The sequence below is a fragment of the Streptomyces sp. NPDC002499 genome, assembly GCF_053595415.1.
The window spans coordinates 113,746-171,416 of sequence record NZ_JBSFXO010000008.1 but is presented as its reverse complement, the minus strand read 5'-3'; the positions used below and the strand labels follow the sequence as shown (position 1 = coordinate 171,416).

Annotated in this window: 47 protein-coding genes (2 of these 47 only partly in view); 22 read left to right on the top strand and 25 right to left on the bottom strand. The window is 70.4% G+C overall.

Annotated elements, in window-relative coordinates; all coding sequences use genetic code 11:
* Window positions 1-1,579: the 5' portion of a protein kinase domain-containing protein gene (locus tag ACWD5F_RS23630; RefSeq protein ID WP_451257024.1), read on the bottom strand. The gene continues 623 nt to the left of window position 1, outside the view; 1,579 of the gene's 2,202 nt are visible here — the first part of the coding sequence; it begins with the start codon at window positions 1,577-1,579; its stop codon lies beyond the left edge, outside the window.
* 235 nt (window positions 1,580-1,814) lie between these two features.
* Window positions 1,815-2,420: a lamin tail domain-containing protein gene (locus tag ACWD5F_RS23625; protein ID WP_401712467.1), complete on the bottom strand. Its 606-nt coding sequence runs from the start codon at window positions 2,418-2,420 to the stop codon at window positions 1,815-1,817.
* Between the two features lie 363 nt (window positions 2,421-2,783).
* On the opposite strand from ACWD5F_RS23625, the gene ligA reads away from it, so the two are divergent.
* Entirely contained in the window at window positions 2,784-4,919 is a 2,136-nt protein-coding gene (gene ligA, locus ACWD5F_RS23620; protein WP_451257022.1) for an NAD-dependent DNA ligase LigA, read from the top strand.
* 30 nt (window positions 4,920-4,949) lie between these two features.
* Here the strand turns inward: ligA and ACWD5F_RS23615 are convergent, their stop codons facing one another.
* Genes ACWD5F_RS23615 through ACWD5F_RS23605 form a run of 3 tightly spaced genes read right to left on the bottom strand, consistent with a single transcriptional unit; the run spans window position 4,950 to window position 11,033 of the window.
* A complete protein-coding gene (locus ACWD5F_RS23615) occupies window positions 4,950-8,138 on the bottom strand; it encodes a hypothetical protein (RefSeq protein ID WP_451257020.1) in 3,189 nt (1,062 codons plus the stop codon).
* 2 nt (window positions 8,139-8,140) lie between these two features.
* Window positions 8,141-9,997 (bottom strand): HSP90 family protein, encoded by a 1,857-nt coding sequence (locus ACWD5F_RS23610; RefSeq protein WP_451257018.1) that lies wholly within the window; start codon window positions 9,995-9,997, stop codon window positions 8,141-8,143.
* Between the two features lie 49 nt (window positions 9,998-10,046).
* Window positions 10,047-11,033 carry a hypothetical protein gene (locus tag ACWD5F_RS23605; RefSeq protein WP_451257015.1) on the bottom strand — a complete coding sequence of 329 codons (987 nt, stop codon included), beginning with the start codon at window positions 11,031-11,033 and terminating at the stop codon, window positions 10,047-10,049.
* Between the two features lie 197 nt (window positions 11,034-11,230).
* On the opposite strand from ACWD5F_RS23605, the gene ACWD5F_RS23600 reads away from it, so the two are divergent.
* Genes ACWD5F_RS23600 through ACWD5F_RS23590 form a run of 3 tightly spaced genes read left to right on the top strand, consistent with a single transcriptional unit; the run spans window position 11,231 to window position 13,397 of the window.
* Entirely contained in the window at window positions 11,231-12,295 is a 1,065-nt protein-coding gene (locus tag ACWD5F_RS23600; RefSeq protein ID WP_451257013.1) for an aromatic ring-hydroxylating dioxygenase subunit alpha, read from the top strand.
* Window positions 12,292-12,465: a hypothetical protein gene (locus tag ACWD5F_RS23595; RefSeq protein ID WP_451257011.1), complete on the top strand. Its 174-nt coding sequence runs from the start codon at window positions 12,292-12,294 to the stop codon at window positions 12,463-12,465. Before ACWD5F_RS23600 ends, ACWD5F_RS23595 begins: the two co-directional genes overlap by 4 nt.
* On the top strand, window positions 12,462-13,397 hold the full coding sequence (locus ACWD5F_RS23590) for a PDR/VanB family oxidoreductase (protein ID WP_451257009.1): 936 nt from the start codon (window positions 12,462-12,464) through the stop codon (window positions 13,395-13,397). The genes ACWD5F_RS23595 and ACWD5F_RS23590 overlap by 4 nt, the downstream gene beginning before the upstream one ends.
* Here ACWD5F_RS23590 and ACWD5F_RS23585 read toward each other — a convergent pair.
* Window positions 13,312-14,163, bottom strand: coding sequence for an IclR family transcriptional regulator domain-containing protein (locus ACWD5F_RS23585; protein ID WP_451257007.1), 852 nt, complete (start codon window positions 14,161-14,163; stop codon window positions 13,312-13,314). The genes ACWD5F_RS23590 and ACWD5F_RS23585 overlap by 86 nt on opposite strands.
* 159 nt (window positions 14,164-14,322) lie before the next feature.
* Between ACWD5F_RS23585 and ACWD5F_RS23580 the strand changes: the two genes are divergently transcribed.
* The 4 genes from ACWD5F_RS23580 to ACWD5F_RS23565 are packed head-to-tail and all read left to right on the top strand — an operon-like array spanning window position 14,323 to window position 17,751.
* Entirely contained in the window at window positions 14,323-15,297 is a 975-nt protein-coding gene (locus tag ACWD5F_RS23580; protein ID WP_451257005.1) for an ABC transporter substrate-binding protein, read from the top strand.
* Entirely contained in the window at window positions 15,294-16,067 is a 774-nt protein-coding gene (locus tag ACWD5F_RS23575; protein ID WP_451257003.1) for an ABC transporter permease, read from the top strand. Before ACWD5F_RS23580 ends, ACWD5F_RS23575 begins: the two co-directional genes overlap by 4 nt.
* Window positions 16,068-16,114: 47 nt before the next feature.
* A complete protein-coding gene (locus ACWD5F_RS23570) occupies window positions 16,115-16,891 on the top strand; it encodes an ABC transporter permease (protein ID WP_451257562.1) in 777 nt (258 codons plus the stop codon).
* Window positions 16,892-16,920: 29 nt separating this feature from the next.
* Window positions 16,921-17,751 carry an ABC transporter ATP-binding protein gene (locus ACWD5F_RS23565; protein WP_451257001.1) on the top strand — a complete coding sequence of 277 codons (831 nt, stop codon included), beginning with the start codon at window positions 16,921-16,923 and terminating at the stop codon, window positions 17,749-17,751.
* On the opposite strand, the gene ACWD5F_RS23560 is transcribed toward ACWD5F_RS23565, so the two are convergent.
* From ACWD5F_RS23560 to ACWD5F_RS23515, 10 genes are all read right to left on the bottom strand, one after another.
* Complete coding sequence (locus ACWD5F_RS23560) at window positions 17,720-19,861, bottom strand: galactose-binding domain-containing protein (protein WP_451256999.1); 2,142 nt, start codon at window positions 19,859-19,861, stop codon at window positions 17,720-17,722. The genes ACWD5F_RS23565 and ACWD5F_RS23560 overlap by 32 nt on opposite strands.
* Before the next feature lie 132 nt (window positions 19,862-19,993).
* Entirely contained in the window at window positions 19,994-21,610 is a 1,617-nt protein-coding gene (locus ACWD5F_RS23555) for a glycoside hydrolase family 13 protein (protein ID WP_451256997.1), read from the bottom strand.
* Window positions 21,611-21,650: 40 nt separating this feature from the next.
* Window positions 21,651-22,526 (bottom strand): carbohydrate ABC transporter permease, encoded by an 876-nt coding sequence (locus tag ACWD5F_RS23550; RefSeq protein WP_450352639.1) that lies wholly within the window; start codon window positions 22,524-22,526, stop codon window positions 21,651-21,653.
* Window positions 22,523-23,482, bottom strand: a complete 960-nt coding sequence (locus ACWD5F_RS23545; protein WP_451256994.1) for a carbohydrate ABC transporter permease — start codon at window positions 23,480-23,482, stop codon at window positions 22,523-22,525. Before ACWD5F_RS23545 ends, ACWD5F_RS23550 begins: the two co-directional genes overlap by 4 nt.
* A gap of 5 nt (window positions 23,483-23,487) precedes the next feature.
* Window positions 23,488-24,837, bottom strand: coding sequence for an ABC transporter substrate-binding protein (locus tag ACWD5F_RS23540; protein ID WP_451256992.1), 1,350 nt, complete (start codon window positions 24,835-24,837; stop codon window positions 23,488-23,490).
* Window positions 24,838-25,023: 186 nt separating this feature from the next.
* Complete coding sequence (locus ACWD5F_RS23535) at window positions 25,024-26,019, bottom strand: LacI family DNA-binding transcriptional regulator (protein WP_401712510.1); 996 nt, start codon at window positions 26,017-26,019, stop codon at window positions 25,024-25,026.
* 93 nt (window positions 26,020-26,112) lie between these two features.
* Window positions 26,113-26,928, bottom strand: coding sequence for an ABC transporter permease (locus tag ACWD5F_RS23530; RefSeq protein WP_401712513.1), 816 nt, complete (start codon window positions 26,926-26,928; stop codon window positions 26,113-26,115).
* Between the two features lie 11 nt (window positions 26,929-26,939).
* Window positions 26,940-27,830, bottom strand: a complete 891-nt coding sequence (locus ACWD5F_RS23525) for an ABC transporter permease (RefSeq protein WP_451256989.1) — start codon at window positions 27,828-27,830, stop codon at window positions 26,940-26,942.
* A 3-nt stretch (window positions 27,831-27,833) separates the two neighbouring features.
* Entirely contained in the window at window positions 27,834-29,042 is a 1,209-nt protein-coding gene (locus ACWD5F_RS23520; RefSeq protein WP_451256987.1) for an ABC transporter substrate-binding protein, read from the bottom strand.
* A gap of 17 nt (window positions 29,043-29,059) precedes the next feature.
* Window positions 29,060-30,103 carry an ABC transporter ATP-binding protein gene (locus ACWD5F_RS23515; protein ID WP_451256985.1) on the bottom strand — a complete coding sequence of 348 codons (1,044 nt, stop codon included), beginning with the start codon at window positions 30,101-30,103 and terminating at the stop codon, window positions 29,060-29,062.
* Between the two features lie 104 nt (window positions 30,104-30,207).
* Between ACWD5F_RS23515 and ACWD5F_RS23510 the strand changes: the two genes are divergently transcribed.
* Both ACWD5F_RS23510 and ACWD5F_RS23505 read left to right on the top strand, forming a co-directional pair.
* Window positions 30,208-30,954, top strand: coding sequence for a FadR/GntR family transcriptional regulator (locus ACWD5F_RS23510; protein ID WP_401712525.1), 747 nt, complete (start codon window positions 30,208-30,210; stop codon window positions 30,952-30,954).
* A 36-nt stretch (window positions 30,955-30,990) separates the two neighbouring features.
* Window positions 30,991-31,773, top strand: a complete 783-nt coding sequence (locus tag ACWD5F_RS23505; RefSeq protein WP_451256983.1) for a cache domain-containing protein — start codon at window positions 30,991-30,993, stop codon at window positions 31,771-31,773.
* 70 nt (window positions 31,774-31,843) lie between these two features.
* On the opposite strand, the gene ACWD5F_RS23500 is transcribed toward ACWD5F_RS23505, so the two are convergent.
* Window positions 31,844-32,506 (bottom strand): MmyB family transcriptional regulator, encoded by a 663-nt coding sequence (locus ACWD5F_RS23500; protein WP_451256981.1) that lies wholly within the window; start codon window positions 32,504-32,506, stop codon window positions 31,844-31,846.
* Between the two features lie 223 nt (window positions 32,507-32,729).
* On the opposite strand from ACWD5F_RS23500, the gene ACWD5F_RS23495 reads away from it, so the two are divergent.
* Both ACWD5F_RS23495 and ACWD5F_RS23490 read left to right on the top strand, forming a co-directional pair.
* A complete protein-coding gene (locus ACWD5F_RS23495) occupies window positions 32,730-33,380 on the top strand; it encodes a helix-turn-helix domain-containing protein (RefSeq protein WP_280874093.1) in 651 nt (216 codons plus the stop codon).
* A 32-nt stretch (window positions 33,381-33,412) separates the two neighbouring features.
* The gene (locus ACWD5F_RS23490; protein ID WP_280874680.1) at window positions 33,413-33,943 is read left to right on the top strand and encodes a toxin-antitoxin system, toxin component; all 531 of its coding nucleotides are present in this window, start codon (window positions 33,413-33,415) and stop codon (window positions 33,941-33,943) included.
* A 103-nt stretch (window positions 33,944-34,046) separates the two neighbouring features.
* Here the strand turns inward: ACWD5F_RS23490 and ACWD5F_RS23485 are convergent, their stop codons facing one another.
* On the bottom strand, window positions 34,047-35,075 hold the full coding sequence (locus tag ACWD5F_RS23485; protein WP_401712535.1) for an alpha/beta fold hydrolase: 1,029 nt from the start codon (window positions 35,073-35,075) through the stop codon (window positions 34,047-34,049).
* Window positions 35,076-35,282: 207 nt separating this feature from the next.
* Here ACWD5F_RS23485 and ACWD5F_RS23480 point away from each other — a divergent pair, with 207 nt between their 5' ends.
* A complete protein-coding gene (locus tag ACWD5F_RS23480) occupies window positions 35,283-35,516 on the top strand; it encodes a hypothetical protein (RefSeq protein ID WP_451256978.1) in 234 nt (77 codons plus the stop codon).
* Between the two features lie 19 nt (window positions 35,517-35,535).
* On the opposite strand, the gene ACWD5F_RS23475 is transcribed toward ACWD5F_RS23480, so the two are convergent.
* Together ACWD5F_RS23475 and ACWD5F_RS23470 are read right to left on the bottom strand one after the other, a co-directional pair.
* Entirely contained in the window at window positions 35,536-36,222 is a 687-nt protein-coding gene (locus tag ACWD5F_RS23475; RefSeq protein WP_451256976.1) for a 4'-phosphopantetheinyl transferase family protein, read from the bottom strand.
* Window positions 36,219-37,106: a metallophosphoesterase family protein gene (locus ACWD5F_RS23470; protein ID WP_451256974.1), complete on the bottom strand. Its 888-nt coding sequence runs from the start codon at window positions 37,104-37,106 to the stop codon at window positions 36,219-36,221. The genes ACWD5F_RS23475 and ACWD5F_RS23470 overlap by 4 nt, the downstream gene beginning before the upstream one ends.
* Before the next feature lie 313 nt (window positions 37,107-37,419).
* Here ACWD5F_RS23470 and ACWD5F_RS23465 point away from each other — a divergent pair, with 313 nt between their 5' ends.
* Both ACWD5F_RS23465 and ACWD5F_RS23460 read left to right on the top strand, forming a co-directional pair.
* Window positions 37,420-38,577, top strand: coding sequence for an ATP-grasp domain-containing protein (locus tag ACWD5F_RS23465; protein ID WP_451256972.1), 1,158 nt, complete (start codon window positions 37,420-37,422; stop codon window positions 38,575-38,577).
* 196 nt (window positions 38,578-38,773) lie between these two features.
* Window positions 38,774-40,453 carry a carbohydrate binding domain-containing protein gene (locus ACWD5F_RS23460; RefSeq protein WP_451256970.1) on the top strand — a complete coding sequence of 560 codons (1,680 nt, stop codon included), beginning with the start codon at window positions 38,774-38,776 and terminating at the stop codon, window positions 40,451-40,453.
* Between the two features lie 32 nt (window positions 40,454-40,485).
* On the opposite strand, the gene ACWD5F_RS23455 is transcribed toward ACWD5F_RS23460, so the two are convergent.
* The 5 genes from ACWD5F_RS23455 to ACWD5F_RS23435 form a co-directional block, all read right to left on the bottom strand.
* Complete coding sequence (locus tag ACWD5F_RS23455; protein WP_451256968.1) at window positions 40,486-41,391, bottom strand: sulfotransferase family protein; 906 nt, start codon at window positions 41,389-41,391, stop codon at window positions 40,486-40,488.
* A gap of 192 nt (window positions 41,392-41,583) precedes the next feature.
* Complete coding sequence (locus ACWD5F_RS23450) at window positions 41,584-42,834, bottom strand: alpha-L-fucosidase (RefSeq protein WP_451256966.1); 1,251 nt, start codon at window positions 42,832-42,834, stop codon at window positions 41,584-41,586.
* A 2-nt stretch (window positions 42,835-42,836) separates the two neighbouring features.
* Complete coding sequence (locus ACWD5F_RS23445) at window positions 42,837-45,890, bottom strand: alpha-mannosidase (RefSeq protein WP_451256964.1); 3,054 nt, start codon at window positions 45,888-45,890, stop codon at window positions 42,837-42,839.
* 44 nt (window positions 45,891-45,934) lie between these two features.
* A complete protein-coding gene (locus tag ACWD5F_RS23440) occupies window positions 45,935-47,272 on the bottom strand; it encodes a 6-phospho-beta-glucosidase (RefSeq protein WP_451256962.1) in 1,338 nt (445 codons plus the stop codon).
* The gene (locus ACWD5F_RS23435; protein WP_124001918.1) at window positions 47,269-48,033 is read right to left on the bottom strand and encodes a DeoR/GlpR family DNA-binding transcription regulator; all 765 of its coding nucleotides are present in this window, start codon (window positions 48,031-48,033) and stop codon (window positions 47,269-47,271) included. Before ACWD5F_RS23435 ends, ACWD5F_RS23440 begins: the two co-directional genes overlap by 4 nt.
* Window positions 48,034-48,162: 129 nt before the next feature.
* On the opposite strand from ACWD5F_RS23435, the gene ACWD5F_RS23430 reads away from it, so the two are divergent.
* The 7 genes from ACWD5F_RS23430 to ACWD5F_RS23400 form a co-directional block, all read left to right on the top strand.
* The gene (locus tag ACWD5F_RS23430) at window positions 48,163-49,221 is read left to right on the top strand and encodes a carbohydrate kinase family protein (RefSeq protein ID WP_451256960.1); all 1,059 of its coding nucleotides are present in this window, start codon (window positions 48,163-48,165) and stop codon (window positions 49,219-49,221) included.
* Between the two features lie 66 nt (window positions 49,222-49,287).
* The gene (locus ACWD5F_RS23425; protein WP_451256958.1) at window positions 49,288-50,574 is read left to right on the top strand and encodes an ABC transporter substrate-binding protein; all 1,287 of its coding nucleotides are present in this window, start codon (window positions 49,288-49,290) and stop codon (window positions 50,572-50,574) included.
* Window positions 50,574-51,530 carry a carbohydrate ABC transporter permease gene (locus ACWD5F_RS23420; protein ID WP_451256956.1) on the top strand — a complete coding sequence of 319 codons (957 nt, stop codon included), beginning with the start codon at window positions 50,574-50,576 and terminating at the stop codon, window positions 51,528-51,530. Before ACWD5F_RS23425 ends, ACWD5F_RS23420 begins: the two co-directional genes overlap by 1 nt.
* Before the next feature lie 12 nt (window positions 51,531-51,542).
* Window positions 51,543-52,379, top strand: a complete 837-nt coding sequence (locus tag ACWD5F_RS23415; protein ID WP_280874109.1) for a carbohydrate ABC transporter permease — start codon at window positions 51,543-51,545, stop codon at window positions 52,377-52,379.
* Entirely contained in the window at window positions 52,376-55,300 is a 2,925-nt protein-coding gene (locus tag ACWD5F_RS23410) for a glycoside hydrolase family 2 TIM barrel-domain containing protein (RefSeq protein ID WP_451256953.1), read from the top strand. The genes ACWD5F_RS23415 and ACWD5F_RS23410 overlap by 4 nt, the downstream gene beginning before the upstream one ends.
* Before the next feature lie 34 nt (window positions 55,301-55,334).
* Window positions 55,335-57,179 (top strand): LamG-like jellyroll fold domain-containing protein, encoded by a 1,845-nt coding sequence (locus ACWD5F_RS23405; RefSeq protein WP_451256952.1) that lies wholly within the window; start codon window positions 55,335-55,337, stop codon window positions 57,177-57,179.
* Between the two features lie 27 nt (window positions 57,180-57,206).
* On the top strand, window positions 57,207-57,671 hold the 5' end (the start) of the coding sequence (locus ACWD5F_RS23400; RefSeq protein WP_451256950.1) for a PHP domain-containing protein. The gene runs 1,203 nt beyond the window's last position; only the first 465 of its 1,668 coding nucleotides appear in the window; it begins with the start codon at window positions 57,207-57,209; its stop codon lies beyond the right edge, outside the window.

The following is a 57,671-nucleotide window of genomic DNA, read 5'->3' as shown; positions in this document are numbered from 1 at the left end:
CGTTCGCGTCGACGCACACGGCGTAGGGGGCGTCGCCCAGGACCAGCGGCGCGCAGTCGGTGCCGGCCGACGACTTCACGGTCGTCCGCCACAGGTCCTCACCCGTCGTCTCGTCGAAGGCGACGAACTCCTCGGTCCCGTCACGCATCGCGATGACACCGCCGTCGAACAGAGCGGCAGGCGAGCCGGCGTCCACCGTCCGGGTCCAGACCGGTTTGCCGGAGTCGGCGTCGAGGGCGAACACCCGCTGGGCCGAGTTCACTTCGGTCACGTCCGGCTGGTCAGCTCCGTACACGACCCCCTCCCGGACCCCGAGGGGTCGCTCCGAGCTCTGCGGGCCGCTGCCGAACCGCCACGCGACGCGGCCCGTGGCGGCGTCGAGCCGGGCCACCGTGAAGCCGGTCCCCGAGCAGTACACGGAGGAATCGGCGGACGCGCAGCCCGACTTCACGCTGTCCACGTCGACGACCACCGACTTGTCCTTCACGGCCCGCACCAGGCTCGTCCGCCAGGGCTTCCACCCGGCGGGCAGCGACACGGCGGGAGTTGCGGAGCGGCCGGACGCGGACGGCCGCCCGGCGGCCGGGTTCGCGGCGCTCTCGGGGCCGGACATCAGGTAGTACGCCGTCGACGCGCACACCACGGTGCCGGCCAACGCCGCGCCGAGGACGACCAGCCGCCGTACCCGACGCCTACGAACGGCCGCTCCGGCGGCACCGGCAGCGGGTACGACCGTCGTGCCCCCGGGCCCCCGAGGGGCCCCGCGCTGCCCCGGAACCGTCGGCGGGCCCATCATGTCCGGCAGGTCCAGCAACAAGCCGTGCAGTTCGGCGAGTTGTGGGCGGTCCGCCGCGTTCTTCTCGAGGCAGCGGGCGGCGATGGTCCTGAGCGGTTCCGGCACGCCGTCCAACTGTGGCTGCTCGTGCATGACCTGATAGCCCGTCAAGTACGGGCTGGCGCCGTCGAAGGGACGGTTTCCGGTGGCCGCGTACACCAGGAGCGAGCCGAGCGAGAAGACGTCCGAGGCCGCGGTGACGTCCTTCGGGGAGGAGAACTGCTCCGGCGACATGAAGGGCGGGGTGCCGATCAGGCGGCCGGTGACGGTGAGGGCCTGGTTGTCGGCGGCTCGGGAGATGCCGAAGTCGATGACGCGCGGGCCGTCCTCGGCCATCAGGACGTTGCTCGGCTTCAGGTCCCGGTGCACGACCCCCGCCTGATGGATGTCCCGCAGCGCCTCGACCAGGCCAAGGGCCAGCATGCGCAGCGCGCGCCCGCCCAACGGGCCGTCCTTCTCCACCGCTTCGGCCAGGGTGCGGCCGGGCACGTACAGCGTCGCCATCCACGGCTGCTCGGCGTCGGGATCGGCGTCCACGACCGGCGCGGTGAACGCGCCGCTCACCCGTCTCGCCGCCGCGATCTCCTGCCGGAAACGGGTCCGGAACTCCTCGTCCAGCGCGTACTGCGGGTGCACGACCTTGACCGCGGCCTGCCGTCCCGAGGCCGAAAGACCCAGATAGACGACCCCCATGCCACCGCTGCCGAGCCGGTCGATCAGCGCGTAGCCGCCTATGGACCCCATGGGCCCCGATTCCCCGGTGCGTGGTGGCATCCCCGGTTACCCTCTCCAACCCTGCCGCGCCGCACAGCTGTTCGGCGGCATCAGGCTAACGCGTGCGCCACTCGGGCCTCACGCCCACCACCGGCCTCTCCGCACGGCACAACGCGGACGGCGCGCCGGACCCGGAGGTCCGACGCGCCGTCTGCTCATCGCCCGTTGCGGGCTGTTCGATCAACCCCCCGATCGGTGTGCGGTGTCAGCGGCGGGCGTCGCGGCCGCCGCCGTGACCGCCGCCCTCGTGACCGCCACCGCCGTGGCCGCCGCCCTGGTGACCGCCACCCTGACCGCCGCCCTGGTGGCCGCCGCCGTGGTGACCGCCACCCTGGTGCCGACCCCAGGAGAAGTCGTCGACGAGGCGATTGCGGTCGTTGCGCAGGGTGACGGTGCCGCGGTCGTTGTCCCACACGTAGTTGCGACGGTCCTGGAAGAGGTCCTTGCGGGTGTCGCGGCCCTCACCGGAGTGGACGCGGACCGTGGCGCGGGGGGCCAGACGGTAGTGGTGGAACGTGTACGTACGGCCGTGGTCGTCCTTGAGGGTCCAGCCGTCCAGGTTGACCGCGTCGCGGGTGGTGTTGGTCAGGTCCACCCACTCGTTGTTCAGCGAACGGTTCGAGCGGTCCTCGCGTCCCGGGGAGTCGTACTGGAGGGCCGAGATCTCCACCTTCGGCCCGTGCGGTCGGGCGTGGTCGGCCGCGGACGCCGGCAACGTCACCACGGATACCAGGGCGCCGGCGGCCAGTGCGGCGGCGGCGAGACGGCGGGCGGTGACAGAAGCGGAATCGGACACAGAGTCCCCCTGCATAGTGCGGGCACCCTCTCGCGGGCAGCGGTCATCACTGTCCCCGAGAGATTCGGTGCGGTGTGCTTGTGCGGCCGGTCGGCCTCACACCCACACTCTGTCCACCAAGTGCGGGACACGGGTGGGAAACGTGGATGCTTTTGCCCCTTGACCATGGTTTCGTAACTCTCGACTGCACTGTCCATGTATGTCGTGTATGCGCGAGGTTGACGATCAACTTCCGTGCGGGAGCTGGCCGCACCCCCTCTTTCGCCACACCACGCCACCCCGGCCCGCCGAGGGCGTTCACCCGAAAGTGAGTAACAGCCGAGGTACCGCGAAATCGCTCCGGGGGCGTTGTCAGTGGTGGCAGGCAGGATGGAAGGCATGACGACACCAGTTGCAGTGATCGCCGATGCCGCCGCCTACGCGCAGGCCGTCGAGGACGCGGTGAAGGCCTCGGCCGCCTACTACGGGGGCGACACGTCCACGCTCGACGACGATGCCTACGACCGGCTGGTGCGCGGCATCGCCGCGTGGGAGGCCGACCATCCGGAGCAGGTGCTGCCCGATTCGCCGACCGGGAAGGTGGCCGGCGGGGCCGTGGAGGGCGACGTCCCGCACACGGTGGCGATGCTGAGCCTGGACAACGTGTTCTCGGCGGAGGAGTTCACCGCCTGGACCGCGTCACTGGCCCGACGCCTGGGCCACGACGTCGAGCGCTTCAGCGTCGAGCCGAAGCTGGACGGCCTCGCCATCGCGGCCCGCTACACCGACGGCCGACTCAGACAGCTGATCACCCGGGGCGACGGGACGGCCGGGGAGGACGTCTCGCACGCGATCGGCACCATCGAGGGGCTGCCCGTCGAGCTGGCCGAGCCGGTCACGGTCGAGGTGCGTGGCGAAGTCCTCATGACCACCGCCCAGTTCGAGCACGCCAACGAGGTGCGCACCGCGCACGGCGGACAGCCGTTCGCCAACCCGCGCGGCGCGTCCGCGGGCACCCTGCGGGCCCGGGAGCGCACCTACACCGTGCCGATGACGTTCTTCGGCTACGGCCTGCTCCCCCTGCCCGGCACCGGTACGGACCTCGCCGACCGACTGGGCGAACTCGCGCACAGCGAGCTGATGGCGCGGGCCGCCACGTACGGGGTGAACACCACCGCCGGCACCGCCGTGCCCGGCACCACCGCCGACACGGTCGAGGAGGTGCTGGACCGGGTGCGCGAGATCGCCGCCCTGCGGGCCGAGCTGCCGTTCGGGATCGACGGCATCGTCATCAAGGCCGACCTCGCCGACGACCAGCGCACGGCCGGTTCCGGGACGCGCGCCCCGCGCTGGGCGATCGCGTACAAGCTGCCCGCCGTCGAGAAGATCACCCGCCTCCTGGAGGTGGAGTGGAACGTGGGCCGCACCGGCATCATCGCCCCGCGCGCGGTCCTCGAACCGGTCGAGATCGACGGCGCCACCATCACCTACGCCACCCTCCACAACCCGGCCGACATCACCCGCCGCGATCTGCGCCTGGGCGACCACGTCATGGTCCACCGGGCCGGTGACGTCATCCCGCGTATCGAGGCCCCCGTCGCCCATCTGCGCACCGGCGACGAACAGCCCATCGCCTTCCCCGAGGTGTGCCCGCGCTGCGGGGCCGACATCGACACCAGCGAGCAGCGCTGGCGCTGTGCGAACGGGCGCAACTGCCACCTGGTGGCCGCCCTCTCCTACGCCGCGGGACGCGACCAGCTCGACATCGAGGGACTCGGCCACACCCGGGTCGTGCAGCTCGTCGACGCGGGCCTGGTGACCGACCTCGCCGATCTGTTCGCCCTCACCCGCGACCAGCTCCTGGCCCTGGAGCGGATGGGCGAGACGAGCACCGACAACCTCCTCGCCGGGATCGCCGCGGCCAAGCGGCAGCCCCTGTCGCGGGTGCTGTGCGCGCTCGGGATCCGCGGCACCGGCCGCTCCATGTCCCGCCGTATCGCCCGCTACTTCGCCACGATGGACCACATCCGCGCGGCCGACGCCGAGGCGATGCAGCGGGTCGAGGGCATCGGTACGGAGAAGGCGCCGTCCATCGTCGCCGAGGTCGCCGAACTCGCCCCGCTCATCGACAAGTTGGCGGCCGCCGGGGTGAACATGACCGAGCCCGGCGCCACTCCGCCGGTCGCGGAGGACGCCGAGACCGACGCCGACTCAGGCTCCGAGGGCTCCGGCACCGCGGGTTCCGGCTCCGACGGCCAGCCGGAGACCGCCGAACCTGCGGGCGGGCCGCTGGCCGGGATGACGGTCGTGGTCACCGGCGCGATGACCGGCCCGCTGGAGAAGCTGAGCCGCAACCAGATGAACGAACTCGTCGAGCGCGCCGGTGGCCGCTCCTCCTCCAGCGTCTCCAAGAAGACCACTCTCGTGGTCGCCGGAGAGGGCGCCGGATCCAAGCGCACCAAGGCCGAGACGCTCGGCGTCCGGCTGGCCACGCCGGACGAGTTCGCGGCCCTGGTCGCCGACTTCATCGACTGATCGGCGCGCCTCGCTCCTGGCCGGGTCGGGTCACTCCTCGTCCCGCAGTCGGGCCGACAGGGCGACCAGTTCCTCGGTCAGTTCGGTGTGGCCCAGGGCCGTCAGGCGGGTGACGGCCGCGTCGAGACGGGTGAGGGCGGGCGCGGGGCGTTCCAGGTAGAGGCCCTCCACGGCGCCCGCGAGGCGGACGCACTCGGCCCACTCGCCGGCGGGTTCGTCGTCCTGTCCCGGCTCGCCGATCAGCGACAGCGCCTTGTCCAGGGCGACCAGCGCGTCCTCGTACTCGCCCGCGTAGGCGTTGACCCGCCCGTGCTCGTAGGCCAGGGCGGAGTCCAGGGAACGGCCGTGGTAGTGGTACTCGGCGGCGCGCGCCTCCTCCGCGATCCGGCCCGCGTCGTCGAGGAAACGGAGCGCGTCGGCCAGGCCGTCGGGGCCCTGCTGCTGGGCCTGGAGACGGGCGAGTTCGCGCAGGCAGCTGCTGAGCTGCTCGAAGCGCGGGTTCCGGGCGTGGGCGGCGAGGGCTTGGTCCGCGACCTCGCGGGCCCGGCCGAACTCGCCGGACTCGCCGAGGAGTACGGCGGTCTCCGCGGCGATCATGGCGTGGCTGCCCGGGTCGTCGTCCCAGCCGGCCGACGTGGCCGCCAGGGTGACGTACTCCGCGGTGGCGGCCTTGAGGTCCTCCCCCGCGTGCAGTGCGCGGGCGCGGGTCAGCCGGAGCTGGGCGACGAGCCGGTCGTCCAACTCCCCTTCGGTGACGACCGGTTCGGCCAGCAGGGAGTCGAGCAGGGCGATGCAGTCCTCGATGCGGCCCAGGTCGAGGGTGAGCTGGGCCGCGTTGCTGTAGGTGCAGAACGCCTCGATGCGGTTGCCGCGGCGCAGACTCACCTCCGCCGAACGGGTGAGGTGCCGCAGCGCCTCGTCCGGGCGGCCCAGGCGCATGGCGGCCTCGGCCAGATCGCTCTGGAAGCGGGAGGTGTCGACGGTGTCGGCCGGCCATTCGGCGGCCAGTCGCAGGCCTTCGGTGAGGTTGTCGTACGCGGCCTGCGCGTCCCGGAGGCCGAGCTGGAGCCGGCCGCGCAGGCCGAGGGTCCGGGGCAGGTGCCAGGCGGGGCCCTGCGCCTTCAGCCGGTCGAGGAGGGCGTCGATCTCGGTGATCGCGGCGGGCAGGTCACCGGAGAGGGCGTACGAGCTGGCGCGCATCAGCACGGCGCCGGAGATCTGCGTGCGGACGTCGTGCTCGGTGGCGAACGCCTCCAGCAGGTCCACCTCGGCGAACACCGACGCGGCGTGCTCGTCGCTCCCGGAGGCCTGGAGGCGCAGGCCGAGCGCGGTCGCCCGCATCCGCAGCATCCGGGCCTCCTGGTACGGAGCGAGTCCGGGCGTCTCCTCGTGAAGACGGACGAGGGAGGCGTGGGCGGCCGTCAGCGCGAGGACCTTCGCGTCGGCGGCGCGGGCGGCCTGCGCCTCGACGTCGTTCGCGTTCTGCGCGTCGGTGTCACCGTCGGCGGTGTGCGCCTCGGTGTCGCCCGTGCCCTTTGCCTCGGCACCGTCTGCTGCCGTGGTCTCGGCACCATTCGCAGCCTCCGCTTCGGCACCAGCCGCAGCCTGCGCAGCGACACCGCCGGTGGCCTCTTCATCGGCACCTGCCGAGTTCCCGGCCTCAACGGCGTCGGTGGCCCGTGCCTCGGCGCGATCCGCGTCATCCACGGGAATCTCGGCGAGGGCGAGCACCGCGCAGGCCCGGGAGAACGCCGCCTCACCAGGCTCTCCGGCGTCCTCGTACAGGGCCGCGGCCTCCTCGTGGAGTGCGGCGGCGTCGGCGAACTCGTCCTTCTCGCCGGCCCGGTTCGCCTCGTCGGCCAGCAGGTCCGCGCGGAGCCGTTCGAGGGGGCCCGCGGCCGGATCGTCGGGGTGGGTGTAGTCCCGGGCGGCCACGAGCGTGCGCAGGCGCGCCCAGCAGGCCGTCGCGTCCGGGTGCCCCTGCTGGTCCAACGTCCTTGCCCGGACGATGAGTTCGGGCAGGGAGTCGGGGAGATCGGCGTCCGTGTGCGGGGCGGTCGCGGCAGCCGGCGCGGCCGTCGCCGTGGCCACGTCGTCGAGGCTGCGGGTGCGCAGGGTCAGGTCGAGCGCGTCCAGGAGCGGGGCCCGGTCGAGGCGGGCCCGACGGCTGTCGGCGTGGGCGGTCGTGCCGTTGCGGGCATCGAAACGAGCGGCCAGGTCGTCCGCGCGGTCGCGCACCTCGGCGCGCAGTCCTGCCACCGTCCAGCTGCGGCCCGCGTACCCGGCGGCGGGCAGTTCGCCGTGGCCGAGGGCCTCGACGCGCTGGAGCAGCACCTCGACGCCGGTGAGGAAGCCGAGCAGGTCCAGCGGCGAGTCGACGTCGTCGAACAGGTTCCGGTTCTCGGCGAGCAGTTCGAGTCCGCGCGCCTCGTTGCCGGTCAGCGCGCAGAACTCCAGGTGTCGGCCGACCTCCTGGGACATCGAGGGGTTGCGGCGGCAGCCGCGGTAGCCGACCAGGTGCAGTTCCCGGGCCCGGTCGATGCCGCCGGTGCGCAGCAGGGGCAGCAGCGCGTACGAGACGGAGCGGGCCGGCTCCTCCTGGCAGGACTCCTTGCCGGCCAGGACGGGCTCCCAGGTGCCGAGCGCCCGTTCGTCGTCGCCCGCCGTGAGGTGGTGCAGGGCGCGCTCGCAGATCTCGCAGGCCTCGCAGTCGCTGAGCCTGACGCGGGTGCGGCCCGCCCAGAGTTCGTAGGCGAGGTCGGTGTCCTCCCCGGTGTGGACGGCGAGTTGGTAGGCCTGTCCGTAGTAGGGCTGGAGGCCGAGGCCGGCCTTCTCGTACCGGTCGCGCATCTCCTGAAGCCACTGGCTCAGGCTGGCCAGCGGTATCTCGGGCAGGGCCCGGAGCGCGGTGGCCACCCACTTGAACCGCCAGAAGAGCATGTGGCGCAGGCGCTCGTCGAAGACGTCGGGCTGCTCGTCGAAGAGGGTGAGCAGGCGGGCGAAGACGACGGGCGACTTCCGGGGTTCGGAGCCGTAGGTGTATGCCTCCTGGAGTTCGAGCAGCGCGTGGACGAGCGGTACGGGCTCCGCCAACTGCTCGGCGACGTCGACGAGTTCCTCGGCGGTGACGGTGCGGGTGCGGCCGTAGGGGCGCCGGTCGTTCTCCTGGAGCGCCTGGAACAGCTCGTCCGTGTTCTGGGGGTGGGGTGCGGTCGGCATCGTCAGCTGTCCTTGCGGAGGGCGTGGGCGAGAAGGTCGAGGAAGGAGCGGTTGATGAGGCTCGACTCGGCGGGCCGCAACGGGCGCCGGGAGAGCATCGCGGCCTGCCCGTAGAGGGCTTCGGCGCTGGTGCGGGCCAACTCGGGCTCGTCGATGGAGACGGCGGTGCGGACCAGCGGGTTGAGCTGGTTGAGGATCAGCTGGGCGCGCGGTGCCTCCTGGCGCAGGGCGCCGAGGATGTCGCCCCACAGGCCGCCCTCCGACTCGCGGGCGAGCTGGGAGCGGGTGCGCTCGTGCCGGGCCTCACGGCTGTCGACCAGGAGGGCGGGCGCGGACGCGGGGTGGAAGGTGCGCAGCGCGACGTCGCAGTCGAAGACGGCGAGGGCGTCGCGGGCCTGCGCGAGATAGGCCGCGGCGGCCAGTTCCGTCTCCCGGTCGACGGGGTCGAGGTGCGCGGTGAGGGTCGCCGGGTCGAGGTCGGCGACGGTGACCTCGGGCCTGATCTCGGGCAGCCGGTGGACCAGTTCACGGTCGTAGGTGTAGCCGCCGTTGACGACGCCGAGCCCCGCGGCCGAGGCGATCGCCGCGACCTGCCGGAACTCCTCCACGCTGGAGGTCACAAGGACGGTGCGGTGGGTGCGCGCGAACTCGTCGAGGGTGGCGTGTCCGTCGGTGGTCTCGAACGGCAGCCAGGGCAGCAGCATCCGCAGGATCTCGTCGTCGTGCACGGCGAGGGACTTCACGGCCAGGTGGTGGGCCTGGAGGAAGCGGCCGAGGAGGTCGGGGTCGCTGGCGGCGGCCCGGGAGATCCAGGCGCGCAGCCGCTCGGCGAGGGCGTCGCGGACGGCGGCGAGGGTGTCGTCCTCGTACAGGGATTCGCGGGAGGCCGTCGGGCGCAGGCTCTCGGCGTCGACGACGCAGCGGACGAAGAAGGCCCACTCGGGCAGGATCTCCTCGGCCTGCTCGGACAGCAGCATGCCCTTGACGTGCACGCGGTGGCCGTGGCGGCGACCGGCGGGCACGGCCTCGGGCAGGACGCACGCGATGCCCCTGAGGCCCACGGCCGGCAGGTCCAGCTCGATGGTGTCGAGCGGCGTGAATCCGAGGGTTTCCTCGCCGAACGCGGCCAGCGCACGGGAGCGGGCTCCCGGCGTGGGGTACGTGCGCGCCCAGGGGGCCGGCTCGGGGTTGACGGCCGCGCCGGTGCCGCCCGGACCGCCCTTGCCGTCGTCGAAGGTCACCGGGTGGCGCAGCAGGGACCCGAAGTGCCGGGCGAGCGCGTGCACTTGGGCCGGGCGGGTCCACTCGCCCGCGTCGGCGCGCGGGGTCAGCGTGACGGTGGTGCCGGGCCGGGGCCGGGCGGAGGCGGGCAGGGCACGGACGGTGTAGCTGCCGTCGCCGCGTCCCCGCCACTCCACCGCGGGCGCCTCGGGCGTGGCGGCGGACCGGCTCAGGACGTGGATCTCGTCCGCGACCAGGAAGCAGGAGAGCAGGCCGATGCCGAACTGCCCGATGAAGTCGCCGCGTTGCTCGGCGATCTTCTCGGCGCGCTTGCTGCTGCGGCCGATCGTGGCGAGGAAGGTGTGCACGTCGGCCTCGGTGAGACCGACGCCGTCGTCCTCGACGCGTACGACGGATCCGTCGGCGTACAGCCGGATGCCGAACGCGTCGGCGGGGGCGCCGGGTTCGAGTCGGTGCCGGGCGGTCAGCGCGTCGACCGCGTTCTGCATCAGTTCACGCAGGTAGACGCGGGGGCTGGAGTAGAGGTGATGGGAGAGGAGGTCGACGAGGCCGCGCAGATCCACCTGGAAGGTGCGGTCGGCGCCGGCCGGGCTCGAAGGGGTGTCGGGCAGTGTCATCGGGCAGTCCGGTGTGAGGTGAGCGACGAGCGGCGGACGGTCGGCGGAATCAGGCGCTGCGCCGGGCGCGGGCGTACATCTTTTCCGGCTGCGCCATGTACTTCCACGGCCATGGGGTGAAGGCGCCTTCGAGCTGTTCGAAGATGCGCGGCAGCGCGCTGCGCGAGGAGGCCAGCGACATCGCCATGGCGAAGGTGTTGAAGTCCTCCTGCCAGCCCGGGAACCGCTCGTAGCCGGGGTGGAGGATGCTGTGCTCGGCCGCCTCCACCAACTCGTCCTGGATCTCGGGGGTTTCGAGGCAGGTCTTGTCGTCCGACTCCACCCAGTTCTCGATGTGGGCCATGGCGATCACGCAGCCGAGCCGATGCCCCTCGGGCGCGCCGGCGAACGCCTCACGGGCGAACGCGAGGGCCTGGCCCGGTTCACCGCTCCAGCGGGGCTGGAGGTACGAGATCCACTCGATGTGGGTCTCCAGGTCCAGCGGGTCGCGGCGCAGGGCGGCGTCGCGCCGGGTCTGGTTGACGGCGTGACCGAGCGACATGCCCCGGCCGGAGGTCAGCAGGCGGCGCCACGGCGTGATCCACTCGGGCCGCAACTCGGCGGCCTCCAGCAGCTGTTCCTCGGCGATGTGCAGCCGTTCATGAAAGATCCGCCACTGCTCCTGCGTGACGTTCACGGCCCGGTCGGCGGTACGCGCCTCCCAGCCCCAGATGATGTGCCGGGCCCCGGATATGAGCAGGGCGGTCGCCCGGTGCTCCTTGTCCTCCTCGACGGCCCGGCCGATCCAGTCCTGCACCCCGTCCAACTCGGCCAGCTCGCCCAGGACTTGGTGCTCACGCCCGAGATCGAACGGGACCAGCGCGTCCTTGACCGCCTCCCACTCCCCCGCGTCGGCCGCCTCCACCAGCGCGAGCACCCGGGCGTCCCCGAGCGCCCGCAGCGGATACACCCCGTTCTTCTGCCTGCGCGGCACCGGAAGGGAGTGCGGAACCTCCGCCGGTCTCTCCGCACCTCTCCCGAACAGCTTCCCCAACATGCCGCGCCCTCCCCTGGTCCCGCGTGATCGTCCGGAGCAGCATAAACGGCACCCCTTACACCGCTTCCACAGGGTTTTCACGGGGGCTGCTTCCGTCTGACGGAAGCCGTCTTGCCGTGCTGTCGCGGGCGTCACGACTCTGGTCCCAACCACGGCACGCGGGGCAGAGCCGCCCCGCTCTCAGGGACGGGATCGCCATGCCGCACACGACCGCCTTCGCCCGCAACCAGTGGTACGTCGCCGCCTACAGCCACGAGATCGGCCGGGAGTTGCTCGGCCGGACCATCCTCGGTGAACCCCTCGTCCTCTACCGCACCGAGGACGAGGGCACCCCAGTCGTCCTGCACGACCGGTGTGTGCACCGCCGCTACCCCCTGTCCGAGAGCGGGCTCGACGGGGACCGGATCGTCTGCGGGTACCACGGGTTCACGTACGACACGACCGGCGCCTGCGTGTACGTGCCCGGGCAGAAACGGATACCCCGCACCGCGCGCGTGGCCTCCTACCCGGTCGTCGAGCTGGACGCCCTGATCTGGGTGTGGATCGGTGATCCGGCGCTCGCCGATCCCGAGACCATCCCGCGCGCCCGGCACCTCGACTCCCCCGGCTGGGTCACCGTCTCCGGTATGGAGCCGATCGACGCCGACTACGGGCTGCTCGTCGACAATCTGCTCGACCTCTCCCACGAGACGTATCTGCACGGCGGGTACATCGGCACCCCCGAGGTCGCCGAGACGCCGATCACGACGGAGGTCGACGAGGGCGCGGGGATCGTACGGGTCAGCCGGCACATGGACGACGCCGAGTGCCCGCCGTTCTACGCCAAGTCGACCGGGATCAAGGGCCGGATCACCCGCTGGCAGGACATCGAGTACCACGCGCCGTGCCTGTATCTGTTGCACAGCCGGATCGCGCCGGTGGGCGTGCTGCCGGAGGCCGACGGCAGTGACCCGAACGGCTTCCACACCGAGATCACGTACGCCATCACGCCCTCCGCCGACGGTCATGTCTACGACTTCTGGGCCGTCTCGCGCGACTGGGCGATCGACGACGCCGAGGTCACCGAGTTCCTGCGGGGCAACAACCACACCGTCGTGATGCAGGACGTCGACGCGCTCAACCTGCTTCAGAAGACGCTCGGTTCGGAGCGGTCGGGCTACCAGGAGCTCAGCATCAACATCGACACCGGCGGCCTGGCCGCCCGCCGTATCCTTGCCCGGCTGGTCGAGGAGGGCGACAAGCCCGTGGAGAAGGTGCTGTGAGCGGCAGCCCCACCGGGGAGGTCTACCGCATCGACTGGCTGCCGGGGACGGACGTCCTGCACGGTACGTGTCACTGCGGCGCCGAGCACACCGCCCAGGACCCGGTGGAGATGTGGGAGTGGATGCTCGGCCATCCAGAAGGACACCAGCCCCGGGAGCACGGCGCATGAGCCTGTACGAGGCCGAACTGGTCGTGAGTGCCCGGGAGTCGGCCGCGGAAGGGGTCGTCGTCCTCACTCTCCGGCACCCCCTCGGCGACGAACTCCCCTCCTGGGAACCGGGAGCGCATCTGGACGTCGTGCTCGGGCCGGAGCTGGAACGGCAGTTCTCGCTCTGCGGGGATCCCGGGAACCGCTCCGAGTGGCGGATCGCGGTACTGCGGGAACCGGACGGCCGGGGTGGATCCGCCTTCGTCCACGAGCAGTTGGGCGTCGGCGACAAAGTGCGGGTACGTGGACCTCGTAACCACTTCCGGCTGGAGCCCGCGCCTGGTTACCGGTTCATCGCGGGTGGCATCGGGATCACCCCCGTCCTGCCGATGCTGGCCGCGGCCGAGGCGGCGGGTGTGCCGTGGACGCTTCTGTACGGCGGACGGACTCGCCGATCCATCGCGTTCACCGAGGAGTTGGGGCGGTACGGGGACCGGGTCACCGTCGCCCCGCAGGACGAGACCGGGCTGCTGGACCTCGCCTCCGTGCTGGACGACCTGCCCGAGGGCACCCTCGTCTACTGCTGCGGTCCCGGGCCGTTGCTGGACGCGGTCGAGGAGCGGTGTCCGGCGGCGGTGCTGCGGGTCGAGCGGTTTCAGCCCAAGGTCCAACAGGGCGATGGCAACAGCGAGTTCGAGGTCGAGCTGGCGCAGAGCGGGCGTACCGTCACGGTCGCTCCGGACGTCTCCGTGCTGGACGCCGTGCGCGCCGCCGGGGTCGAGGTGCTGTTCTCCTGCACCGAGGGGACCTGCGGCACCTGCGAGACCGACGTGCTCGACGGCGTCCCGGACCACCGGGACTCGGTGCTCACCGAAGAGGAGCGGGCGGGCGGCGAGACGATGATGATCTGTGTGTCCCGCTGCCGGGGGAAGCGGCTCGTGCTGGACCTGTGACCGCGAGGTCGGCGTCGATCCGCTCGACCGTCGCGAACAGGTGCGGCAGCAGGTCGCGGCGGATCGACTCGACGGAGGTGCGGCCCGCGGGCACCGCGAGGTTGACCGCCGCGACCACCTCGCCGTCCCGGCCTCGTACCGGGGCGGCGACCGACCGCAGCCCCTCCTCCAGTTCCTGGTCGACGATCGCGTACCCCTGTCGGCGCACCCGGCGCAGCTCCGTCCGCAGGGCCCGCGGCGAGACGATGGTCCGGTCGGTCAGCGGGCGCAGTTCCACTCGGGCGAGCCGGGCGTCGACCTCCTCGTCCGGGAGATGGGAGAGGATCACCCGGCCCACCGACGTGACATGGGCCGGGAAGCGCGTGCCGACGGTGATCGTGGCGGCCATGATGCGGCGGGTCGGCACCCGGACCACGTAGACGATGTCGTCGCCGTCGAGCACGCACAGTGACGACGACTCCCGTACCTGCGCGACGAGTTGCTCCAGATGGGGCTCGGCGATCTGCGGCAGGGTGACGCTGGAGAGGTAGGAGTAGCCGAGTTCGAGGACGCGCGGGGTGAGGCGGAACAGGCGCCCGTCCTGATGGACGTATCCCAGGTCGACCAGGGTCAGGAGCAGTCGGCGGGTGGCCGCTCGGGTCAGCTCGCAGGCGTCGGCCACCTCGCTCAGGGTGCGGACGGGGTGCTCCTCGTCGAAGGCGCGGATCACGGCGAGGCCGCGTTCGAAGGACCTCACGAAGTGTGACGCTCGGGCGTCCGCTGGCATTGCCGCCTCCAAAAGTGTCAACAATGTTGTTGGCGAACCCATTGACCCGACCCGTTGTGCCTTCTACCTTCCGGCTGTGCGAGGTCGCGCACTACTGTGCGCCTTGCGCACGACCTGTCGGAACACCGTTGCACCGTTGTTGTCTGCACAGGAGGAGCCATGCGCCGTCTGCTCGCCGGTCTCACCGCCGGTGCCTTCCTGCTCGTCGCGACCGCCTGTGGCTCGTCCGACGACTCCAACTCGTCGTCGGACAAGGGCTCGTCGTCCGGCGGCATCACCACCGTCAAGGTGGGGATCATCCCCATCGTCGACGTCGCCCCGCTCTATCTCGGCCAGAAACAGGGCTTCTTCAGCAAGCAGGGCCTGAAGCTCTCGATGACGCTCGCCCAGGGCGGCGCGGCCATCGTGCCCGGGGTGACGAGCGGTCAGTTCCAGTTCGGGTTCTCCAACATGACCTCGCTGATGGTCGCCCAGTCCAACAACGTGCCCATCGAGGCCATCGCCAACGGCGTCGCCTCAACAGGCGTCAAGGGCAAGGACTTCGGCGGGCTCGTGGTGAAGAAGGGCAGCTCCATCAAGTCGCCGAAGGAGCTCGAGGGCAAGAAGGTCGCCGTCAACACCCTCAAGAACATCAACGAGATCGTGGTCCGCGACTCGGTCCGCCGGGCCGGCGGCGACCCGGACAAGGTCAACCTGGTCGAGCTCGCCTTCGACCAGATGCCGGCCGCGCTCGACTCGGGCCAGATCGACGCGGCGATGGCGGTCGAACCGGCGCTCACCACCATGAAGCTCCAGGGCGCCACCGAGATCGCCTCTCCCATGGTCGACGTGGCCCCGAACCTCACCGTCGCCATGTACTTCACGTCGACCGCGTACGCGCAGAAGAACCCGGCCATCGTGAAGAAGTTCCAGGACGCGACCGCCGAGTCCCTCGCCTACGCCGACGCGCACCCGGACGAGGTCCGCCAGATCGTCACCACGTACACCAAGACCCCGGCGGACGTCCTGGCCGCGATGACCCTGCCCAAGTGGCCGGCCGAGGCGAACCGTTCCTCGATCGAGGCACTGGAGAAGCTGAGCGACGAGAACGGCCTCTTCAAGAACGCCCCGGACCTGAACAAGCTGCTGCCGTGAGGGGATTGAACGCCGTACTCGGCGCGGCCGGGCTCGCGGCCTTCCTCGCCCTGGGCGAGGCGGTGCCGCGGGTCGGCCTCGTCAAGGAGGCCTACTTCCCGCCGACCAGCCGGATCGCCTCGGCTCTGTGGGACGAGGTCACCACCGACGGCTTCTGGTCGGCGCTCGGCGACACCCTCACCGGCTGGGCGGTGGGCCTCGCCATCGCGGTCTGCGCGGGTGTCGTCGTGGGCGTGACGATCTCGATCGTGCCTTACCTGCGCGAGGCGACCGCCTCGACGATCGAGTTCCTGCGCCCGATCCCGTCGGTCGCCCTCATCCCGCTGGCCGTCCTGCTGTACGGCGCCGAACTGAAGTCGGTGCTCATCCTGGTCGTGTACGCCTCCTTCTGGCAGGTGCTCCTCCAGACGCTGTACGGCGTCCAGGACGTGGACCCGGTCGCCGAGGAGACGGCACGCTCGTACGGCCTCGGCACCTGGGCGCGGGTGCGCCATGTGCTGTGGCCGACGGCGCTGCCGTACGTCATGACCGGGGTGCGGCTCGCCGCCGCGGTGGCGCTGATCCTCGCCATCACCGCCGAACTCGTCATCGGCGCACCGGGGTTGGGCCAGGAGATCGCCGTCGCCCAGACCTCGCAGGCGGTGCCGGAGATGTACGCGCTGATCGTGGTCACCGGGGTGCTGGGGCTGCTCATCAACGTCGGCGCGCGTACGGTGGAACGGCGGGCGCTGGCCTGGCACCAGTCGGTGCGCGGGGAGGTGGCGGTGTGAGCGGCGGTGCGAAGGGCGCCCTGCGTGGCCCTGTACGGGACGGTGTGATCGGACGCCTGCTGCTGCGGCTGCTGTTCGTGCTCGCGCTGCCCGTGGTGCTGGTCTCCGTGTGGTGGGCCGCGTCGGACGGCAACACCGATCCCTTCTGGCCCCCGCTGCGGACGATCCTGAAGACCTTCCCGGACGTCTGGACCGCCGACCGGCTGCGCACGGACGTCGTACCGAGCGTCCTGCGCCTCCTCGCGGGCTACGCGACAGCGGCCGTCGTCGGCATGGCGCTCGGCACGGTCATCGGCTCCTACCGCAAGGTGCGGGCGGTGTGCGAGCCGGTCCTGGAGTTCCTGCGGGCGGTGCCGCCACCGGTGTTGATCCCGGTCATCATGCTGTTCGCGGGCATCGGCGACACGATGAAGATCGTGGTGATCGCGAGCGGCTGCGTCTGGCCGATCCTGCTCAACACGGTCGAAGGCGTCCGCGCGGTCGACTCGGTGATGCTGGAGACGGCCCGCTCGTACGGCGTCAACGGCCCTGCCCGGCTGACCCACTTGGTCCTGCCGTCGGCCAGTCCGCAGATCTTCGCGGGCCTGCGCCAGGCGCTGTCGATCGGCATCATCCTGATGGTCATCAGCGAGATGTTCGCGGCGAGCAACGGCATCGGCTTCACCGTCGTCCAGTTCCAACGCAGCTTCGCCATCCCCGACATGTGGACCGGAATCCTGGTCCTCGGCCTGCTCGGCTTCCTGCTCTCCGTCGTCTTCCAGCTGGTCGAGCGCCGGGTGCTCGGCTGGTACCACGGTCTGCGCGCCTCCACCCGGCGGTCCTGAGTGAACTTCGTGAAGGGGCGGTCCAGTCCATGCTCGACGTACGCGGCCTGAACAAGGTCTACGAGGGTTCGGGGCGCCGGGTGGAAGCCGTGCGCGACCTCACTTTCGCGGTGTCCGCGGGTGAACTCGTCTGCCTGGTGGGCCCGTCGGGCTGCGGGAAGACGACCCTGCTGAAGTGCATGGGCGGTCTGCTCACGCCGACGGGCGGCGAGGTGCTGCTGTCCGGCAAGCCGGTGAGCGGGCCGCCGCCCGGGATGGCGTTCGTCTTCCAGGAGTACGGCCGCAGCCTCTTCCCGTGGATGCGGGTCGGCCAGAACGTCGAGCTCCCCTTGAAACAGAAGAACTTGACCAAGGCGCGGCGCAAGGAGCTGGTCGCGGACGCGCTGGAGTCGGTCGGTCTCACGGACGCCGCCGGCGCGTACCCGTGGCAGCTGTCCGGCGGCATGCAGCAACGCGTCGCGATCGCACGGGCGTTGGCCTACGAACCCCAAGTCCTGCTGATGGACGAGCCCTTCGCGGCGGTCGACGCACAGACGCGGGCCGACCTGGAAGACCTCGTACGAGGCCTGTGGCGCGAGCGCGGGATCACGATCCTGTTCGTCACCCACGACATCGACGAGGCCGTCTACCTGGGCGAGCGGGTGATCGTGCTGTCCGCCTCCCCGACCGTCGTGCGGGAGCAGTTGAAGATCGATCTGCCCGACGAGCGCGACCAGTTGCACACGCGCGTGGCCCCGCGCTTCGCCGAACTGCGGACCCATGTGTACGAGCAGATCCAGGCGGCGAAGCGCGGGACGCCTCAGGACGCGGTCCCGAAGCCGGTCTCGGTCACGAAGTCGAGTACGCCTCCACTTCACTGAACTGCGCGGCCGGCCAGCCGGTGTTGGCGCTGACGGACAGCCGCAGATAACGCAGGTTGGTGGTGCTGGGCAGGGCGATGGTGACCGTGTTTCCGGTGGCCGGGTCGAACCGGTAGCCGGTGGCGCCGACGACGGTCGAGGCGGTCCCGGCGTCGGTGCCGCCCTGCACGGTGATGGTCTGGGTGCGCGCGCCCCAGGCCGAGGACGGCGGCAGCTTCAGCACCACTCGGCGCACGTTCTTGGTCGCGCCCAGGTCGACCGTCAGCGCCTGCGGGAAGGCGTTGTTGGTGGACTCCCAGTAGCTGTTCGCGTTCCCGTCCACGGCGTTGCCCGGCGGGAAGCCGCCCTGTGAGCCGGTCGCGGTGGCCGGGCGGCCCTGGGCTAGGTTGCCGCCGGTGCCCGGGTCGGGGTTGCCCTGGCCGGGCTGCGGCCACGCCGCGCAGTTGGACCAGGTGCTGCTCCAGCCGGAGTTGCCGCCGCCGTCGGTGAGGGCGAAGGTGCCGGAGTTCGCCGGGTAGGGGCAGTTGTAGATGCCCGCCGCGCCGACCGAGGTGGCCGTCACGTTGCGGAAGGTGGCCGCGCCCTGCGCCTCGGCCTGGACGACGACCGTGCCGGTGTTCCGGACGGTCGCGCCGGTCACGTTGACGTTCCGGACCGGGTAGCCCTGACCGCCGCCGGAGACGAACTCGAAGGCGCTGTAGGGGCTGTCGGTGATCGTCGTGTTGGTGATGTTGACCGTGGCGTTGATGGCGCTGTCGTAGGAGTCGACGCGCAGGGCGCCCATCGGGTGGCCCCAGTTGGGGTTGACGGCTCCCGCGCGGACGAGCGTGTTGCCGTCGACGGTGATGGTGCCGGCCAGCGGGGAGAAGGGGTCGAGGAACTTCTGGTTGGAGATCGCGATGCCGCTGCCCAGCGCGTTGGTGTCGGAGATCAGGTTGCCCCGTACCGCGATGTCGGTGCCGCCGTAGATCGCGATGCCGTTGGCGAGGTTGGGCTGCGAGATGGTGTTGTTCTCGAAGCTGCTGTTGCTGTCCGCCCCGTTCAGCGACCACATGGCGAGCGAGTCGTCGCCCTGGTTGCGCAGGAAGTTGTTGCGGACGCGGACCCCGTGGGCGTTGCCGTTGAGGTTGAGGCCGTCGGCGGTGGTGTCGAGGATGCGGTTGTTCTCGACGACGAGGTTGTCGTTGTTGCCCATCAGCCAGAAGCCGACCTTGAGGTGCTGGATCCACATGCCGGAGACCGAACTGTTCGGTCCCAGCGTGCCGTTGACGAAGTTGTCCGGGTTGGCGTCGACGCGCTCGGTGACCTCGCCCAGGACCGCGAAGTCCCGGATGCGGACGTTTCCTGAGGAGCCCGACTGGTCGATGAACCGTGAGGAGTGCACAACCGAGTACCAGCTGCCGGCGCCCTGGAGGGTGACGTTCTGGACACCGCTGAGCGAGGACGTCAGCCTGTAGTCGCCCGGCGGGATCCACACGACTCCCCCTTGCGCGGAGGCGATCGCGTCCCGGAAGGCCTGCGTGGAGTCGCCGTTGCCGCTGGGGTCGGCGCCCTTGGAGGTGACGGAGACCGAACCGGCGGGCTGGCCGGCGGCTGCGGCGACCTGCTCGAAGTCGGCCACGTCGACGGTGACTTGGGTGCCGGTCGACTGGAAGGCGACCTTGTCGCCCGCCTGCACGTTCCGCCCGAGCAGCAGCCGGGCGTTGTCGAAGAAGTGGTGGGTCTTCGCCCCGGCGATCCAACTCGTGTCGACGTACGAGTACTTGGAGGTCACCGGGAGCGTCTTGGCGAGCTTGGTGCCGTTGACGTAGACGTCGAGCGCGCCGGACTGACCGTCCGGGACGCTGTAGGAGACGTTCACGGCGTTGGCGGCGCTCGGCACGGTGAACTCGACGCGCTGGCCGGAGGTGAGGCGTACGGCCTGCCGTCCCGAGGCCTCGGAGGCGAGCGTGCCCTGGGTGTAGTCGGGGCCGATCTTCGTGCCGGTGGTGGTCGCGGACTCGGCCTCCACGGAGGTGAAGGGCAGGCTCGCACCGGCCGCGTGGGCGGCGGTGGGGGCGATCGCGGTGAGGAGTCCGGCGGAGAGGGCGACCACCAGCAAGGCTGGCATGCCCCTGACAGTTCTGTGCATTGCTGATCCCTTCGTGGTGGGGGTAAAGGGGATAGCGAGGCGGGGGTGGGGGTTGGCGGGGTGGAGGTAGGGGGCTGGGGGGTGGCGAGGTGCGCGCGGCCTGGCCGCGGGTCAGGTGCGCAGCCAGGCCGCGGTGTCCCTCGGCAGTCGGCCGTCGGCGTCCAACGGGCCGCTGGCGAGGAGCAGTTCGGTGTGGGTGGGCAGACCGACGGGCGCGTCGGCGAGGTTGACGACACACAGCACGCCGGCCCCCCGGGTGAAGGCCAGGACGCCCTCGGGTGCGGGCAGCCAGCCGAGCGGACCGTCGCCGAGGAGCGGCCGGAGCCGGATGGCCTCGCGGTAGAGGGAGAGCATCGAGCGGGGGTCGGCCGCCTGGAGATCTGCCGCGTACGAGGCCCAGCCGGCGGGCTGCGGCAGCCACGGTTCCTGCTGCGAACCGAAGCCCGCGTACGGCGCGTCGGCGCTCCAGGGCAGCGGGACCCGGCAGCCGTCGCGCCCGGGATCCGTGCCGCCGGAGCGGAAGTACATCGGGTCCTCGATGCGGTCGCGCGGGATGTCCGCCTCGGGCAGGCCGAGTTCCTCGCCCTGGTAGACGTAGACCGCGCCCGGCAGGGCGAGCGAGAGCAGGGCCGCCGCGCGGGCGCGCCGGGTGCCGAGGACGAGGTCGGTCGGGGTGCCGAAGGCCTTGGCGGCGAAGTCGAAGCCGGTGTCCGCGCGGCCGTAGCGGGTGACGGTCCGGGTGACGTCGTGGTTGCACAGCACCCAGGTGGCGGGGGCGCCCACCGGGGCGTGCTCGGCGAGCGTGGTGTCGATCGACGTGCGGAGTCTGTCCGCGTCCCAGGGGCAGGACAGGAACGAGAAGTTGAAGGCGGTGTGCAGTTCGTCGGGGCGCAGGTAGCGGGCGAAGCGCTCGGCGTCGGGCAGCCACACCTCGCCGACGAACACGCCGCCGAACTCGTCGGCGACCGCGCGCCAGGCGCGGTAGATGTCGTGGAGTTCGTCGCGGTCGACGAAGGGGTTGGGGTCGCGGCCCTCGACCCAGTCCGGCAGCTCCGGGTCCTTGGCGAGCAGGGCGGCCGAGTCGATGCGGACGCCCGCGACGCCCCGCTCGAACCAGAAGCGCAGGATGTCCTCGTGCTCCTGACGGACGGCCGGGTGGGCCCAGTTGAGGTCCGGCTGTTCCGGCGTGAACAGGTGGAGGTACCAGTCGCCGTCCGGCAGCCGGGTCCACACCGGCTCGGTGGAGCCGACGAACTGCGACGGCCAGTCGTTGGGCGGGAGTTCGCCGTGCTCCCCGCGCCCGGGCCGGAAGTGGAACAGCTCGCGCTCGGGGCTGCCGGGCCCGGCGGCGAGCGCGGCGCGGAACCAGGGGTGCTGGTCGGAGACGTGGTTGGGCACGATGTCGACGATGGTGCGGATGCCCAGCTCCCGCGCCTCCGAGATCAGCTTCTCCGCCTCGGCGAGGGTGCCGAAGGCCGGGTCGATCGCGCGGTAGTCGGCGACGTCGTAGCCGCCGTCCTTCAGCGGGGACAGGTACCAGGGGTTGAACCACAGGGCGTCCACACCGAGTTGGGCGAGGTAAGGCAGCTTGGCGCGGACGCCGGCGAGGTCGCCTGTGCCGTCTGCGTCGCCGTCGGCGAAGCTGCGGACGTAGACCTGGTAGATGACGGCGGAGCGCCACCAGTCCTGGTGCTGCGGCTGCTTCTGGGCATGGCTGGGCTGTCCCACTGTGCCTGCCTTTCTGTCTCGGGTCGGAGGGCGGTCGGTGTCAGCCCTTCGTGCTGCCCGTGCTGATTCCGGCGATGATGTGCCGCTGGAAGATCAGGAACATCGCGACCATCGGGATGCTGGCGATCACCATCGCCGCGATGAGCACGGTCAGCTGGATGTTCTGCGACAACTGGACGAGCGCCACGCTGATCGGCTGTTTGTCGGTGTCGGAGAAGACCATCAGCGGCCAGAGGAAGTCCTGCCAGACGGCGACCAGGGCGAAGATGGAGACCACACCCAGGACAGGCCGTGACATCGGCAGCACGATCGACCACAGGATGCGCAGCTTTCCGGCGCCGTCGATCTCGGCGGCCTCCAGCACGTCACGCGGGATCTGGTCGAAGAACCGCTTGAGCAGATAGAGGTTGAAGGCGTTCGCGACGGCCGGCAGCCAGATGCCCAGCGGGTCGTTGAGCAGACTGGTGTGGATCAGCGGCAGGTCGGCGACGGTCAGGTACTTCGGTACGACCAGGGCCTGGGCCGGCACCATCAGGGTGGCCAGGATGCCGCCGAGGATCAGCTTGCCGAAGGCCGGCTTCAGCTTGGACAGGGCGTAGGCGGCGGCCGTGCAGAGCACCAGCTGGAAGAACCAGGCGCCGGCCGCCTGGACCACCGTGTTCCACAGATGCTGGGGCAGCTGCATCAGGTCCCAGGCGTCGGTGTAACCGCTGATGTGCCAGTGCTTGGGAATCAGCGTCGGCGGGGTCTGGGTCACCTCGTCCGGTGACTTCATCGCGCCGGTCACCATCCAGTAGACCGGGAAGAGGAAGGCCAGCGCGAAGAGGAGGACGACGCCGGTGAAGACGGTCCAGTAGACGGCCCTGCCGCGCGGCCGGGCCAGCGCCGCCGGGGAGACCAGGGTGCGGGTGCTCACGCGAAGTCCTCCCCGGATCGGGTCAGGCGCAGATATACGGCGGAGAAGACGCCCAGCAGCACGAGGAGCATCACGCTCAGCGCGCAGGCGCCGCCGAAGTCGTTGTAGAGGAAGGCGTACTTGTAGATCAGGTACAGGACGGTGACCGTGGCGTTCTCCGGGCCGCCGCCCGTGATCACGAACGGCTCGGTGAACACCTGCATGGTGGCGATGATCTGAAGGAGCATCAGCATCAGGATGACGAACCGGGTCTGCGGGATCGTCACGTACCGGACGCGCTGGAGGATGTTCGCGCCGTCCAGCTCGGCCGCCTCGTACAGCTCGCCCGGGATGGACTGGAGGGCGGCCAGGTAGATCAGGACGGTGCCGCCCATGTTGGCCCAAGTGGCCACGATGACCAGGGAGACGAGGGCCGTGTCGGCGCCGTTGGACCAGTTCGAGGTGGGCAGGTGCAGGAAGCGCAGCGCCTCGTTGGCGAGGCCGGCTCCGGGATCGTAGAACCACTTCCACAGCAGCGCGCTGACCACCGGCGGGATCATCACCGGCAGGTAGACCACGACCCTGAAGAAGGCCTTGGCGTGCCGTAGTTCGTTGAGGACCAGGGCCATCACGAAGGGGATCGCGAAGCCGATGAGCAGGGCGAGCAGCGTGAAGGTGAGCGTGTTGCGCCAGGCGGCGGTGAACTCGGGGTCGTGCCAGACGCGGGTGAAGTTGTCGGTGCCGACCCACTCGGGGTCCGAGCCCGGCGTGTACTTCTGGAAGGAGATCACGACGGCGCGGATCGCCGGGTACCAGGAGAAGAGCGCGAAGCAGATCAGCCCGCCGACGAGGAAGGCGTAGGCGCGCGCCTGGTCGGCGAGACGGCGCCGCCTCCGGTCCCCTGCCGGAGGCGGCGCCTGCACCGGGCGCACGGCGACCGTCTCGACGGGTCGCCGCGCTGCGGTGGTCTTGGGCATGTCGGTCAGCCCCGGGCCAGGATGCTGTCGATCTTGCCGGAGGCATCCTTGAGGAGCTTGTCGATGTCGGCGTCCTTCTTGGTGAGGACGGCGGAGACGGCCCCGTCGAGGACGGAGTAGATCTGCTGGGCGTTGGGCGGTTCGATCTTCATCTGGAGGGCCTGGTTGCCGTCCAGGAAGGCCTGGTAGTTCTCCACCGGGACGTTGGCGTTGGCCTTCTTGACCTGCTGGTCCTTGGCGTCGGCGGCGCCGGTGAACAGGCGCGGCTCGGGCAGGCCGACCGGGGCGTTGTTCTGCTTGGCGCGGGCGTAGTCGCCGAGGAAGCCGTCTCCGGGGGTCAGGAACATGGAGTCGAGCCACTTCAGGCCGGCGCGGATCTGGGCGGGCGAGTCGTTCTTGTTGAACATGTAGCCGTCGCCGCCGATGAGCGTGCCCTGACCGCCGGGCATGGGGGCCAGCGCGAGGTCCTTGTAGTTGCCGCCCTTCTCCTTGACCAGGATCGGGATGTTGTCCGGCGCCGAGAGGTACATGCCGAGCTTGCCCGAACCCATCATCTGCTGGACGTCGTTGATGACCAGGAGCTGCTTGCTGCCCATCGAGTTGTCGGTCCAGCGCATGTCGTGCAGGTTCTGCAGGACCGCGTGACCCTGCGGGGTGTCGATGCTGGCCTTCTTGCCGTCGGCGGTGACGACGTCGCCGCCCTGGGAGTACATCTCGGCGGTGAAGTGCCAACCCCCCTGGTTCTGGGCGCTGTAGTCGGCGTAGCCGACGGTGCCGTTGCCGAGCGCGGCGATCTTCTTGGCGTCGGCGCGCACCTCTTCCCAGGTGGCCGGGGGCGTGTCGGGGTCGAGGCCGGCCTTCTCGAAGAGCGCGCGGTTGTAGATCAGACCCATCGAGTAGCCGGTGCGCGGGATGCCGTAGATCTTGCCGTCCACGGTGTAGATGTCGCGCAGCTGCTTCTGGATGGTGTCGTAGCTCTTCAACTCCTTGACGTACGGCGTGAGATCGGCGGCCTGGCGGACGTCGACGACATGCTTGGCGTCGGTGAAGTACGTGTAGAAGACGTCTTCCATCTGCCCGCCGGCGAGCTTGGCGTCGAACGTCTTGGGGTCCTGGCAGGGGAAGGCGTCGTGCGCGACGACGTCGATGTTCGGGTTCTTCTTCTCGAAGGACGCGATGTCCTGCTGGAAGAACGAGCGGTCGACCTTGGCGCTCTTGGGCGGCATGCAGTTGACCGTGATGCGGGTCTTGCCGCTCGCCGAGTCGTCGTCGCCCGACCCGCAGGCGGAGGCGGCCAGGGCAAGCGAACAGACACTGAGCGCGGCGAAAGTACGGCGGAACCCGGTGATTCTCATCGGTGGACCCCTCGTGGCAGGAGCGGTGGGCGCCGCACACTCAAGCACCGCCGACAGCTGTCCGCAAGATGTCGCGCAGAATCCGTAATTATTTGACAGAGGATTGGATGTGATGGATCTCCGATTGACTGTGCATCGTCAGTGACCGACAGCTCTGCCGGAAATCAGTCCGGCGGCTGTCCGGAATCAGTCCCGCGGCGCTTGCGCGGTCGAGCCCCGGACCACCAGCTCCGGCTCGAAGAGCAGTTCGTCGGCCGGTACGGCACTGCCGCCGACCTGTGCGTTCAGCAGCTCGACCGCGGCGCGCCCCATGGCCTCGATGGGCTGGCGGACGGTGGTGAGGGGCGGCTCGGTGCAGTTCATCAGCGCGGAGTCGTCGTAGCCGACGACGGAGATCCGCCCCGGCACGTCGAGACCCTTGCGGCGGGCGGCCCGGATGACGCCGAGCGCAAGCGGGTCGCTGGCGCAGATGAAGCCGGTGACCCCGCGGTCGATGAGCCGGGTGGCCGCCGCGTGGCCGCCCTCGATGGAGAACATGGCCCGGGCGATGTGCTCGTCGGGCAGCTCGCCCAGCGCGCGGGCCGCGGTCAGCTTGCGCGCCGACGGCATGTGGTCGTCCGGCCCGAGGACCAGGCCGATCCGCTCGTGCCCGAGCGAGGCGAGGTGCCGCCACGCCTGCTCCACGGCCACCGCGTCGTCACAGGAGACACCGGGGAAACCGAGGTCGTCGATGGACGCGTTGACCAGCACCACCGGGATGTTGCGCTCGGCAAGGCGGCGGTAGTGGTGGTGCGGCGCGTCCGCCTGGGCGTACAGACCGCCGGCGAAGACGACGCCGGAGACCTGCTGCTGCAGGAGCAGATCCACGTAGTCGGCCTCGGAGACGCCGCCCTTGGTCTGGGTGCACAGCACCGGGGTCAGCCCGGCCTGGGCCAGCGCTCCCCCGATCACTTCCGCGAAGGCCGGGAAGATCGGGTTCTGCAGCTCGGGCAGGACCAGACCGACCAGTCGCGCGCGCTCGCCGCGCAGCTGGGTGGGCCGCTCGTAGCCCAGGACGTCCAGGGCACTGAGCACCGCCTGCCGGGTGGGCTCGGAGACCCCCGGCTTGCCGTTGAGCACCCGGCTGACCGTGGCCTCGGAGACCCCGACCTTCTTCGCTACCTCGGCAAGTCGTCGCGTCATGCGCGCAAGAATAGCGCAAGAAACGCAAACGGCTTGCGTGGAGGTCTGATTCGGTGGCTGGATCCGTCGGCCGGACTCGTCCCGTCCGGATTCTCAGACCCGGCTGCTCGTCGCCGTGTCGGCCGACATCCGCTGGGCCACGTAGATCGGAATCACCGAGAACAGTACAAGGACGGCCGCCACCACGTTCACGACCGGTGCCTGCTGCGGTCGGGTCATGTTGTCGAAGATCCAGAGCGGCAGGGTCTGGACACCCGGTCCGGCCGTGAAGGTGGTCACCACGATCTCGTCGAAGGAGAGCGCGAAGGCCAGCAGTCCGCCCGCGAACAGCGCCGAGCGCACCAGCGGGAAGGTGACGTCGACGAAGGCGCGGAAGGTGTTGGCACCGAGATCCATCGCGGCCTCCTCGTAGGTCCCTGAGGTGCGGCGCAGCCGGGCGACGACGTTGTTGAAGACCACGACGATGCAGAAGGTGGCGTGCCCGACCACCACGGTGAACAGGCCGAGGCCGACCCCGAGCGGCTCAAGTACCGTACTGAAGGCCGAGTTGAGGGCGATGCCCGTGACGATGCCGGGCAGCGCGATCGGCAGGACGACCACGAAGGACAGGGCACCCCGGCCGAAGAAGCGGTACCGGGAGACGGCGAAGGCGATCAGCGTGCCGAGGACGAGCGCTATCGCGGTGGCCCCGAGGCCGGCCTTCACCGAGACCCAAAGGGCTTCCCGCGCACCGGAGTTGTCCTTGGCCACCGACCACCAGTGCAGGGTGAACCCGGGCGGCGGCCAGCTCGCGCTGCGGTCCGGGTTCAGGGAGTTGACCAGGACGAGCAGCAGCGGCACGTAGATCACCGCGAAGCCCAGCCCGGCGGCGACGCGCAGCGCGATCCGCGCGGAACGGGAGAGTTGCACGACGGGCTCCTCTACAGGCTGCTCAGCGCGCCCGTGCGGCGCATCGCGAGCAGGTACAGCACGATGACGGCGACGGGGACCGTGGCGAGGGTGGCGGCCATGGGCAGGTTGAGTTCGATGTTGGAGTAGACGAGGTTGCCGATCAGCTGGGTCTTGCCGCCGACGATCTGCACGGTGATGTAGTCGCCGAGGCTGAGCGAGAACGTGAAGATCGACCCGGCGGCCACGGACGGCAGCACCATCGGCAGCACGACCGACCGGAAGGTCCGCCAGCCCCGGGCCCCCAAGTCCGCCGACGCGTCAAGGAGGTTGGCGGGCAGCTGCGCCAGCGCGGTGTGGATCGGCAGCACCATGTACGGCAGCCAGAGGTACGTCAGCGTCAGCACGGTGGCCGGCAGACCGAACCCCGGCCCGCTCAGCCCGAAGGGCTTCAGCATCCAGTCGGCGAGCCCGCCCTCGGACAGGATCAGCCGCCACGCGTACACCTTCACCAGGTAACTCGCCCACAGCGGCGTGAGGATGGCGACCACGAGCAGCGGCCGCCACTTCGGCCGCGCCACCCGCGCGGTGTAGAAGGCGAGCGGAAAGGCGATCACCGCGCACAGCACGGACACCGCGAGCGCGACCCCAACGCTGCGCAGGATCACCTGCCGGTAGACCGGCGTCGTGAACAGCGCGTGGAAGTTGTCGGTCGACCAGACCTTCACCACCTCGGAGGTGAAGGAGTTCGTCGTCCAGAACGCGGAGACGAACAGCACGGCGAGCGAGCCGAGATAGAGCACGGCCAGCCACAGCAGCGGGGCGGTCAGCAGCAGCCCCAGCCGGAGCCGGGGGCGCCGGTGCAGCGCCCCGGCGAGCCGCCGGACGGTCCCCCGCCCGACGGTCTGCGCCTCTACGGTCATGGGTCAGCCCTTGATCTCGGTCCAGGCCTGGACCCACTTGGCGTACGGCACGCACTTGACGTCCGTGCGGCCGTCCAGGCACTGCTCGATGGGCGTGTTCCAGAAGGCGATGTTCTTCCAGTAGCTCTCGTCGGTCGCGTGGTAGGTGGTGCAGAAGTTCTTGTCGCTGGTCAGGTCGCACGCCTTGGAGTTCGCGGGGGCCTCGCCGAAGTACTCGGCGACCTGGGCGTTGACCTTCGGCGAGATGATCCAGTCCAGCCACTTGTAGGCGCAGTTGGGGTGCTTGGCCTTCGCCGACACCATCCAGGTGTCGGACCAGCCGGTCGAACCCTCCTTCGGCACGAACGCCTTGACCTTCGCGCCCTCGTCGGACGCCAGGTTGGCGATGACCTGCCAGGTGGTGCCGACGACGGAGTCACCGCTCTTGAAGGCGGAGATCTCCTTCAGGTAGTCGCCCCAGTACTCGCCGATGCTGGAGTTCTGCGTCTTGAGCAGCGCCACCGCGGCGTCGAACTGCTTCTGGTCGAGCGCGTAGGGGTCCTTGATCTTCAACTCCGGCTTGGTGGCCTTGAGATACAGGGCCGCGTCGGCGATGTAGATCGGTGAGTCGTACGCGGTGACGTGGCCCTTGTACTTCGACGCGTCGTCGAAGACGGCCGCCCAGGACGTCGGCGCGGGCGTCACCTTCTCGGTGTTGTACATCAGCAGGTTGGCGCCGCGGCCGTGCGGGATGCCGTACATCTGCCCGTCGACGGAGTTCCAGTTCCCGTCCTTCAACCCGGCGAAGACGTCCGCGTAGTTGGGCACGAGCTTGGTGTTGACGGGCGCGGCGTCGCCGGAGGCTATGAGCCGCAGGGAGGCGTCGCCGGAGGCCGAGACGGCGTCGTACTCACCGGTCTTCATGAGTTTGACCATCTCGTCGGAGCTGGCGGCGACCTTGGAGTTGACCTGGCAGCCGGTCTGCTTCTCGAAGTCGCTGACCCAGTCGACCTTGGGGTCGTTGGAGCCGTCCTCGACATAGCCGGCCCAGGCGATCAGGTTGACCTGTCCCTCGGTCTTGCCGAGCTTCGACTGCTCTTTGAGATCAGGGGGGTTGAGGCCGCCGGCCGAGCCGCTGCCGGAGTCGGAGGAGCCGCAGGCGGCGGTGGCCAGGAGCAGTGCGGCGGCGGCCGCGAGCTGGAGGGTACGGATGTGGCGCACGACGTTCTCCATACGTGAGGGACGGCGGATCAGTCGGGGACGTGGACGGTGTGGCGGCGCTGCCAGCGCAGGCGGACCCGGGTGCCGCGGTAGGCGGCGACGTCCTCGGCGGAGGTCTCCAGGTTCTGCTGGAGCGCGGTGAGGCGACCGCCCGCGTCGAGGTCGACCAGGAAGCGGGTGGAGTCCCCGAGGTAGACCACCTCGGCGACGGTGCCGATCGCGGTCGTGTGCTCGGGCGAATCGGCCTCGGCGGACTCCTCGGCGGTCTCCTCGACGATCCGGATCTTCTCGGGCCGGATGCTGAAGGTGCCGGCCTTGCCGACGACGCGCTGGGCCGCCTCGCCGGTCAGCAGGTTCGAGGTGCCGACGAAGGACGCGACGAACGAGGTGAGGGGGCGTTCGTAGATCTCGGCGGGGGTGCCGACCTGTTCGAGCCGGCCCTGGTCGAAGACGGCGATGCGGTCGCTCATCGTCAGGGCCTCCTCCTGGTCGTGGGTGACGAAGACGAAGGTGATGCCGACCTCGCGCTGGAGCGCCTTCAGTTCGACCTGCATCTGCTCGCGCAGCTTGAGGTCGAGGGCGCCGAGCGGTTCGTCGAGCAGCAGGACACGGGGGCGGCCGACCAACGCGCGGGCGAGGGCGACGCGTTGGCGCTGGCCGCCGGAGAGCTGGCCGGGCCGGCGTTTCCCGTACCCGTCCAGGCGCACCTCGGCGAGTGCCTTGCGGGCCCGTACGAGCCGCTCGGCCTTGGGCACCTTGCGGACCTTGAGGGCGTAGGCGACGTTCTGCTCGACGGTCATGTGCGGGAAGAGGGCGTAGTCCTGGAAGACGGTGTGGACGTCCCGCTCGAAGGGCGCGAGCCCGGTGACGTCCTGGCCGGCCAGCTCGATCCGGCCGCCGGTCGGCGTCTCGAACCCGGCGATCATGCGCAGGACGGTGGTCTTGCCGGAGCCGGAGGGACCGAGCAGCGAGAAGAACTCCCCGTCCCGGATCTCCAGGTCGATGCCGGCCACGGCGGTCGTCCCACCGAACGACTTCCGCAGTTCGTGCAGCCGGATCGCACTTCCCTCCATGGGCGGGAACCTTTCTGGCGCTCTCGTACGTTGCACGGAAACATATGAAGTCATAGTTCAAATCTCAAGGCCCCCTTAGGGTAAAGCTTGAGTCAACGCACAAGGTGGTGGCCGTGAAGCAATCGACCGACGGCGGCGCCCGCAGAGCCGTCTTCGCGCCCGTGGACAACCGGGCGCGCGTGGACGCGGTGGTCCGCCGGCTCGGCGACGCCATCGAGCTCGGCCTGCTCGCCGACGGGGAGCAGCTGCCCGGCGAGAGCGAGCTGGCGGGGCAGCTCGGTGTGTCCACCGTGACCTTGCGCGAGGCCCTCATGGCGTTGCGCCAGCAGGGCCTGGTCACCACCCGCAGGGGCCGGGGCGGCGGCTCCTTCGTCTCGCTGCCCGAGGACCCCGGCGAGGAGCGCCTCCGGGTCCGGCTGCGCGGCTGGAGCCCGGAGGAGCTGCGCGATCTGGGCGACCACTGGGCGGCCCTGTCGGGCACCTCGGCCCGTCTCGCCGCGGACCGCACGGAACCCGACGACCTGGTCCAACTGCACCGCACCGCAACCGAGTTGAGCGAGGCGCCGGATCCTGCGGCCTGTTCCCGGATGTACGGGCGCTTCCATGTGGAGCTGGCCGCCGCCGCGCAGTCCGCGCGGCTCACCCGGGAGCAGGTCGCGCTGCAGACGGAGGTCGGCGCCCTGCTGTGTCTTGTGCTCGGCGACGACGAATATCGTGAAGAGGTGGCGGACCGTCACCGCTCCGTAATCTCGGCCGTGCAAGATGGGGCCCAGGATTCGGCCAGGGAACTGGCCGAGCGGTGCGTCCAGGAGTCGACGGCGCGGCTCATCGCCGTACGCCTCGCCCTGTAGCCGCGCCGCGCCGGTCCCCGTCCGCTGGAGGGCCCCATGAGCAGCAGCCCTGGCCTCGTCGGCACGGCGACCCCGACGCTCGACACTTCCGCCGAGGAACAGGTGGCGGCGCGGGTGGGTGACGCGCTGGAGGCGGTGTTCGACGCGGTCGCCGAAACCCGTACGGACGCGACGGAGTTGCTGACCCGGGTGGCCGACCGGCAGCGCCGCCCCGCGACCGCCGACCTGGCCGCGCTCCGCCCCGGTCTCCATCTGCGCCTGACCCGCCAGGAGTTGGTCTCCGGCGTGGGCTTCGTCGCCGCCCCGGGTCTGCTGACCGACGTGCCGGCCTGGCTGGAGTGGTGGCAGACCGGCGCCCAAGGGGACGTGAAACCCCTCCTGTTGGACCTCGACCCGCAGCACTCGGCGTACTCGGACTACACGCACTGGGACTGGTTCGCGCTGCCCCGCGACACCGGCCGGCGGGCGGTGGCGGGCCCCTACGTCGACTACCTCTGCTCGGACGAGTACAGCCTCACGCTCTCCGCGCCCGTCGAGGTGGCGGGCCGGTTCGTCGGAGTGGCCGCGGCGGACGTGTACCTGCGGCACTTCGAGGCGGCCGCGCTGCCGTTGCTGCGAGGGCTGCCGGGACCGGCGTACCTGGCGAACGCGCGCGGCCGGGTGGCGGCCTCCGCGGACCCCGCCCATCTCGCCGGCTCGCTGACCAAGGGCCCTGATTTCGCGGGGGTGTTGGAGCGGTCCCGTCCCGCGGACCTCGACGGCATACGGCTGTTCCCGTGCCACGGCATCCCGTTGGTGCTGGTGACGACCGCTCGCTGAAGCCCGGATCGACAACCGCCCTGATCACTGACTGGGCGCCGTCGGCGACCTGAACGCCGACGGTGCCCGGTCAGGCCTCGGGGGTGGGAACCACCCTGAGATGCGCGGCCGTGGACCTGGCACCGCGCGGCCGGGACCGCTCACGGCGGGTCTCGCGCAGCACCAGCGTCAGCCGCCGGTATCCCAGCTCGCGCAACGTCCGCGGTGTCTCGTCCACCACCCGGCAGTCGGTGGCGCCCCAGCGCGGATCGGGATGGAGCACGGGCCGCACGACACCGTCCAGTTCGAGGGCGGCCTCCCCGGCCACGCACATCCAGTGCGGCAGGCCCTGCCGGTACGCGGCCTCCATGATCGGGTCCTGGGCGATCTCGCGGCGAATGGCCTGAAGTCCATGGTCGTGCGCGCACCGCTCCACGGCGGTCGAGAAGTGGGCCAGCATCGGCAGGCACCACAGGGACTCGTGATCGCCGAGGACCGTGCCCGCGTCCGGGTGGAACAGCACGAAACGCAGCAGGTTGTCGCCCGGCATCGCGGTCGGATGCGGGCTCATCTCACGGAAAAGTGACGCGAATGCACTGTTCGAAAGAACGACGTCCCAGCGGTGGTCGAAGACGACGGACGGAAAGGGGACAGCCTCCACGAGGGTGGCGTAGTCCTGCAGATACGCCTGAGCCTCGGGGCTCTCGGGGACGGGCCGCGGTGCCGGCCGCTGCCCTCCTGCCTGATACGCCATCGGGAGGTCACCCCTCTTGCCTATGCGGCCTTCACGCGGCGCCTTGATCCTGCGGTCCCGACGCGAGCCGTGTCAACTATCGTGGCATTCCGTGCCTGTTGACGGCTTAAATTGGCCACAGTTGTGGCGAGACCTGGATGTGAGTTCGAACCTACGGGTAATGTCCGTCGGGTTCACGGCAACGGCTTGTGAAAAGCCGGTGAGAAACGTAGGAGATCTGTCGGTGACGGATGGCTTCGAGGGTCCGGGCACCACGGCGACCGCTGCGCTGCCGGCCGTCGTCGCTCGCGTCGCCGCGCTCGCCGACCGCCTGGGCGTCGCGCACACGGAGGTCTTCGACGTCGGCCGCCTCTCCGCCGCCTCCGGAGTACCGCAGCCGGTGGTACGGGACCTGTTGAACGGTCGCCCGGCGGGCGAGCCCGATGTCCAGGCCCGCTTCCTCCAGCGTCTGGGCCTGTTGCGCCGCACCCGTCTGAAGCCCAACGGCCGCAAGTACACGCAGCAGGAGATCGCCGACGGCGCGGGCATGTCCCGCCAGCAGGCGGGCGCCCTCATCAACGGCGACCGGCGCCCCACCATGGAGCACTGCGACGCCATCCAGCGCTTCTTCCGGGTGCACGCGGGCTTCCTCACCGCCGAGGACCCCGAGGCCCTCACCGGTGCCCTCCAGAGCACCGAGCAGGAGCTGCTGCAGAAGCTCGCCGAGCGGGAGGCGGACGGCACCGGCGAGGACCCGCTGGAGCGGCTGCTGCAGGACCACGGGGTGCGCGGGATCGCCTGGCGGGCCGCCCAACTCCCCACCGACCAGCACCGCGACAAGGTCGCGGAGTGGCTGGACATGCTCCTGGAGAGCGTCAAGCGGCCCGAGTCGTGAGCCGGGGGAGAACTGTGGGCATCGGCAAGCAGATGCGCCGCCTGTGCGGCGAGTTGGTCACCGAACTCACGCTGCCCGCGCCCGCGCCACCGGCGGACCTGTACGGCGCCCTGTGCTCCGCGATGAGCCGCCGCCGCGGTCGCCCGGTGCACTTCCGTACGGCGGCCTTCCCCACGGCGACGGCCAGCGGACTGTGGCTCGACATGACCGACCAGGACCTCGTCGTCATCGAGGAACGCACCGCGCCCGACCACCAGTTGGTGATCCTGGGCCACGAGCTGTGGCACATGCAGGCCGGCCACCACGGCCATCACGTCGAGGGCGCCAAGGTGGCGGCCCGGCTGCTGGACGACGGGGCGGACCTGCTGGCCACCGTGCGCGCGGTCGCCGCCCGCAGCCACTTCGACCAGGCCGAGGAGCAGGAGGCCGAGGCCTTCGGGCTGCTGCTGGCCAGCAAGTGCCGTACGTGGCTCGCCGGTTCGGGACTGCGCGGCCCGGTGCAGCGCGACCACCTGGCGGGCCGGATCGGGGCATCGCTGGGGTATCTGGGGCCACAGGGCTGAAACGCTACGCGCGGTGACAGTGCGCCGCACGCGCCCAACTCCCGTGCCGGAGCGACGCGTTACCGAACGGCGCTCACCCCGTGCACCGGTACCCCGCTCACCGTCACGTGGCGCTGCGCTCGCTCGCCTCCCGCAGCTCCGCCTCCGCCGCCCGGCCGTACGCCGTGTCCATGTCCGGCTGTCCGTCGCAGAGCAGCTCCCGCCAGTGCTCGCGGCTCCAGTCGGCCGGGTCCGTGGTCCGGGTGAACTCCTCGACCAGCGACACGAATCGCCCGGGATCGCTGTGGAACGGGAAGTGCCCGGCGCCCTCGAAGATCTCGAGTCGGCTGCCCGGCATCGCCTCGTGCGCCCCGTACGCGTGCCGCACGGGCACCACGCTGTCCCGGTCGCCCCACAGCAGCATGGTCGGCATGCCCTCGGTCAGATAGCACCGGTCGAGCATGGTGACGACCTGCCCGCGCCAGTCGACGACAGCGCGCAGGGTCCGCACGAAGGCGTTGCGCGCGGTCTCGTCGGGCAGGGCGTCGACCAGGTTCAGCCACTCGCCCGCGTCCTGCCCCAGATCGGTGTTCAGCAGCTTCATCAGCCGTATCGTCAGGCCGACTTGGAGCCGCATCCCTGGCAGCCGCAGCGACGACAGCATCAGGTGCGCGCCCGGCAGGGAGACCAGCCGCAGCAGGGGGTTGACCTCGCGTCCCACGCCTCCGGCGCCGACCAGGATGAGCCGCTCGGTGCGCTCGGGGAACTGGTAGGCGAACTGCATGGCCACTCCCCCGCCCAGCGAGTGCCCGACCAGGGTGGCCGACTCGATGCCGAGGGCCGTCAGCAGGTCCCGCACGCCGTTCGCGTACGCGGCCACCGAGTAGTCGGCGCGGGGCTTGTCGGAGGCTCCGTGGCCGAGCAGGTCGGGGGCGATGACGGTGTGGGTGCGGGCGAGGTCGGGGATCAGCTCGGTCCAGGTGGCCGAGGAGTCGCCGATGCCGTGGATGAGGACCAGCGCGGGGCCCTCGCCCGCCATGCGGAAGGCGCGCCGGTAGCCGTGCACGACGCGGTACCGCAGCGCCAGTTCGTCGTCGCCCACCGAACGCAGCCGTACGGCGCGCACCGGACGCCGACGCGGGACGTCGACCACGCGTTCGCCTCCCGTTCCCCGGCCGTGCGGAACACGGCCGAAAGCTCTTTCTCCTAGCGTAGGACCGCTTTCCCACAAGGGATTTCGGGGACGTTTCGCCTCGGCTAAGCGGGCGAACCGGAAGGCGGCGAAACCCGATTGTCAGTGGTGGACGGCAAGCTTGGGACGAGCGACCGACGACGCCGATCCAGAAGGAGCCGCCCGATGATGCCCACCGCCGTTCTGACCGACCGCGAGCGCACCGCCGTGCAGGCCTACATGCGACTGCTGCACACCGTGCGAGCCGCCTTCGACGCCGACGCCCCGCCCGAGACCCGCCGACCACCCGTCGTCCCGCCCGCCGTCCTCGCGGAGGCGGAACGGGCTCTGGCGGACGCCGGGTTGCAGGGCAACGAGGAGGAGTTCTTCCGACTGCTCCAGAGCTGGTGCCCCGGCGGCTAGGAGCCGTCGTGACCGTGGTTCAGGTGGTGGTGTGCGGCACGCTGATCGCCGTCGCCACCAGGCCCCGCTGGACGGTCCAGCGGCCCTCGAAGTGGCTGACGCGCCGTCCGCCGACGAGCGGCCCCGGCACGAGCAGTTCGGCGCGGAAGCCGCCGTGCAGCCGTTCGCCGGGGTCGTGGAAGACCTCGATGTCGGCCTCGGTGAACTCCAGCCACTGCCCGGTGAGGGGGAACCACGCCTTGTAGACGGACTCCTTGGCGCTGAACAGCAGCCGGTCCCAGTGGACGCCGGGACGCTCCTGGGCCAGCGCCCGCAGCCGGACCGCCTCCACGGGCAGTGACACGGCGTCCAGGACGCCCTCGGGGAGCGGTCCGTGGGGTTCGGCGTCGATGCCGAGGGAGGCCAGCTCGCCGGCGCGGACGAGGGCGGCGGCGCAGTAGCCGTCGCAGTGGGTCATGCTGCCGACCAGTCCCGCGGGCCAGCCCGGTGCGCCGCGCTCGCCGGGCAGCAGGGGCGCCGGCGGCACGCCGAGCTTCTCCATGGCGCGGCGCGCGCAGGCCCGGACCAGGGCGAACTCGCGGCGGCGCTTGGCGACGGCCTGCGCGACCACCGCCGCCTCCTCCGGGTACAGCGGGGCGGGCTCGCTCCCGTCGTCGCCGAGTACCTCCACGGCGACCACCTCGGGTGGCAGCAGCTCCTCGATCACCGGGTCCCGACCTCCTTCGACACGTCCGACGCGCCCGGGTCGTACGGCAGGATCCGCCGCAGCCTGCCCGGTGGCCGGGGCCGCTTGCGCCACTCCCGTGGGTAGCCGACGGACACCTCTTCGAAGCGGACGCCCTCGTGCCAGGTGGTGCGCGGGATGTGCAGGTGTCCGTAGACCATGGTCGCGACCCGGAACCGGCGGTGCCAGTCGGCGGTGAGGTCGGTGCCGCACCACATGGCGAACTCGGGGTGCCACAGGACGTCGGTGGGGTGCCGGTCCAGCGGGTAGTGGTTGACGAGGACCGTGGGCAGGTCCTCGGGGATCTCCGCGAGCCGCCGTTCGGTCTCGGCGACCCGGGCCCGGCACCAGGCCTCGCGGCTCGGGTACGGGTCGGGGTGCAGGAGGTACTCGTCGTTGCAGACGATGCCGGTCGTGTGCGCGTACTCGAGCCCCTGCTCCTTGGTGACACAGCCGGCCGGGAGGAACGAGTAGTCGTAGAGCAGGAAGAGCGGGGCCACGACGACCGGGCCGCCGGGTCCTTCCCAGACGGGATACGGGTCCTCCGGAGTGGTCACGCCCAGCTCCCGGCACATGGTGACCAGGTGCTCGTAGCGGGCGGTGCCGCGCGCGGTGACGGGGTCCTTGGGGTGGGTCCACAGCTCGTGGTTGCCGGGCGCCCAGATCACCTTGCGGAAGCGGCTCGCGAGGGTCTTCAGCGCCCAGCGGATGTCGGCCACGGTCTCGGAGACGTCGCCGGCCACGAGCAGCCAGTCGTCGTCCGTGTCCGGCCGCATCTCCTCGACCAGCGCGCGGTTCTCCGCGTACCCGATGTGCAGGTCACTGATGGCCAGCAGCTGTCCGGCACCACCGGCCGTCGACGTCACCTCGCGCCCCCTCCGCACGACCGGCGCGTCCCACGCGCACCGGTCGGGACCACGACAACATATTCACGGCGCCCCGACAAGGCGGTCCGGCGCGGACCGCGTCGACGCGTGCGGAACTCCTGATCCGGGTGGGCATGATCGGAAAATCCGTAACACGTACGTTGCACGCCCGGCCTCCGCGAAGCCGTATGATCGCCCCAACACCACCGCCAGGAACTTCCCTTCAAGCAGGGGTTGTTTGGCGACCCTCCCTCCACCCTGCCCGGGCACGGGCCTGCTTTGCCCTGCCCGCGAACCATGAAAGGCGGCCTGCATGGTCTCTCGCGTACGCGTCTGGCTCAACCGCACGTACGCGGAGAACGTGTTCTTCATGGATCAGCTGCGGCGAAATCCCAGCGATCGCGCCGTCGAGATTCATGCGACGCACGGGGACGCGGACTCTCCCGTGCTGGCCGCCGCCGACACCGCCGACCTGGAACCCGAGGGCCTGTCCCCGGCCGCGTACGTCGAGTACGCGCTCGACCAGTGCCAGCGCCGTGGCATCGATGTCTTCGTGCCCCGGCTGCACCAGTCGGCGATCGTGGCGCACCGCGCCGACTTCGAGTCGGTCGGCACCGCACTGCTGGCCCCGCAGCCCGAGGCCGTCGCCGTCTTCCACGACAAGGTGATCGCGTACGAGGCCGTGCAGGCGATCGGCGTGCCCGTGCCGTCGTGGTTCCGCGTCCGCAACGCCGACGAACTCCTCGCCGCCGTCGAGGAGTTGGAGGCCGACGGACACAAGGCGTGCTTCAAGCCGGCGTCCGGTGCGGGCGGGGTGGGCTTCCGGGTCATCACGCGTACGCCGTTCTCGATGATGCATCTGACCGGGTTCCCGAGCTCGTACGTGCCGCTGGATCTGGTCCTCGGCGCGCTCAAGGAGACCGACGAGCCGGTCGACTGGCTGGTGATGCCGCGTCTCGAGGAGCCGGAGGTGTCGGTGGACTGCCTCACCGGTCCCGACAACCGGGTGCGGCTGGCGATCGGCCGGACCAAGAACGGTCGGCGGCGCGGGTTCACGCTGCACGAACAGTGGCTGGAGCCGGCGCGGCGGATCGCGGAGGGCTTCGGGCTGCACTATCTGTCCAACATCCAGTTCCGGATGTTCGGTGACCGCCCGGTGCTGATGGACGTCAACACGCGGCCCGCCGGCGGGCTGCACCAGCTGTCACTGTGCGGGGTCAACGCCCCTTGGGCGGCTGTGCAGTTGGCGCTCGGCGAGGACCCGGGCGAAATCGTGCCGCCGTTCCTCGGCCAGGACTACACGGTGGTGTCGGGACCGCGCCAGCTGCGCCCGCTGTCGGTGTCGCACCAGCGGCCGGACGAGGACGAGCAGGTGCCCCTGCCGGCGATGCCCGCCCAGTCGGCGGAGTCGGCCGAATCCGTCGGGGTCGCCCCGCAGTCGGCGGGCAGCCACGCGGGCGCGTCCGCCTAGGCCCCGCGCGGCGGATCACGCCCCGGACGCCCGGCGGATCACGCCCGGACGAACAACTTCATACCGGTCTGGACCAATCGCATCGCAGTACCTTGACACCGCGATTGGTCCATACCAACTTGGGTGACGCACCCCGCTCTGCTCGGTACTCCCGAGTCTGCACTCCCGAACATCCCCATTACTTCAGGGAGATCGCGTGCGTAACCCACTCAGACGTCCCGGACGTCGACTCCTCGCACTCCTCGGCACCGCCGCTCTCGCACTCGCCGGAGCCGTCGCCCTGCCGACCACGGCCGAAGCGGCCAACATCCTGCCCAACCCCGGCTTCGAGTCGGGCGCCCTCTCGCCCTGGACCTGCACCGGCAACCTGGGCTCGGTCGTCTCCTCCCCCGTCCACGGCGGCACCAAGGCCCTTCAGGGGGCGGTGAGTTCGAGCGACATCGCGCAGTGCAGCCAGACCGTCGCGGTCCAACCGAACACGACGTACGCGCTGACCGGCTGGGTCCGCGGCTCCTACGTCTACCTCGGCGTGAACGGCGGCGCCTCGACGTGGACCACGTCCCCGTCGGCGTACAGCCAGCTGAGCGTCTCCTTCACCTCCGGTGCCTCGCAGACCAGCGCGACGATCTACACGCACGGCTGGTACGCGCAGGGCACCTACTACGCCGACGACATCAGCCTGGACGCGCCCGGCGGCAGCAACGACACCCAGGCGCCGACGACCCCCGGCGCCCTCTCCTCCACCGGCAAGACCTCGTCGAGCGTGTCGCTGAAGTGGAACGCCTCGACGGACAACGTGGGTGTCACGGCCTACGACATCTACGCCGGCTCCAGTCAGGTGCTCAGCGTCTCCGGTACGACGGCGACGGTCAGCGGGCTCTCGCCCAGCACCGCCTACACCTTCACCGTCCGGGCGCGCGACGCGGCCGGCAATTCCTCGGCGGCCTCCAACTCCGTGAGCGTCACCACGGACGCGGGCACCGGCACCCCCACCGGGTTCAAGCAGGCCGCGCCCTACCTCTTCGAGGGCTGGGGCGACCCGCCGAGCCCGACCACGGTGATGGCCGCGACCGGCGTCAAGTGGTTCACGATGGCATTCGTCCTCGACTCCGGCGGCTGCAACCCCGCCTGGGACGGCCAACGGGCGCTGACCGGTGGCGTCGACCAGACCGCCATCAACCAGATCCGTTCGGCCGGCGGTGACATCGTCCCGTCGTTCGGCGGCTGGCAGGGCAGCAAGCTCGGCGCCAACTGCTCCTCCGCGAGCGCGCTCGCCGGAGCGATCCAGAAGGTGATCGACGCCTACGGACTCAAGGCCGTCGACATGGACATCGAGAACACCGACGAGTTCGAGAACGAGGCCACGCAGGCGAAGATCCTCACCGCCCTGAAGACGGTCAAGGCCAACAACCCCGGCCTGAAGACCATCGTCACCTTCGGGACGTCGACCACCGGGCCGACCTACTACGGCAACCGGCTGATCGAGCAGGCCCAGTCGCTCGGCGCGAACATCGACGTCTTCACCATCATGCCGTTCGACTTCGGCGGCGGCGCGGACATGTACGGCAACACCGTCAACGCGGCGGAGGGCCTGAAGACCAAGCTGAAGTCGACGTTCGGCTGGGACGACGCCACCGCGTACTCCCACATCGGCATCTCCGGCATGAACGGCCTGTCCGACCAGCAGGAGAACACCACGCCCGCGATCTGGACCCAGATCAAGGACTGGTCGAACAGTCACCACATCGCCCGTCTCGCGTTCTGGGCGGTCAACCGCGACCGGCCGTGCCCGGGCGGCGGCGTGGTGAGCAACTGCTCCGGCATCAGCCAGAACACCTGGCAGTTCACCTCGATCACGGCCGGCTTCACCGGCTGAGCGAGGAGCGACAGCAGGCGTGGGGGCACCCGTCAGGTCGGGTACCCCCACGCCTTCGCCAACTCCACGAGCCTGGGCGGCAGTTCGGCCGTGGCGTCGGCGGGTCTGGCGGGCTGGACGCGGCCCGACTTGATCGTGCTGGACCAGTCGCCGAGCTGGGGGCGGAAGGTCCCGTGGTCCTTGCTGCCGTAGTCCAGCATGGCGGGCTCCCACGCGACACCGAGGTGGTCGCACAGGCCGCGCGTGACCCGCTCCGGGTCGGCGGTGAGTTCCTCGTACGTGACGACATGGACGGAGCCGAGACCCAGCCGGGCCTCCTCCAACTTCTCGGCGTAGCGCAGGACTTCGGCGCGGATGTCCTCGTGGTCCGGGTTCTTGCGGCGGTCGGTCAGGGAGGCGACGATCGCGCCCGGGTGCCGCAGCAGCAGGATGTAGCGGGCGTCCGGCCAACATCGGTGCAGGCGCGGCCAGATGAGGGTGTTGGGCGGGGTCTTGTCGACGATGACGTCCTTGCCGCTGCGGGTGAGTTCCAGATGCAGCACCCGGTCCCACAGCATGTGCTCCAGCTCGTCCTTGTCGAGTTGAAGTGCCTGCATCGCGTCCGCGCTGAAGGTCCGGCTCAGGTCGACGTGCAGGGTGCGCAGATGCATCTCGTGCGGGGCGCGGATCCGGCTGTGGCTGTTGAGCAGGACCCGCAGCAGCGTCGACCCCGATCGCACCGAGGACAGCACGAAGACCGGCGACTCGACCAGGCGCGGGGCGCCCGGGGCGGTGTACGACGGCGTGGCCGAACTCTTCGCGGCCGCCGGGTTCTTGGGGGCGCTGCGGGGTGACGGCATCGCGTCCAGGCTCCGGCGCGGCGGGCTCACCGCCTCGGCCATGAGCCGTCCCCGGCGCCTGAGGCCCTTCCCTATCGCGGACATTCGCGGCTCACGCACGGTCGCACCTTTCTCTCGCCTTACCGGCGCATCTCAGGCGCGGCAGGCGAACTCCAGGTGTCCAAAAAAGGAACACCCCTGGTCAGCGGAGCCTAAATGCGGCCCTTGACCAGGGGACTTACCGTTCTCTTAATTCTCCATGGGAATCAGGACGCCGCGAGGATCAGAATCGCCCGGCGCCCCGGTACGGCTTCAGAACCGCCCGGCCCCCCGGTACAGCTCCAGCTCCCCGTCCAGCTCGACCGCGAGCACGGTGGCGTACGGGTCGAGGTCCGCCGCGCCGGGCGGGTCGATCCACAGCACGCCGACGGCCTCGTGCAGGCCGCCGACCACCCGGTGGGCGAGTTCCGTGCCGGTGCCGAGCACGCTCACTCGGCGGACCTTGGTGGCCAGTCCCCGTACCCCGATCTCGGCGCGCGGGGCGTCGAACAGCGTGAGGTAGAGGGTCCGGCCGTCGGCGGACAGCGTGCTGGGCCCGTAGTGGTGCCCGGCCGGCAGCCCGCGCACGGTCCCGTACACGGCCTCGGCGTGCTTGCGGATCCACTCCCCCAGCCCCTCCAGGCGCTCGACCTGCGGCTGCGGGATGGTGCCGTCCTCCATCGGGCCGACGTCGAGCAGCAGGTTGCCGCCGCCACCGATGGTCTCGGTGAAGTAGCGGACGAGCTGCGCGAGCGACTTGTGGTTGTGGTCGTGGTGCTGGTACCCCCACGAGTCGTTGATCGTCAGGCACAGCTCCCACGGGCCGTCCGGCGGCACGATGGGGGCGCCCTGCTCGGGGGTGGCGTAGTCGCCCTCGCTGAGCATGCGCGCGTTGAAGACGACCTGCGGCGTGTACGACCGGATGAGCGCGGCCAGTTCGGGGATCCGCCACTGCTCCTCGCTGCGGTCCCACTCGCCGTCGAACCACATCAGGTCGGGGCGGTACCGGGAGGCCAACTCGCGGATCTGGCCGTCGCGGTAGGCGAGGAAGCGTTCCCAGGCCGCCAGGTCCTCGTCCTCGGCGGCGACTTCCGAGTAGCGGTTGTCCTCCTGCTCCGGCGGACGGCCCGGCTTGCGCGTGGAGGCGTAGTCGGGGTGGTTCCAGTCGGAGTGCGAGTAGTAGAAGCCGACCTTGAGGTCCTTCTCGCGCAACGCCTCGGCATAGCCGGTCAGATAGTCCCGGCCGAGGTTGAGGTCGCCGAACTCCGTGTCCCACAGGGCGACTCCGTCGTGGTGACGGCTCGTCAGCACCGCGTACTTCGCGCCCGCCCGGGCGAACAGGTCCGCCCAGGCGCGCGGGTCGTACTCGGCACCGGTGAAGCGCTCCAGCTGGGACATGTACCGGTCGTGCGGCACGATGTCGTCGTAGAACGACCAGGACTCCTGGACGCCGTCGACGGCATAGATGCCCCAGTGCACGAAGATCCCCAACTTGGCGTCGGTGAACCAGGGTTGCATGGCCAAGGTCAGCTCACCCCGGCCCGCTTCAGGCGCAGCGTGAGGATCTGGAAGGGGCGCAGCTCGACCAGGACACCGCCGTCGTCGACGGACGCGGTCTCCAGGGGCCGCTCCAGGAGGTCGGTCACCTCGGCGCCCGCGAGCGTGAAGCCGGTGCGCAGGACGCCCTGGGCACGACCGCCGCGCGACTCGTAGAGCCGCACCACGACATCGCCGGACTCGTCGTCGGCGAGCTTGACCGCCTCGACGGTGACGCCCTCGCCGGTCACCGAGACGACCGGCTCCGGGGTGCCCGCCGAATCGGCGACGCGCAGCGGGAGGTTGAGGGCGTAGCCCTCGGCGACCGCGTCCTCGATGCTCGCGCCGGGCAGCAGCGCGTAGGTGAAGCGGTGGCGGCCCTGGTCGGCCCCGGGGTCGGGGACGCGCGGGGCGCGGACCAGGGAGAGGCGGACCGTGGTGGTCGTACCGCCGTCCTCGCGGACCGTGCGGGAGACGTCGTGGCCGTAGGTCGAGTCGTTGATGACGGCGACGCCGTAGCCGGGCTCGCCGATGTGTACCCAGCGGTGGCCGGAGACCTCGAAACGGGCCGCCTCCCAGCTGGTGTTGGTGTGCGTGGGCCGCTGGACGTGACCGAAGGCGATCTCCGCGGAGGAGTGCGGGGCGCGGATGTCGACGGGGAAGCCGGCCTTGAGGAACTTCTCGGCCTCGTGCCAGTCGATGTCCGTCTCGAAGTCGATCCGGGGGCTGCCCGCGCGGACCGTGATCGTCTGGGTGATCTTCGAGCCCTTGCCGAAGGAGCGCGTGACGCGGATCGAGCCGAGCAGCGGGTCCTCGTCGGCGATCTCCACGGAGTCGGCGTCCAGCAGGTCCGTGTAGCGGTTCTTGTAGTGCTTGTCGACGTCCCAGGCGTCCCAGTAGTTCGGGAGGTCGGTGTGCAGACGCAGCAAGTTGCCCTGCTCGGCGAGGACTTCACGGCCGCCCGCGCGCAGGTCGCGCACGGAGGACAGCGTGCCGTCCTCGGCGACCTCGACGCGGATCAGGCCGTTGTCGAGGACGCGGCCCGTGACGGTCACCGGCTGCGGGGGCTCGGCGTCGGTGAGCGGCGCGCTGCCGCTGCCCGGCACCTCGACGTACGCGGCGACACCCGCGGCCGTCCGCACGACCTCGGCGCGGTCGAAGGGGCCGGAGTTGAAGACCCGGGTCCCGTCGGCGCCCAGGGCGGCCACCGCCTCGGCCGTCAGCGCCTCCAGCTCCTGCGCCACACGCGCGTATTCGGCCTCCGCCTCGCGGTGCACCCAGGCGATCGAGGAGCCCGGCAGGATGTCGTGGAACTGGTGCAGCAGGACCGTCTTCCACAGGCGGTCGAGCTTCTCGTACGGGTAGGCGTAGTCCGGCGCGTGCAGGGCGGCCGTGGTCGCCCACAACTCGGCCTCGCGGAGCTTGTGTTCGCTGCGCCGGTTGCCCTGCTTGGTGCGGGCCTGCGAGGTGTAGGTGGCGCGGTGCAGCTCCAGGTAGAGCTCGCCGACCCAGACGGGGGCGTCCGGGTACTCCTCGCGGGCCTTGGCGAAGAAGGCGTCGGGGTGCTCGATCTCGACCTTCGCGGAGCCCTCCAGGTCCTTCAGCCGACGGGCGCGCTCCATGATCTCGCGGGTGGGGCCGCCACCGCCGTCGCCCCAGCCGAAGGGGGCCAGGGAGCGGTTGGCGTTGCCCTTCTCCTGGTAGTTGCGGACCGCGCGGGACATCTCCTCGCCGCTGAAGCGGGCGTTGTAGGTGTCGACCGGCGGGAAGTGGGTGAAGATGCGGGTGCCGTCGATGCCCTCCCACCAGAAGGTGTGGTGGGGGAACTTGTTGGTCTGGTTCCAGGAGATCTTCTGGGTGAGGAACCAGTCGTTGCCGGCGAGCTTGGCGAGCTGCGGGTAGGCCGCGTTGTAGCCGAAGGAGTCGGGCAGCCAGACGCCCTTGGTCTCGACGCCGAAGTGCTCGATGAAGAACCGCTTGCCGTGGATGAGCTGGCGGGCCACGGCCTCGCCGCCGGGCAGGTTGCCGTCGGCCTCGACCCACATGCCGCCGACCGGCGCCCACTGGCCCTTCTTGACGGACTCCTGGATGCGGCCCCAGACCTGGGGGTAGTTGTCGCGGACCCACTCGTACTGCTGGGCCTGCGAGCAGGCGAAGATGAAGTCCTCGTACTCGTCGGCCAGCGAGGTGACGTTGGAGAAGGTGCGGGAGGTCTTGCGCTTGGTCTCGCGGATCGGCCACAGCCAGGCCGAGTCGATGTGCGCGTGGCCGACGCCGGAGACGATGTGCGCGCTGGCGTTGGCGGGCTTGGCGAGCACGGGCGCCAGCGCCTCGCGCACCGCCACGGCCGAGCCGGCGATGTCGTCCAGGTCGAGCAGGTCCATCGCGCGGTCGAGGGCGTGCATGATCTCGTGCCGGCGCGGGTCGTGCTCGCCCAGCTCCAGCATCAGCTCGCGCAGCACCTGGATGTCGAGGTCGAGGTGGAAGACGTTCTCGTCGAGGACGGCGAGGTCGGCGCGCTTGAAGGTGTAGAGCGGCTTGTCGCCGGCGGTGAGGACGTCACCGAGCGGGGTCGGCCCCGCGAAGTCGTTGGCGAGGATGTCGGGGTTGGAGGCGGCCTCGACGAGATAGTCGATCTGCTCGCCGCCGACCGCCGGGTTGGCGATCGCCACGTACTGGTTGAGCGGGTTGACCGCCTTCAGCGGGGTCCCGTCGGTCAGATGGACCAGGGCCTCGGCCTGGTTGCCGGGCCAGTCGCCCACGAAGCCGAGGTCGATGACCGACTCGACGCGCTTCCCGGCCCACTCGGCGGGCACCTGCCCGCGCATCCGGAACCAGGTCGTCCCCCACGGCGGACCCCAGGGGGTCTCCATCGCGAAGGGCTCGTACGGAGCGGCCGACGCCTCCTCGAAGGGCACCGGCTCGCCCGGCGCCTGCCAGGCCTCGACCTCGAAGGGGACGGAGGCCGCGTAGATCGCGGGCTTGATGCGCTGGTTGTGGAGGCGCTCGACGCGCTCCTCGATCCGGCGGCGTTCGTCGTGCATGGAAGTCTCCAGAAGAAGGATGGAAAGCGCTTTCCGGCGGTCGGCTACTTAAGATACGCCAGGCCCGGGTGGACCCCGGTGTAGCCCTCGACGAGCCGACGGGCCACGTTGACCGAGTCGACGAGCGGATGCAGCGCGAACGCCTTCACGGCGGTGGCGCGGGACCCGGACTCGGCGGCGGCGAGCACCTCGCGCTCGACCGCCTTCACCGCGCACACCAGGCCGGTGGCGTGGTCGGGCAGCGGGTCCACCGCGACGGGGTGGGCGCCGTTGGCGTCGACCAGGCAGGGGACCTCGATGACGGCTTCCCCGTCCAGGGCGGAGAGGGTGCCGGCGTTGCGGACGTTGAGGATCAGGGTGGTGCGCTCGTCGCGGGCGATGGCCCGCATCAGCGCCAGGGCGACCTTCTCGTAGCCGCCGGACAGGTCGTCGGCGTCGCGCTCGCCGGCGCCCGCGGTCTCCCGGTTCTCGGCCATGTAGGTGGCCTCGCGCTCGGCGCGGGTGGACTCCCAGGCGGCCAGCGCGCGGGCACCGGGGTCGCTCATCCCCTCGTAGAAGGTCGCCTGCTGGTCGCGCAGGAAGGCGCCGCGGGTCTTCTCCACCTGCTGGTAGGAGCGGACGGCCTCGCGGTTGAAGTAGTAGTAGTGCAGGTACTCGTTCGGGATCGCGCCGAGCGACTGGAGCCAGTCGACGCCGAAGAGCTTGCCCTCCTCGAAGGAGCCGAGCAGGTCGGGGTCGGCAAGGAGCCGGGGCAGTTCGTCGCGCCCGGCGATCTTCAGGCCGCGGACCCAGCCGAGGTGGTTGAGACCGACGTAGTCGATCCACGCCTCCTTCGGGTTGCCGCCCAGCACGCGGGCGATACGGCGGCCGAGGCCGACCGGGGAGTCGCAGATGCCGATCACGCGGTCGCCGAGGTGGCGGGACATGGCCTCGGTGACCAGGCCCGCGGGGTTGGTGAAGTTGATGACCCAGGCGTCGGGCGCGAGTCTCGCGACGCGGCGGGCGATGTCCTCGGCGACCGGGACGGTGCGCAGTCCGTAGGCGATGCCGCCCGCGCCCACCGTCTCCTGGCCGAGCACGCCCTCGGCCAGCGCCACCCGCTCGTCGTTCGCCCGGCCCTCCAGGCCGCCCACGCGGATCGCGGAGAAGACGAAGTCGGCGCCGCGCAGCGCCTCGTCCAGGTCGGTCGTCGCGGTCACCTCCGGGGCGTCCGGCACGGCCGCGGCCTGTTCGGCCAGGACCCGGGTCACCGCCGAGAGGCGTCCCGCGTCCAGGTCGTGCAGCACCACCTGGGTGACCCGGCCCTCGGCATGGTCCGTCAGGAGCGCCCCGTACACGAGCGGGACCCGGAATCCGCCGCCGCCCAGAATCGTCAGCTTCACGCCTGCACCTTTCCTGCCAGCACGATCTCGACGCCCGCCTCCTCGAAGGAGGAGCGGGTCGCCGCGTCGACCGGCGCGTTCGTCACCACCACGTCCAGGTCCTCGGGACCGCAGACCTTCGCCATGCCCGTGCCCGGGAACTTCGCCTGGTCGGCGAGGAGGACGACCCGGTCGCTCGCCTGGATCATGGCTCGCTTGACCGGCACCTCGACGACCGTCGTGTCCATCACCTGCCCACCCGGACGCACTCCACTGGTGCCGAGGAAGAGCCAGTCGGCGTGCAGCTGGCGCAGGTTGTCCTCGGTGAGGAAACCGACCAGGGAGCGGTACTCGCGGCGGACCATGCCGCCGAGCAGGACCAGCTCGATGCCTTCGTCGTCGGCGAGTTCCTCGTAGACCACCAGATTGCTGGTGATCACGGTGAGGCGGCGGCCGTGCAGCTGCCGGGCCAGGCGGTAGGCGGTGGTGCCGATGTCGAGCAGCACCGACTGACCGTCCTTGACCATCGCCGCGCCGCGCGCCGCTATCGCGTCCTTCTCGGCCACCCGTACCTCGGCGACCTCGGCGAAGGGCTGATCGCCCTCCTCGGCCACGGCGCCGCCGTGGACCCGGGTGAGCAGGCCGTCCTCCTCCAGCTTGAGCAGGTCCCGCCTGATCGTGGCGGGGCTCACGCCCAGCTGCTCGGAGAGGTCGGTCACGGCCGCGGGGCCACCGGAGCGCAGGGCCCGCAGGATGAGTTGATGTCGTCGTTCTGCCAGCACGCGCTGAACACTACTCGTCATCTTCAATCATTTCTATGCTCAGTTCTGCTCGACTATTGACCAATCTCGCAGCGGGGCGCACGATTCCCTGCATCGAATTTGAAGAGTTCTGACGAGAGGACCGCCTTCGTGTCCGAGGACCACGATCGGCCCGACGTGTTGTTGACAGGGCTGCTCTTCTACGACCTGGTCCTGACCGGCCTCGGCAAGCCCCCGACGCCCGGTGAGGAGATCTGGACGGCCGGCATGGGCTGCGGCCCCGGCGGCATCGCCAACCTGGCGGTCGCCGCGTCCCGGTTCGGCCTGCGCACCTCGCTGGCCACGGTCTTCGGGGACGACTTCTACGGCGCCTACTGCCACGAGGTCCTCGCAGGTCAGGAAGGCGTCGACCTCTCGCTCTCCCGCGTCGCGGACGGCTGGCCCACCCCCGTCACCGTCTCCCTCGCGCACGGCCACGACCGGGCCCTGGTCACCCACGGCCAGGAACCGCCGTACTCGCAGGACGCGCTGATGGGCGACCCGCCCGAAGCGCGCACCGCCCTCGTGCACATCGAGGCGGAGCCCCGGGCCTGGCTCGCCAAGGCCGCGGCGAACGGCACGCAGATCTACGCCGACGTCGGCTGGGACCCCACCCAGCAGTGGTCCTCGGACCTCCTCGACCAGCTCTCCCTGTGCCACGCCTTCCTCCCCAACGAGACCGAGGCGATGGCCTACACCCGCACCGACAGCGCGGTGGCGGCCCTCGGCACGCTCTCCGAGCTGGTCCCGGTGGCCGTGGTCACCCGCGGCGGCGACGGCGCGGTGGCCGTCGACCAGCACACCGGCGAGTACGCGGAGGTCCCGGCCCTCGACGTCGACGTCCTCGACGCGACGGGCGCCGGTGACGTCTTCGGTGCGAGCTTCGTGACCGCCTCGCTGGCAGGCTGGCCGCTGGCGGAGCGGCTGCGGTTCGCCGTGCTGTCGGCCGGACTGTCGGTCCAGCAGCACGGCGGGGCGCTCGCGGCACCCGGGTGGTACGGCGTCGACCGCTGGTGGCGCTCGCTGACGGACCCGGACCTGAAGCGGGCCTACGGCTTCCTGGCGGACCGGCTCCCGGCGGACGTCGGCCCGCCGGTGCGCCACGCGCCGGTCACCCCGCCGGCCCGGCACGACCCCTTCCCCCCACGCGACACCGCACGGCAGCACTGATCCCCAACGCCCCCCACAAGCCCCTCGTTCGCACGTCCTGAAAAGATCCGAAAGGCGGTGGGAGCTGTGCGGCTCTCACGAAGAGGCCTGCTCCGCGCGGGCCTGGCCGGTACGGCCGCCACGGCGCTCGGCGGCCTGACGTCCGGCTGTGCCGTTCCGACCGGTTCCACCGGCCGGAACATGGTCCTGTGGTACTGGGACGGCGGCCTCGGCGACACGGTCCTGAAGAACGCCAAGGCCCGCTACGACAGCAACGTCGACCTCCAGGCCATCAAGATCGGCGGCTACTACCGGTCCAAGCTCATCACCACGATGGCGGGCAACGCCCACGTCCCCGACATCGCGGGCCTCAAGGGCGAGGACATGGCGTCCTACCTGCCCAACGCCAACCAGTTCGTGGACCTGCGCACGCTCGGCGCGGACAAGTACAGGAGCCAGTACCTGGACTGGAAGTGGGACCAGGGCATCGCCGACGACGGCACGATGGTCGGCTTCCCGATCGACTGCGGTCCGGTCGCGCACTACTACCAGTTCGCCGTCTTCGACAAGGCCGGACTGCCGTACGAACCGGACGACGTCTCCAAGGAGTTGAACACCTGGGAGAAGTTCTTCGCGGCCGGCGAGCAGCTGCGGAAGCGGATCCCGGGCACGTCCCTGGTCACCGACGTCAACTCGATCTTCGAGAACGTGGTGCAGCAGGGCAGCAAGCGGTACGTCGACAAGGACCGCCACTTCATCGGCGACCAGGAACATGTGCGCGACGCCTGGGCGCTGGCCGTGGAGGCCAAGCGCCGCAAGATCGTCTCGGACCTGGTGAGCGGGACGCCGGACCAGCTGTCGGCGGTCCAGGACGGCAAGCTGCCCAGTCAGCTCAACGCGTCCTGGGCGACCAGCGACATCAAGACCGGGGTGCCCAAGACCAAGGGCCGCTGGCGAGTGGCACAGATGCCGGTGCGGCCCTCCAACAACGGCGGCTCGTTCCTGTCGATCACCAAGGAGTGCCGCGAGCCCGAGCAGGCGTTCCAGATCATCACGTGGATTCTGAACGCGGCCAACCAGGCCCAGGGCTTCGCCGACGCGGGTCTCTTCCCCTCCACCCCCGCCTCGTACGACCTCAAGACGCTTCGCCAACCCGATCCGTTCTTCGGCGGTCAGGTCACGATGGACGTCTTCGGGCCCGCCGCGCAGAAGATCACGGTCGCCTACAACAGCCCCTTCGACGTGGCGCTGGGGCAGCCCCTCAAGGACGAGATCAAGAACGTCGGTGTCCTCGGCAAGGACCCCAAGAAGGCCTGGAGTGACGCCATGAGCAAGTGCCGGCGGATCGCGAAGCACCTGGGGGTGAGCTACTGATGGCCACCGCACTGGACAAGCCCCCGGTCACCGTCGAGACGGTGACGACGACCCGCCCCCGTACGGGATTCCGCAAGTACTGGCACCTGTACGCGGCGATCTCCCCCTTCTATCTGCTCTTCCTCTGCTTCGGCCTGATCCCGGTCGGCTTCTCGCTCTACGTCTCCCTGCACCGCTGGGACGGCCTGGGCTCGATGGAGTGGGCGGGGCTCTCGCAGTACCAGTACCTGCTCGGCGACACCGACTTCTGGAACTCGGTCGGGAACACGATCATCATCTGGGCGCTGGCCACCTTCCCCATGATCTTCCTGGCGATGGTGACGGCCGTGATGCTCAACTCGGCGGTCCGCTTCAAGAACGTCTACCGCTTCGCGTACTTCCTGCCGAACGTCACCTCGGTGGTCGCCATCGCGATCATCTTCGGCTCGGTGTTCTCCACCAACTTCGGTTTGGTGAACGCCTTTCTGCAAGCGGTGGGGTTCGACCAGATCGCCTGGCTGAACACCCCGTGGGGCATCAAGATCGCCATCGCCACGCTGATGACCTGGCAGTGGACCGGCTACAACGCGATCATCTTCCTCGCCGGACTCCAGACCATCCCGAGCGAGCTGTACGAGGCGGCGCGCATGGACGGCGCGGGACCCGTGCAGACCTTCTTCCGGATCACGCTGCCGATGATGCGGCCGGTGCTGCTGTTCGTGCTGATCATCTCGACGGTCACCGGCCTCCAGAGCTTCTCCGAACCGCAGGTCCTGCTCCAGACCACGTCCAACGACTCGACGTACGCGGGCGGTCCGGGCCACTCCGGCCAGACGATGGTCCTCTACTTCTTCCAGCAGACCTTCGACAACAACGACTTCGGCTACGGCGCCGCCGTGGCGTGGGGCATCTTCCTCGTCGTCATCATCTTCTCGATCGTCAACTGGCGCCTTGTGCAGCGCCGGGGCGAAGACTAGGGAGGCCGCGCCATGGCATCCATCAAGGGAACCCGCAGCCGCGGTATCGCGCTGCACGCCGTCCTGGTCGTCGGGCTGCTGCTCTCGGCCTTCCCGTTCTACTGGGCCGTCATCATGTCGACCCACACGACGTCCGAGATCTTCTCCTACCCGCCCAAGCTGCTGCCCAGTTCGCACTTCCTCCAGAACGCGCGCAGCCTCTTCGACAACATCGACTTCTTCGGCTCGATGTTCAACTCGCTGCTGGTGGCGGGATCGGTGACCTTCCTGGTCCTGTTCTTCGACTCGCTGGCCGCGTTCGTCTTCGCCAAGTTCCAGTTCCCGGGCAAGAACGTGCTGTTCGCGCTGCTGATGGTCATCTTCATGGTGCCGGCGCAGCTCTCCGCGATCCCGCAGTTCGTGATCATGGCGAAGCTCGGCTGGATCGGCTCGATGACCGCGCTGATCGTGCCGGCCGCGGCCAACGCGTTCGGCATCTTCTGGATGCGCCAGTACATGAAGACCGCGATCCACGACGAACTCCTCGACGCCTCGCGCATCGACGGCGCCAACTTCCTGCGCCAGTACTGGCACGTGGCCCTACCCGTGGTCCGCCCGGGCCTGGCCTTCCTCGGCATCTTCACCTTCATGGGCCAGTGGAACGACTACGCCTGGCCCCTGATCGCCCTCACCAACCCGGACAACGTCACCCTCCAGGTCGCGCTGTCCCAGCTCAACGGCACCCACGGCACCACGGACTACGGAATGGTCATGACCGGAGCCCTGCTCGCACTCGTCCCGCTCCTGATCGTCTTCGCGATCGGTGCCCGGCAGATCATCGGGGACCTCGCCAAGGGAGCCATCAAGTGAGGGAGAGGGACCCCCTGTCGGCGCTCCGCCCCTGGGAGGCACCTGAGGTGACCTCCTGGGGGCGGTTGCCCATGAACACCGTCGACCGCCGCCGCGAGGCGGTGTCCCTCGACGGCGACTGGCGCTTCCAACTGCTGCCGAGCCCGGACGCGTCGCTCACCGAGACCTGGTCCTCGACGTACGTCCCCGGCGCCTGGACCGTGCAGGACACCGACGACCTGCCGCAGTACACCAACGTCCGGATGCCGTTCGCCGAGTTCCCGCCGCACTCCCCCGCGGCCAACCCGACGGGTGTGTACGAGCGTGAGGTGGACGTGCCCGCCGAGTGGACCGATCGCCGGATCGTGCTCCAGGTCGGCGCCGCCGAGAGCGTGCTGCTCGTGCACGTGGACGGACGGCCCGTCGGCGTCTCCAAGGACTCGCACCTGGCCGCCGAGTTCGACCTGAGCGATGTCGTGCGCGCCGGCGAGCGGGCCACCGTACGGCTGACCGTCGTCAAGTGGTCCGACGCCTCGCACCTGGAGGACCAGGACCAGTGGTGGCACGCCGGGATCACCCGGTCGGTGCTGCTGTACGCGACGGATCCGCTGCATCTGGCCGACGTCACCGTGCGGGCGTCCTTCGAGGGCGAGCTGCGGGTGGACTGTCTGGTGCGGGACGCGGGCGGGGCGCTGCCCGACGGCTGGTGGATCAGTGGCGACCTGGACGGGCAACTCCTCGCACAGAACGTGGAGTTCGACCGCGCCAACGCCGATGACGACCGCGTCTCCGACTTCCTCGGCGAGGCCCGCCTCGACGCCGTCGTGCCCGAGGTCCGCACCTGGAACGCCGAGACGCCCGAGCTGTACGGCCTCACCGTCCGACTGCACCGCGCCGACGGAACGGTCGCCGACACCTCGTACCACCGCATCGGTTTCCGGGACGTCACGATCGACGGGCGGGACCTGCTGGTCAACGGCGAGCGCGTGTACATCCGGGGCGTGAACCGGCACGACTTCCATCCGCTGACCGGCCGCACGGTGTCGTACGACGACATGCGCGCGGACCTCGTGCTGCTGAAACGCTTCGGCTTCAACGCGATCCGCACCGCGCACTACCCGAACGACCCCTCTCTCTACGACCTCGCCGACGAGCTGGGTTTCTACGTCGTCGACGAGGCGGACATCGAGTCGCACGACCACGCGCACGAGATCGCCGACGACCCGCGCTATCTGAACGCCTTCGTGGACCGGGTCGCGCGGATGGCGCTGCGCGACAAGAACCATCCGTCGGTCATCATCTGGTCGCTGGGCAACGAGTCGGACTACGGCGCGAACCACGATGCGGCGGCGGGCTGGCTGCGCCGGCACGACCCGACCCGGCCCCTCCAGTACGAGGGGGCCGCCAAGCTGGACTGGGCGGCCACGGACGACGCCTCCGACATCGCCTGTCCGATGTACGCGCCGCTGGAGGACTGCGTCGCGCACGCGCTGTCGGGCCTCCAGACCCGGCCGCTCATCCAGTGCGAGTACTCGCACGCCATGGGCAACAGCAACGGCACACTCGCCGACCATTGGGCCGCCATCGAGTCCACGCCCGGTCTTCAGGGCGGGTTCATCTGGGAGTTCTGGGACCACGGAATTCTGCAGAGCGTGAGCGACGGAAGACCCACCGGGCGCGCGGGCGCCGGGCTGTACGACAACGGTGTCGCCGCGCCCGGTCACCGCTGGGCGTACGGCGGCGACTTCGGCGAGACCATCCACGACGGCGCGTTCATCGCCGACGGGGTGGTCTTCCCCGACCGCACCCCCAAGCCCGTGCTGTTCGAGCACCGGGAGATCGCGGCCCCGCTGCGGATCGAGTGCTACCGGCACGAGGGCATCGTGCTGGGCAACCACCAGCACTTCCGGGGCCTGGACTGGCTGGCGGGCACCTGGGAGCTGGTCCTGGCCGACGGCCGTACGCTGACCGCGCCCGCCGTGCTGCCCGATCTGGTGCCCGGCGAGACGGTCGCGGTGCCGCTGCCCTTCGAGGTGCCGCGGGACGGCGGCGAGGCCTGGCTGACGCTGCGGGTGACCACGGCCGAGGAGTTGCCGTGGGCGCCGGTCGGCACCGAGGTGTGCGCGCCGCAGGTGCGGCTTCGCGGGCCCGCCGTGTCCGAGGGCGTCCCGGTGGATCGGCCCGTCGAGGTCGACGGCGAGGGGCTGTTGATGCACCCGCTGCTGACGGCCGCGCCGGCGCTGTCCCTGTGGCGGGCGCCCACCGACAACGACGAGCTGGGCGGGATGGCGCTGCGCTGGCGGGCCTGGGGGCTCGACACGCTGGTCCGCAAGGTCGTGTCGGTGCGGCAGACCGGTGCGAGCGTGACCGTGCTCGCCGAGTACGCCGGCACGGGCGGTGTCGTCACGCACCGGCAGGAGCTCACCCCGGTCGAGGGCGGCATCCGGATCGACGAGGAGGCCGAGCTGCCCGAGGAGTTCGACGACGTGGCCCGGGTCGGCTCGGTCTTCGAGACGGTGGCCGGTCTTGATCTGCTGGAGTGGTTCGGGCAGGGGCCCTGGGAGTCGTACCCCGACCGCAGCGCGGGCGCGCCGGTCGGTCATCACTCCGTGCCCGTCGACGAGTTGTTCACCCCTTATCTGCGTCCGCAGGAGAGCGGCGGCCGGCACGGGGTGCGGCGCTTCACGCTCTCGGCCGCGGACGCCACCGGCCTCGCGGTCGCGCTGGACGAGCCGCGCCAGGTCTCCGTCACCCGCTTCCGCGCCGACGACCTGACCGCCGCGGGACACCACGACGAACTGGCGCCGCGCGCCGGGTGCGTGGTGCACATCGACGCGGCGCACCGCGGTCTGGGCACCGCCTCGTGCGGCCCGGACACCTTCCCCTCGTACCGCATCGCACCGGGCCTCCACCGCTGGAGCTGGACCCTGCGCGTGCTGTAACCCCAGGCTTTCTCACGTCACTTACGGAGCACCCGTGTGTACTTCGCATGACCACGACCAGGACGCGGCCGCCCAGTGCGAGGCCGTCCCGTCCGGGGCCGGCAGACGCGGCTTCCTGCGCGCCACCGCGCTGCTCGGCGCCGCCGCCACGGCCGGGGTCGCGCTGCCGACCGTCGCCGAGGCGGCCGAGAAGAAGGGCGGTTGGCGGCCCGACCCGGACAGCCGGCGCTTCACCCTCGCCGTGATGCCCGACACCCAGTACCTCTTCGACGGGCCGAGCATCCACCCGGCGCCCCTCGAAGCCTCGTTGCGCTATCTCCTGGAGCACGGCAAGGACGACAACATCGTCTTCCTGAGCCATCTCGGCGACCTCACGCAGAACGGCGCCGAGGCCGAATTCGACGCCATCGGCGAGACGTTCGGGATCCTGGACCGGCGGGGCGTGGGCTACAGCGTCCTGGCCGGCAACCACGACGTGAAGTCCTCGACGGACGACCAGCGCGGTTCGACGCCGTACCTGGACACCTTCGGGCCGCAGCGGTTCAAGGGCCGGAAGACCTTCGGCGGCGCGTCCGACGACGGCTACAACACCTACCACCTCTTCACCGCCGGCGGACGCGAGTGGATGGTGCTCGCGCTGGACTGGCGGCTGTCGGCGAAGGGCTACGCCTGGGCGAAGGACATCCTGGCCCGGCACCCGAAGACGCCGGTCGTCCTCACCACGCACGAGCTGGTCGTCGAGGAGGACACCCTGTCCTCGTACGGGCAGCAGCTGTGGGACCAGCTGATCAAGGACCACGACCAGATCTTCCTGACGCTCAACGGCCACTACTGGCCCGCTGGTAGGGCGGTCCGCCAGAACGCGGCGGGTCACGACGTCCACCTGCATCTGACGAACTACCAGAACCGCTACTTCGGCGGCGCGGCGATGGTCCGCCTCTACCACTTCGACCTGGACCGCAACGTCATCGACGTCGAGACGGTCTCCCCGTGGATCCTCGGCCGGGCCGCCAAGGGCCTCAACGAGCTGGAGCGGCAGGAGATCGAGCTGAGCGGTGACGACGACCGATTCTCCGTCGACATCGACTTCGCCGAGCGCTTCGCCGGCTTCGCCCCGGTGCCGGCCCGCCCGGCCCGGCCCGCCTCACGGCTGCTGATCCCGGGCACGCAGGCGTACTGGCGCTTCGACTCGGCCCCCGCCGGCACGGTCCGTGACCTCTCCGGGCGCGGCAACGACCTCACCACGGTCTCGGTGGGCGGCGGCACGCTCGGCTGGTCGGCGGACCACCACCCCGACCAACCCGGCCACGGCAGCCTGGAGTTCACCGGCTTCAAGTCCCCGCTGAAGGGGGCGTACCTCCGGACGGTCGACAAGGCGCCGCTCAACTCGGCGACCTTCAAGGACGGTTACACCATCGAGGCGTTCTACCGGCTGCCGGCCGACTGGGACCCCGACCACAACGCCTGGTCGGGCCTGGTCAGCCGGACCGGTACGGGCGGCGCGGCGGGCAAGACGGCGGACGACCCCGACGAGCCCCTCGCCACGCTGTCGCTGTCCAACGACCGCGAACCGCAGTGGGCGATGCGCCCGCTCAACCAGCAGGGCATCGCCACCAACTGGGGCCAGGAGACTCCGCTGGAGACCTGGTGGCACCTCGCCGTCGTCAACGACGGCAGGCACACGACCCTGTACGTCGAGGGCTGCCCGGTCGTCCGCAACCCGACGGCGGCCGCCGTCGGCATCACCTCCGTCGGACTGCCGTGGCTGCTCGGCGGCTACACGTACGCCGACAAGATCGACCAGATCCTGCACGGCCGCCTCGGCGATGTACGGATCGTCTCGCGGGCGCTGCCCGTCACGTCCTTCATGACCCACTGACGCCCTCGAAGAGGACCTTCCACGATCATGACCGAGCAGCAGCTGCCCGACTGGGCCGACCCCGCCGTCTCCCCCGCCGCCCTCGACGCCCAGGGCGTGTCGAGACGCCAACTCCTGCGCCGCGCCGGCCTGTTCGGCGCCGCCTTCACCCTCGGCTCGGCCGCGACGCCCGCCCTCGCCGCCGACCGCGCCGGCTTCGGCGGCAACGACCCGCGCCTGGCCTACCTGGTCGGCGACCACCATGTGCACTCCGTCTACAGCCACGACGCGAAGTACACGTTCTCCCAGCAGGCCAAGGCCGCCGCCAAGTACGGCCTGGACTGGATGGTGTTCAACGAGCACTCCAACTTCGGGCACGCCAACTACGGTGCCGCGCTGGAGCACAAGGAGATCCTCAAGGCCCGTGCGCAGAACCCGCGCCAGCTGATCTTCCAGGGTCTGGAGTGGTACATCCCGGCCGCCGAGCACTGCACGGTGTTCGCCGCTCCGGGC

Coding starts and splice junctions, on each gene's coding strand:
- ACWD5F_RS23625 (WP_401712467.1), bottom strand. CDS start 2,420: ATGCAGGGGGACTCTGTGTCCGATTCCGCTTCTGTCACCGCCCGCCGT.
- ligA (WP_451257022.1), top strand. CDS start 2,784: ATGACGACACCAGTTGCAGTGATCGCCGATGCCGCCGCCTACGCGCAG.
- ACWD5F_RS23615 (WP_451257020.1), bottom strand. CDS start 8,138: ATGCCGACCGCACCCCACCCCCAGAACACGGACGAGCTGTTCCAGGCG.
- ACWD5F_RS23610 (WP_451257018.1), bottom strand. CDS start 9,997: ATGACACTGCCCGACACCCCTTCGAGCCCGGCCGGCGCCGACCGCACC.
- ACWD5F_RS23605 (WP_451257015.1), bottom strand. CDS start 11,033: ATGTTGGGGAAGCTGTTCGGGAGAGGTGCGGAGAGACCGGCGGAGGTT.
- ACWD5F_RS23600 (WP_451257013.1), top strand. CDS start 11,231: ATGCCGCACACGACCGCCTTCGCCCGCAACCAGTGGTACGTCGCCGCC.
- ACWD5F_RS23590 (WP_451257009.1), top strand. CDS start 12,462: ATGAGCCTGTACGAGGCCGAACTGGTCGTGAGTGCCCGGGAGTCGGCC.
- ACWD5F_RS23585 (WP_451257007.1), bottom strand. CDS start 14,163: ATGCCAGCGGACGCCCGAGCGTCACACTTCGTGAGGTCCTTCGAACGC.
- ACWD5F_RS23580 (WP_451257005.1), top strand. CDS start 14,323: ATGCGCCGTCTGCTCGCCGGTCTCACCGCCGGTGCCTTCCTGCTCGTC.
- ACWD5F_RS23565 (WP_451257001.1), top strand. CDS start 16,921: ATGCTCGACGTACGCGGCCTGAACAAGGTCTACGAGGGTTCGGGGCGC.
- ACWD5F_RS23560 (WP_451256999.1), bottom strand. CDS start 19,861: ATGCCAGCCTTGCTGGTGGTCGCCCTCTCCGCCGGACTCCTCACCGCG.
- ACWD5F_RS23545 (WP_451256994.1), bottom strand. CDS start 23,482: ATGCCCAAGACCACCGCAGCGCGGCGACCCGTCGAGACGGTCGCCGTG.
- ACWD5F_RS23540 (WP_451256992.1), bottom strand. CDS start 24,837: ATGAGAATCACCGGGTTCCGCCGTACTTTCGCCGCGCTCAGTGTCTGT.
- ACWD5F_RS23535 (WP_401712510.1), bottom strand. CDS start 26,019: ATGACGCGACGACTTGCCGAGGTAGCGAAGAAGGTCGGGGTCTCCGAG.
- ACWD5F_RS23525 (WP_451256989.1), bottom strand. CDS start 27,830: ATGACCGTAGAGGCGCAGACCGTCGGGCGGGGGACCGTCCGGCGGCTC.
- ACWD5F_RS23520 (WP_451256987.1), bottom strand. CDS start 29,042: ATGGAGAACGTCGTGCGCCACATCCGTACCCTCCAGCTCGCGGCCGCC.
- ACWD5F_RS23515 (WP_451256985.1), bottom strand. CDS start 30,103: ATGGAGGGAAGTGCGATCCGGCTGCACGAACTGCGGAAGTCGTTCGGT.
- ACWD5F_RS23505 (WP_451256983.1), top strand. CDS start 30,991: ATGAGCAGCAGCCCTGGCCTCGTCGGCACGGCGACCCCGACGCTCGAC.
- ACWD5F_RS23500 (WP_451256981.1), bottom strand. CDS start 32,506: ATGGCGTATCAGGCAGGAGGGCAGCGGCCGGCACCGCGGCCCGTCCCC.
- ACWD5F_RS23490 (WP_280874680.1), top strand. CDS start 33,413: ATGCGCCGCCTGTGCGGCGAGTTGGTCACCGAACTCACGCTGCCCGCG.
- ACWD5F_RS23480 (WP_451256978.1), top strand. CDS start 35,283: ATGCCCACCGCCGTTCTGACCGACCGCGAGCGCACCGCCGTGCAGGCC.
- ACWD5F_RS23465 (WP_451256972.1), top strand. CDS start 37,420: ATGGTCTCTCGCGTACGCGTCTGGCTCAACCGCACGTACGCGGAGAAC.
- ACWD5F_RS23445 (WP_451256964.1), bottom strand. CDS start 45,890: ATGCACGACGAACGCCGCCGGATCGAGGAGCGCGTCGAGCGCCTCCAC.
- ACWD5F_RS23420 (WP_451256956.1), top strand. CDS start 50,574: ATGGCCACCGCACTGGACAAGCCCCCGGTCACCGTCGAGACGGTGACG.
- ACWD5F_RS23415 (WP_280874109.1), top strand. CDS start 51,543: ATGGCATCCATCAAGGGAACCCGCAGCCGCGGTATCGCGCTGCACGCC.